Origin of the sequence: Caballeronia pedi, assembly GCF_001544915.2 — a bacterium.
In the GTDB taxonomy this organism is placed as follows: domain Bacteria; phylum Pseudomonadota; class Gammaproteobacteria; order Burkholderiales; family Burkholderiaceae; genus Caballeronia; species Caballeronia pedi.
The window spans coordinates 1-56,734 of the sequence record NZ_FCOE02000046.1 but is presented as its reverse complement, the minus strand read 5'-3'; the positions used below and the strand labels follow the sequence as shown (position 1 = coordinate 56,734).

Sequence of the window (56,734 nt, the reverse complement as noted above, 5' to 3'; positions counted from 1 at the left end):
GCTGCGGTGACCACTGCAACTGGAGCTTGCCTGCCACGATCTGCGCTAGCGCCCGGGACTCAACCAGCTTGCAGGCTTTGGGACGCTTTGCCCGATCCCAGGCAAGCGCATCGGCATGGCTTGCCCGGTAACCTTCCTTTCCACCGTTGCGTTTGATCTCGCGGCAGATGGTGGAGGGAGCCCTGGAAAGTTGCTTCGCAATCGACTGGATCGAGTCGCCCACAGCGAGCGCCCGCGATATCTCTTCGCGTTCCGCCAACGTTAGCGTCAGTTGCGCGCGATGTCGCGGCGCTGGCCGGATGCCGCCACTTTCAGCCAGTATCCGTTGGATGGACGAGTGGTTCCGGTCAAACAGTTGCGCGATACGCTGGAGGGACTCCCCCTTCTGCCAGCGCTCCCACATCAACGCTTTCTGAGTTTCAGTGTAGTAAATCCGGCGTCGCTGTTTCATTTGCAACACTCCCACTGCTCACGCAGCTTCTAGTGTGTTGCATCGACCGGTTGAATCCGCCACCGTAAAGCGGACGTTCGCGACCTCACCAAACGGCCGATTGGCGACCTTCCATGGTGTCCTCAAGATGACGTTCGAGTGCCCGCAGAGTGCTAGACAACTGCCGTCCATGCGAAGCTCGAACGTCGGCAAGTGATACTCGACGCACCTAATGTCGCGGCGCAGTCAGACGACTAAATCGCTTCTATGAAGCCTTCATCGCATCGTGGTCCTCCGCCGCGTGCGAGGCGAGGTATCCACGCGCGAAACCGGCACCCATTGCGGTTTCAGGCTTGCTTTCTGTCAAGGACCGCAGCGACCCATTCCTGATCCTGCGCACCGCCGATGAGAACGGGCGATTAAGGTTTTCCAAGCGTCTATCCCAGCCAGGCCGACTAAAGCGGTCCGATCACATTCTTCCTAGCTCAGACACTTCCTCAAGCACCTCGCCGCGGCGAAACTATCATCTCACTTGGTGGCTTCCGCAGCAAACTGCTTCTCGTCGCGCGTCGAAAGCAGTTTTGCGCAATCCATCAGCGCGCCTCGTCACTGCCTATGGTCTACGTTTCAAAGGAGCTGACTTCCACGACTCCATCGACAAGCACCGACAGTTCGATGCAGGCACGCTTCAACACAGTATCAGCGCGGCGCCCGGGAACGTCATCGCTTTTGCATCTCCGTCACCATTAGGCCGCCGCCGATGTTCTCCGCCACGAAGTCTATCTTGTCGCCAACCTGAACCTGCGACATCATCGCCGGGTCCTTGACCTTGAACGACATCGTCATCGCGTCCATGCCGAGGTTTTCCAGCGGTCCATGCTTGATGGTCAGCTTACCCGCGGCGGTGTCGATCTTCCTGATCTCGCCGTGCGACATCTCGGTCTTCGCGCCAGCGTCCTGCTTGGCGTCGCTGCCCGTCATGTCCATGCCGTGCATGTCGCCGGCCGCATGGGCCAAGCCGGCAAGCATCAACGAACAGCCCATCGCGATCGATACAAATGCGCCTTTCATGATTCAATCTCCCAAGTTGAATGAAGTTGTCCCGGATCCGACCGGCGCAACTCAGTTGTCCGGCAGTTCGCCGGTGTATTCATAAGCCACGGTTCCCTTCGGATGACGGAACCAGCCCGGATCGCGATAGTCGTTGCGGCCCAGTCCGTCGCGAACCTTGACGACGGTGAACATGCCGCCCATCTCCAGCGCGCCGAAGGGGCCGGTTCCGGTCATCATCGGCAGCGTGTTGTCGGGCAAGGGCATCTCCATGTCGCCCATCGCGCCGCCTGTGCTGCCCATCGCCATGTAGTCGGGAACGAGCGAGTTGATGCGTTTGGCAAGGTCGCGCTGCTGAACGCCGATCAGATTCGGCACCTGATGTCCCATCGCGTTCATCGTGTGATGCGACTTGTGGCAGTGAAACGCCCAGTCGCCGGGACGATTCGCCGTAAATTCGATCGCGCGCATCTGGCCCACGCCGACATCGGCCGTCACTTCCGGCCAACGCGCGGCCGGCGCAATCCATCCGCCATCGGTGCCCGTGACTTCGAAGCGGTATCCATGCAAATGGATCGGGTGATTGGTCATCGTCAGATTGCCGAAGCGGATGCGAACCCGATCGCCCGTGCGCACCGGCAGCGGATCGATGCCCGGAAAGACGCGCGCGTTCCACGTCCACATGTTGAAGTCCGTCATCTCGTTCACGCGCGGCGTGAAGCTGCCCGGATCGATGTCGTAGGCCGACATGAGAAACACGAAGTCCCGGTCCACCGGCATGACGCTCGCGTCTCGCGGATGAACGATGAACGCGCCCATCATGCCCATCGCCATCTGCACCATCTCGTCGGCGTGCGGGTGATACATGAACGTGCCGTGCTCCTGCAACTGGAATTCGTAGACGAACGTCTTGCCAGGCGGAATGTGCGGCTGCGTGAGACCGCCGACGCCGTCCATGCCGCACGGCAACAGCATGCCGTGCCAGTGAACGGTGGTGTGCTCGGGCAGTCTGTTGGTCACGAAAATGCGAACCTTGTCGCCCTGCACGGCCTCGATCGTCGGGCCGGGCGCCTGACCGTTATAGCCCCACAGATTCGCGTTCATGCCGGGCGCCATTTCTCGCACCACGGATTCGGCGATCAGATGGAACTCCTTCCAGCCATTCTTCATGCGCCACGGCAACGTCCAGCCGTTCAGCGTCGCGACGGACGTGTAAGGACGGCCGTTCGGCGGCGCGAGCGGCGCTTGCGTCGTGGCCGTGGACATCGTCGGCGCTTCGGGCAATGACGCCGCGCCAGCCTTGCTGACCAGCGCGGCTCCGGCAAGCGCGCTTCCCGCGCCTGCGAGAAATTTTCGACGGGACACCATGTTCATTTGACCTCGGATTGGGCGGGCGAAGCCGGTTGCGTGACCGGCGCGAGCGTCGGGTTCATCGCGAGCGGCGGGAGGCGGCCGCCGAGCGCCTGCTGCAAGTCCGTTTGCGCGAGCCAGTACGCCTTCAGCGCATCGATATAACTCTTCACTGCGTCGATCTGTCCGCGCGAGTCCGAGAGCAGTTCGAACACGCTCGCGAGCATGCCGTTATAGCGAAGCAGCAATTCTTCGGAGATGGCCTTGCGGATGGGCACCACTTCGTCCCGGTAATGTTTCGCGACGTCGTAACCGCTCACATACGCGGAATACGATTCGCGCACCTCCGAGCGCGCGTTGATGGCCGTCTCCGCAAGACGATTCGCCGACTGCATGTAGATGGCTTCGGCGCGATGTTCCTTCGCGCCGCCCCAATCGAAGATCGGAATCTCGATGCTTATTTCATAGCCGCGTTCGTGTCCCTTGTCGGTTTCGAAGTTGTTCAGATAACCAGCGTCGAGCACGTTGATGAAACGCGTCGCCCGCGTCAGCCCCAGCGATGCCGCCACGCTCTGCGTCTGCTGTTTCGCCGCCTGAATGTCGAGGCGGTTCTGCATCGCGTAGCTTTCGAGCGCCGCGAGTTCGGGCCGGTCCTTCGGCAGGTCTGGCATGCGTTCGGGCAACGAATACTGGCCGCCCTCACCCCACAGGCCCATCGCGCGCGTGAGCTTTTCGCGGGCGGCGACCGCTTGCTGTTGCGCTTTCGCCTGCTGCGCGACGGCTTCGGCGTAGAACGCCTGCTCGCGCGCATAGTCGAGCTTGCTGAAGTTGCCCGCCTGCTGCATGCGCCGCGCGAGTTCCGCGCCGGCTTCCGCCGAATCCCTGACGCGTTCCGTGTACGCCGCGCTTTGCGTGGCGGCCACCGCTTCGATGTACGCGCGGCGCGCATCGGCGGCGAGCTTGAGCATCGCATCGGCGGCGAGCAGCTTCGTGTTTTCGAAGCGCTGGCTCTCGATGCGGCTCGCGAACGGCAGCAGGAACACGCTCAGGATGTCCATCGAAAACGCGCGGCCGATGCTCAGGTCGTTGCTCGAACGCGTCCGGCTGAAGCTGAATCCTGGGTTCGGCAAGCGGCCCGCCTGCACGAGATCCGCCTCGGAAATGCCGAGTTCGCCATACGATGCCTGCAAGCCGCGGTTGTTGAGCAGCGCGATCTGCACGGCATCGTCCATGCTCAAGGGCTTCGACAGGAGTTCGCGCGTGCGACTCGCGACGGCTTCGCGGTCCTGATCGGTGTTCACCAGCACGGCCGTTTCGCCGAGCCGCTCGGACGCGGTCTTCGACACGGTGCCGAAGCCGCCATCCGGTGAAAACGTCGTGCAGCCCGAAAGCAGAATCAGCGCGCCTGCAAGCGCGGCGACGCGCGCGCGAGTGACGAACGCGGCGCTCATCGGGCGGGCTCCGCGTCGCCGGACGTGTGCGGCTGAGCCGCCGCGTGCGTCGCGGGCGGACGGCCGACGGCGTCGTTCAGCGCACGCCAGGACGGCGCTTTTTCATCGCGATAAGGCCGGTAATGCGTGAAGGCCGACGCCTCATGAATCGCCGGTTGCGACGCCATGGCGTCGGTCGGGTCGGGAAGCGCGTCGGCGGCGTGCGCGGACGCCGATAGGGCGGCTGCTGCGGCGAGCAGCATCGCAGAAAACATTCGCATGTGAAGTCTTGTCGTCAGAAGTCATCGGATGAACCGGCGAAAAGACGCCGGAACGATGTGATGCGCCGCGAAGGACGCTCAGACGAAAAGACCGCGTGGTGGCCGCTCGATGCCGCCGGTCAGGAACGGCACGGCATCGTCGGAAGCGGGCAGCGCGCGCACGCGATACAGCACTTGCGCGACGCTCGCGATGCACGACGCGTCCGGCGAGCCGGGCACGCTGCACGCGACGCAGACCGCGCACGAACGCTTGCGCTGCGCGTCGCCGTGCGCTTGGCCGGAATGGCAATCATCGGCGGTAGAAGCCGATGTCATGTGATGTCCGTGATGATCGCCGCTAACCGAATGCGCTGTGAAGACGGCCTCATACGACTGAAGCGGAAGGCTCAGCAGCATCAGCACGACGACGAGTAGCTTGCGGCAAAAGGACATGTCGATCGCGCGCTAGACGCGCGCTTCCTCCACGGGCGTGAAGAACGGATCGGCGTGGAAATTCTTCGGCCGCATGCCTTGATTGCCGCAGAGTTCGCCGACGGCATCGACCATCGCGGGCGGCCCGGCAACATACGCTTTCCACGCTTTCATCGCGACCGGAAGGTCGTCGGCGATAGCCTGATGCACCATGCCGCGCCGATACACGTCGCCGTCACGCGCCGACGACAGCACTGCATGCACCCGAAGCCGCGGATGCCGCGCCGACAGCCGCCCGAGATGGTCCATGCCGTACACGTCGATGACATCGCGCGCGCCGAAGTAAACGTGAATCGGCTGATGCATCGCCGCCTGCACCGCCCTTTCGACGATGCACAAGATCGGCGCGAGGCCCGAGCCGCCCGCCACCGCGAGGATCGGCCCGGCGTGATCTTCGCGCAGATAGGCTTCACCGTAAGGCCCGTCGATCTCGACCGTCCAGCCGGGACGCGCCGTACGCGCGATCGCCGGGCTGACGCGGCCGTTCGGCACGGTGCGCACGTGAAAGGCGATTTCGCCGTCGACGGATGCGTGCGCGAACGAATAGCTCCGCGACGGCAAACCGGGAAACATCACGTGACCGAACTGTCCCGGCGAAAAGCTGAACGCGCGCTCGGGCCGCAGCCGGATTTCGACGATGTCATGCGTCATCGGCGCGACGGCCGTAATCGTCGCCCGCTGGCGCACGACCGGATGCGCGATCTGCGGCTGCGCGAGCCATCGGACGACAACATCGGACTGCAACTTCGCGCGGCACGCCAGAATCAGTCCGTGCTCCTTTTCGCTCGCCGTCAGCGAGAACGGCGTGTGTGGCAGCAACTCGACCTGCCCCTCGATGAGCCGCGTCTTGCACGACCCGCAACGCCCGGACCGGCAGCCATGCGGATACGCGACGCCCGCGTCGAGCGCGGCGAGCAGCAGCGTCGTGCTGTCGTCGACAGGAATCTCGCGGTCGGCGGACTCGATTCGCGCGCGATGCGTTGTCATCAGAACGACTCCGCCGGGACCGCGAGCGCGGGCGTTGTGTCGCGGTCGACGGCCTGCGTCGTGAAGCGCTTCAGCCGCAGCGCGTTGCCGAGCACGAAGACGCTCGACATGGCCATCGCGCCCGCGCCGATCATCGGCGAAAGCAGGATGCCGAACGCCGGAAACAGCACGCCCGCGGCGACCGGAATCAGCAGCACGTTGTAGCCGAACGCCCAGAACAGGTTCTGCGCGATGTTGCGCATGGTGGCCTTGCTGACCGCCAGCGCATTCGTGACGCCGCGCAGATCGCCGCCGATCAGCACGACATCGGCGCTTTCGATCGCCACGTCCGTGCCCGAGCCGACCGCGATGCCGACATCCGCGCCGACGAGCGCGGGCGCGTCGTTGATGCCGTCGCCGACATACGCGACCACCGTGCCGCCCTGCTGCAACTGGCGAATCGCGTCCATCTTGCCTTCGGGCAGCACTTCGGCGAGCACGTTGTCGATGCCCAATTGCTTTGCGATCGCCTCGGCCGTGCGGCGATTGTCGCCCGTGATCATCGCGACTTTCACGCCGAGACCGTGCAACGCGTCGATCACGCCGCGGCTCGTCGGGCGCACGGTGTCCGCGACGACGATTGCCGCGGCCGCACGGCCGTCGATTGCGCAATAGACCGGCGTCTTGCCGAGCGCCGCGAGTGCTTCGGCGCGCGCGCTGAGCCCGGACAGATCGTAGCCGCGCTCGCTGAAGTGATGACGCGAGCCCACTTCGACGCGATGCCCCTCCACCGTGGCGACCACGCCGTGACCGGGCAACGCGTCGAAGTTCGATGCGGATGGCACGTTCATGTCGCGCGACTCGGCCGCACGGACAATCGCCTCGCCGATCGGATGCTCGGAGCCCGCCTCGACCGCCGCCGCATAGGCCAGAACCTGCCGCTCGTCGAACTTCGGCGCGACGATGATATCCGTCAGGTCGGGCTTGCCGCGCGTGAGCGTGCCGGTCTTGTCGAACGCGACGACCTGCACCGCGCGCAACTGCTGCAACGCTTCGCCCTTGCGAAACAGAATGCCGAGTTCCGCCGCGCGGCCGGTGCCGACCATGATCGAGGTCGGCGTGGCGAGTCCCATCGCGCACGGGCACGCGATAATCAGCACCGCGACGGCGTTGATGAGCGCGTAGGTGTAGGCCGGCGCGGGACCGAAGATCATCCACGTTGCGCCGGTGATCACCGCAATGGCGAGCACCGCCGGCACGAACCAGCCCGTCACGCGATCGACCAGCATCTGAATGGGCAGTTTCGCGCCCTGCGCCGACTGCACCAGCCGGATGATCTGCGCGAGCATCGTGTCGCCGCCGACCTTGGTCGCGCGAAAGCGAAAGCTTCCCGCCCGGTTGATGGTGCCGCCGATCACGTTCGACCCGGCGGATTTGGCGACCGGCATCGGCTCGCCGGAAATCATGGCTTCATCGACATGCGAGGAACCGTCGATCACTTCTCCATCGACGGGAATTCGTTCGCCCGGACGAATGACGACGACATCGCCCGGCGTCACGGCATCGAGCGCGACTTCGAGCACACCGCCGTCGCGTTCCACGCGCGCCGACTTGGCCTGCAGCCTGACGAGCCGGCCGATCGCCTGACTCGTGCGGCCTTTCGCGCGCGCTTCGAGCAGACGGCCGAGCAGAATCAGTGTGACGATGACCGCCGCCGCCTCGTAATACACGAAGCGCGCTTCGGAAGGCAATGCGGACGGCAAAAAGGTCGTGACGAGCGAGTAGCCGTAAGCGGCCGACGCGCCGAGCGCCACGAGCGAATTCATGTCGGGCGCGCCGCGCAGCAGCCCGGGATAGCCCTTGCGGAAAAAGCGCCAGCCAGGCCCGAAGAGCACGATGCTCGACAGCACGAAATACGCGATATAGAGCGCGTGCATGGGAATCGCGCTCATCACCCAGTCGTGCATGGGTTCGTAGACATGCGAGCCCATTTCGATGATGAAAATCGGCAGCGTCAGAACGGCGGCCAGAATGAAATCGCGCCGCAAGTGGGCGATTTCGGCGGCCTTGTCTTGCGCGCGGTCGGGCTGGTCGCTCTGGCTCACGAGCTTGTAACCCGCCTTTGCGATGGCGCCCGCGATCGCGCGCTGAAGGCCGGCATCGCCAATCGCCTCGACGGTCGCGCGCTCGGTCGCGAGATTCACCTTGGCCGACGTGACGCCCGGCAACGCGCGAAGCACCTTTTCGACCCGCGCGACGCACGAGGCGCAGGTCATGCCTTCGATTCCCAGTTCCGCCGTGACCGTACGCACGCCGTAGCCGGATGCCTTGATCGCGGCGGCGAGCGCGTCGGCGGAAAATCCTTGAGCTGTTGCGAGCGCGAGCCGCTCGGTGGCGAGATTGACGGTCGCCCTTTCCACGCCGGAAACCTTGAGCGCGGCGTTTTCCACGCGTTTGACGCAGGACGCGCAGGACATCCCTTCGATCTGAATGCTGAGTTCAGCGGTAGTCATTCACTGTTTCCATCGGTATGGCAGGCGGGGCCGCGCCCGCGACGATCTCGCGCGCCGGCGCGGCATCTCGACTTCAGCTCAGGACGCGTTCGGGGCTGTAACCCGCCGCGCGAATCGCTTCGATGGCGAGCGCTTCGTCGCCATCGACGGTAACGACGCCCTTGTCGATATCGATGCTGAACTTCGCGCCCGGAAGCGTCTCTTCGATGGCGCGCGAAATGACGCCGGCGCAATGGCCGCAGGTCATGTCCGACACCTGAAACGTCACGCCCGCAATGGGAACCGATGCCGCCGACGTCGCGCTGGACTGTTGCCGATGAGCTTCACACATGGAACATTCTCCGTTGGAAAAAACTGGGATGTAAAAACTATGAAATTTCCCACTGTGGGAAGGTCAAGCACTTTGTTCGACTTCTTCAGGCTCGCGTGAAGCGCGGTCAAATGGCCAGACGACCGGCGCCAAGCGGCATGTCGGCCACGCCTTCGTGTTTGCCCGCATTGAGGCCCGGAATGGTTCCGAGCAGCTTGCGCGTGTACGCCTGCGCCGGTCCGGCGAAGATCGTTTCGGTCGGCCCTTCTTCGACGATCGCCCCGTTCTGTAGAACGATGATGCGATCGCTCACCTGCGCGGCGATTCTCAGATCGTGCGTGATGAACAGCATCGTCAGGCCAAGCTTGTCGCGCAGATCGGCGAGCAGTTCGAGCACTTGCGCCTGCACGGTGACATCCAGCGCGGACACGGCTTCGTCGGCGATCAGCAGGTCGGGTTTGACCGCCAGCGCCCGCGCGATGCCGATGCGCTGGCGCTGGCCGCCGGAGAATTCGTGCGGATAGCGCTCCACCACGTTCGGGCTCAGCCCCACCAGCGACAACAGTTCGGCCGCTTCTTCGAGCGCCCGTTTGCGCGGCGTTCCGTGAGCGATGGGGCCCGCCGCGACCGCCTCGATCGCTTTCTGCCGTGGATCGAGCGAGCCATAGGGATCCTGGAAAACGATCTGAATGCGCCGCCGCGCGTGCTTGAGGGCTGCGCCCTTCAACGAGAAGAGATCGACGCCATCGAGCTTGATGGTTCCGCAATTGACGGGCGTGAGCTTGGTCAGACACCGCGCGATCGTCGACTTGCCCGAGCCCGATTCTCCGACCAGCGACACCACTTCTCCTTTACAGACGCTGAAGGACACTTCGTTCAATGCGACGAGTTGCCGGCGCTTGAGCAAGCCATCGGCGACCGCGTAGCGCTTGCACAGGCCCGCTATCTCGATCAGCGGCACGGCGCGCTGCGCGGCGCACGGCCGGCATGCACCGAGACGCGGCACGGCGGCGAGCAGCTTGCGCGTGTATGGCTGCGCGGGATGTTCGAACACTTGCCCGCTCGTGCCTATCTCGATCAGATTGCCGTGCTGCATTACGGCCACGTCCGTTGCGATATCCGCCACGATGCCGAAATCGTGCGTCACGAAAAGCACCGCCATGCCGGTCTCGCTTTGCAGGTCCGAGATCAGTTCCAGCACCTGCGCCTGCGTCGTGACGTCGAGCGCGGTGGTCGGCTCGTCCGCGATCAGCAGGCGTGGCTTGAGCGCGACGGCCATCGCGATCATCACGCGCTGGCGCTGTCCGCCGGAGATGCGAAAGCTGTACGAATCCGCGATGCGGCGCGGCTCGCGAATACCGACGCGTTCCAGCAGACCGTGCACCTTGTCGCGCATTTCGGCGCGGCTCAGCACGATGCCGTGCGCGTTGAAGACTTCCGAAATCTGGCGTCCAACGGGCATGATCGGATTGAGCGCGGTCATCGGCTCCTGAAAGATCATGCCGACTTCGCGTCCTCTCACGGTCATCCATTGACGCTCGTTCAGTGAGGTCAATTCGATTTCGCCCAGCCGGATGGAACCCTTGATCGACTGGCGCAGAAATTTCGGCAGCAGGCCCGCGATCGCGCAGCCCGTCACCGATTTTCCCGACCCGGATTCGCCGACGAGACACAGCGTGCGTCCGGGCGCGAGTTCGAAGGAGACATTGTTGACTGCCAGCGGCCGATCGGCGCCTGCCGGGAGCGCGATACTCAGGTTGTCGATTTTTAGCATGGGAGGCTCACAGATGGCTTTGACGGCGGCCATCGAGCGCGCGGCCCATCCCGTCGGAAATGAGCGTCAGCGCCAGGACCGTGGCGAACAGACCGACGCCGGGAAACACGCTCATCCACCACGCGGAGCGCAGCAGCGCACGCGACATGCCGATCATCGCGCCCCACGACATCTTGTCGACGTCGCCGAGCCCGAGAAAACTGATCGTGGATTCGGTGAGAATGGCGCTCGCCACTTTCAGCGAGGCGATCGAGATGATCGGGCCCAGCGCGTTGGGCAGCATGTGCGCCCACACGATCTTCCGATGACTCTCGCCGATCACCGTCGCGGCCAGCACGAATTCGCGGCTGCGCAGCGAGAGAAACTCGGCGCGCATGAGACGCGCGACGGAAGGCCAGCTCACCAGCGCGATCGCCAGCACCACCGACCAGATCGACGAGCCGAGCACGGCGACCAGCACCAGCGCCAGCCCGAGACCTGGCATGGTTTGCAGGAACTCGGTGAAGCGCATGAGGATGTCGTCCACCACGCCGCCGAAGTAGCCCGCCGTCCCGCCGATCACCGTGCCGATGCAGATACCCGCGAAGGCCGACACGATGCCGATCAGCAAGGAGACCCGCGCGCCGTAGATGATGCCGGAGAGCACGTCGCGACCGAGCATGTCGGTGCCGAGAAAGTGATCCGGCGACAGCGGCGGCAGATGCGGCGCGCCGCTGATCATCCACGGTCCGAAGGGCGCGAGCAGCGGCGCGAAGAGCGCCACCAGAACCAGCATGACGAGCAGCCCCATGCCGATGGTGAGTTGCCAGTCGCGATTGCGCAGCGGCAACGCGTGAGAAAGCAGGCCGAGAGCGTGGTTCATTGGGTCAACTCGATTCTGGGATCGACGAGGACGTAGAGCACGTCGACGACGAGATTGAGCAGGATGACCATCGTGGCCGTGGTCAGGAAAACACCGAGCAGCATGCTGTAGTCGCGTTGCATCAGCGCTTCGTAGCCGAGGCGTCCGATGCCGGGCCACGCAAAAATGGTCTCGACCGCAATCGATCCGCTGACGAGACTTCCGGCCTGCAACGAAGCCATCGTCAGAATGGGCAGCACCGCGTTGGGCAGCGCGTGGCGGCGCAGGATCGCGCGCGCGGTCAGTCCTTTCGAGCGCGCCGTGCGGACGAAATCGAGGTGCAGCACGTTGATGACCGAACTGCGCGACAGCCGGAAGTACACCGCGATATAGAACAGCGAAAGCGTGAACGCAGGCAGGATCAGGTGGTGAATGAAACCCGGCACGCCGGCATCCGCGCCGTACTCGTAGCCCGTGCCCGAAGCCGGAAACCAGCGCAGGCGCACCGACAGAACCAGAATCGCCATAAGGCCGATCCAGAAGACCGGAATCGCGTAGAAGCTGAGCATGACGAACTTGAGCGCGTGATCGATCTTGCTGCCGGCTCGCGTGCCGGCGAACGCACCGAGCCCGACGCCGATCACGAGCGACAGCACGAATGCCGAACCGGTCAGCGCGAGCGTCGCCGGCAAGCGATCGGCGATCAGGTCGATCACGCTGCTTTGCAGCCGGTACGAAAACCCGAGATCGAGCGACAGCGCGTTCACGAGATACGTCTTCAACTGCACGATCACGGGCTGATCTAGTCCGTACAGATGCCGGATCGTCGTGAGAAAGGCTTCATCCGACATCCCGCTTTCGCCGGCCAGCACCGAGGCCGGATCGCCCGGAATCAGGCGGATGAGCACGAAGTTGAGCGTGACGACGCCAAGCAGAATGCAGAGCGCCTTCACGAGCCGCGAGCCAACGTAACGCACCATGTCCATGAGCGCCTCACTGATTGGTATCGATGTACGCCTGATCCCATGAACCGCGCTGGCCAAAGGCCGTGGTGATCAGGTTGTGAACGCTTTTGCGGTAGACGGTCAGCTTGTCGAGTTCGAGCAGCCAGATCATCGCCACGTCGTCGACGAGCTTGCGTTGAATGCGCATGTACAGGTCGGCGCGTCTTTGCGGATCGTTTTCGGCGCGCGCCTGACGGAACCAGTTGTCGATATCGGGGTTCGAGTAGCCGCTCGTATCCGTGTACATCGTGCCTTTGCGGATATTCGCCGAGTCGAAATAGCGCTGAATGCCCAGGGCCGGATCGGCGTACTGGCTGAGCGACGTGATCGCGATGTCGTAGTTCCAGTTGCTGACGCGCTCATCCCACGAGGCCAGTTCGGTAACCTGAAGATCGACATCCACGCCCACTGCCCGCCACGCTTCGCGCAGATATTCTCCGAGGCGGGCATAGCGCTCGTCTCCCGGCAGAACGAGCAGCGCGACCTTGACGCGGTTGCCTTTGGCGTCGTGCCGCGCGCCGCTCGCGTCCGCATGCAGGCCGATTTCTTCGAGCTGCGCCTTGGCTTTCTCGGGATTGAAGTCGTAGCGCGGCACGTCGCTGGTATAGAACGGCATCTTCGAACTGATCGGCCCGCTGGCCACGCGCCCTTCTCCGAGCCAGATGCGGTTCAGAATGAAATTCCGGTCGATCGCCAGATACAGCGCCTTGCGGAAGCGCACGTCGCTCAGCAGCGGCTTGCGCCAATTCATTTCGAGCATGGCCATCGGGCCGAGGTATTCCCAGCCGGCGCCCGTCACGCTGAAATTCTGGTCCGTGCGAAAACGCTTGATATCCGTGCTGTCGAGGTCGAGGGATGTTGCGACCTGGATGTCGCCGGCATCGAGGGCAATGGCGCGCGAGGCGGCATCGGGAATGATCCGGAACGTGACGGACTGAAGCCGCGGCAGACCTTTCTTCCAGTACAGATCGTTCTTCACGAGACGGATATACGAACCGCGCTTCCACTCGGCGAGCTTGAATGGCCCCGTTCCGACCGGCTTGGCATTGGCGGGATTGCGCAGGTAGTCCGTGTTTTCGTAGACGTGCCTGGGCATCATCGGCAATTGAACGCCGGGGAAGACCATCAGGAAGTACGGCATCGGCTTCTTGAGCTTGATGACGACGGTTCCCGCGTCGGGCGCATCGACCGATTGCACTGCCGTCAAAGCGATGCGCGCGGCCGTGCTCGTCTTCGGCAGCATTTGCGTCAGGCTGAACACGACGTCGGCCGAAGTGAAGTCCTGACCGTCGTTCCATTTGACGCCGGGCTGAAGGTGGAACGTGTAGGTCAGGCCGTCGCCGGAGACGTCCCAGCTTTTCGCGAGCGCGGGTTGCGGCTTGAGGTCTTTCGAGTATTCCAGCAGGCCTTCGTAGATTTTGGAACCGACGAACTGCGCAGGACCATCGGGGGTGAACGCCAGCACGAGTCCGGGCGGGTCGGAGTGAAGCACGGCGGTGACATTGCCGCCCTGGGGTTCGGACAGAACGGGCGTGGATATCACCCCGATCAATAGCGCTAACGCAAGAGCCTTGCTTTGTACCAGTTGCTTGATAGAAGACACGGCACGTTCCTCTTCGCTTGGGTTGCTTCCGCGACATGGCGGGCATTCGAACAGCACCACAGGCCCCGCAAACTGTCGACACTTTGTGTTTTGTCAACGATTTAATTCTGTAAAGCTAAAATTGGAAAGTCAACAGAAAGGCGTGAATTTTGTCGGGTGACGAATCCTCCGTTCGGCAAATTCATCAGTAATCCTGATTTCATAGGCGGCGGCGTTCAGATGCCTGCGCGCTTCCGGTCCATCCAGTCGAGCATCTCGTAGCCCGCCACCGCCAGCGGGACGAACCATGGAAAGTCGCCATACGGCGGAAAGGCCTTGAACGGTGAGGTTTCGAAGAGCGTCGGCGTGGCGCGAACGCCGAGCATCCTTTCCGCGGCGAGCCGCCCGACGTAGGGCATAATCGCCGCGCCGCTGCCGTTGCAGCCGACGGCGTAGTAAATCCCGTCGACGGAGCCGATCTGCTGCAAATGGCTCGACGTCATCGCCACGTTTCCCGTCCAGCAATGCGAGATCTTCGTGGCGGCGAGCTGTGGGAAAACCTGGCAAAGAAAGCCATGCAGCGTCGTCGCCGCCTCTTCGACCGGTACCGGCATGGCCGCCGGACGCGCGCCGAAGAGAATCCGCTCGCCTGAGGGCGAAGGCCGGAAGTACCACAGGTTGCGTTTGCTGTCGGAATACATGCGCCTGTTCGGCATCACGCGCGCCATGAGCCCGGCCGACAGTGGTTCCGTCGCGATGATGTACGACGCCGCCGGCGCGATGCGCCGCTTGAGATAGCCGAACGCGCCGTCGGTATAGCCGTTGGTCGCGAACAGCACGTGCCGCGCCGATACTGTGCCGCGGGCGGTGCGCACGTCGAAACGGCCGCGCGTTCGCGCCACATTGCTGACACGCACATGCGACGCGGCCAGTCCGCCGGCGGCGAGAAAGCGGTTGGCCAGGGCGCGCCCGAATTTCGAAGGATGGATGCCGCCGAACTCTTCGACGACCATACCGCCGAAGTAGAAGTCCGACCCGATCTCCCGATGCAACTCGCTGCGCGCCAGCACGCGCGCGGAAACGCCGGCGCGCGCGCGCAGCACGCGTGCATGCTCGTCGAAGCGCGCGGCGTCGGAAGGCACGGAGGCCAGAAAAAGTCGTCCGCACTGCTGGAAATCGAAGTCGAGCTTTTCATCGACGGCGAGGCCTTTCACATAATCGAACGCTTCCGCATGCAGCAGGCTCACCGCGTCGACCTTTTCCTCGCTGAAGCTCTTTGACGCACCGTTGAGCAGGAACTTCTGTCCGCTCGACAGCATCGCGCCGCTGCGCGAACTTGCGAGTCCGCCGATCGGGCCCGCGTCCACGACGAGCACCGTCTGTCCCAGTTCGAGGCATCGCAGGCCCGCCGACAACCCGCAAAAGCCCGAACCGACGATGACCACGTCGACTTGCGGCGGCAGCTCGATCCGGTGAGTGAATGGCGCCGCCTCTTCCCACCAGAACGGCTGGGCCTTGAAATCCGAGGTCAGGATATTTCCCGTCATGTTCATGAGTGTCTTGTGATGTGTGCACGGCTTCCCGCTTCGGGTCCGCCGCTGGCTTTGCTCTCTGCCAAGCACGAACCGAAACCATTTGCAAACTGTCAACACTTGACGTAGTGTTGACGAAAGCATCGTGCGACGACTATTTTCACGTGTCAACACAGATTTAGCTGCGTAGTTACCCGTACATCGAGCATGTTGACAGCGGCTTTTCCTTCACATAAAACTGTCAACACTTAGTGTTTTATTAAACATCAGATCAAATTCATCGAGATGCCAACCGACATTTCCACCGTCGAGACCCTCGACATCCGCCCCGCCACCGATGCCGATTTCGCGCTGCTCGCGCGGATGAATCGCGAGTTGATCGAGGATGAAGGTCATCGCAATCCGATGACCATTGCGCAACTCGAAGCGCGCTTCCGGCGCTTCGTGAGCGAGGACGGTTACAGCGTCGACCTGCTGTTGCTGGACGGCGAAATCGCCGGCTACACGACGCACCGCTACGAGCCGGACAACGCCGAACCGAGGGGCCGGCGCGTCTTCGTGCGGCAGTTCTATATCGCGCGCGGCAAACGCGGCGGCGGGCTTGGCCGCCGGGCGCTGGAACGCCTGATTCACACGCGCTTCGCCGAGGGCGACCGCGTTTTTCTCGATGTGATGGAAACGAATCCTGGCGGCAAGGCGTTCTGGGCGCGCACCGGCTTCACGCCCTATTCCACGACGATGGAACGCGTGGTCCGCAAGTCCTGAACGCTTCGGCGGATCGTTTTCGGAGACCGGCGCGGCTGTCGTCTTTCGTCGCTGCGAGCGGCGCCATCTGACTCATTCCTTTTCAACCACAATGGGGAGCACAGTTGTCCATGTCGAATACTCAGGGCGTCAAGGACGCCACCCGGATCGGTCGCAGCTCGGTGGCGAAAGCGCCGGAATTCCAGGAACTCTATGACTTCGACGCAGCCGCGAAAACGCTCGTCGACGCCACGTTCCCGTACGAAAGCGACATTCATCATGCGCACGTGGTGATGCTCGCCGAATGCGACATCATCAAGCGCGACGAAGCGGCCCAGATTCTGCGCGGTCTCGAAGCCGTCGACGCGCAGGCGAAGGAAAATCCGTCGCTGCGGACCTATCTTCCGTACGAAGCCGCGTTGAAGAAGGCGGTCGGCGCGGTCGGCGGCAAGATGCACCTCGGGCGCAGTCGCAACGACCTGGCCAATGCCGTCAAGCGCATGTTCCTGCGCGATCAGTTGAACCGCGTGATCGAAGCGGTGATCGCGCTGCGCGCGAGCGTGGTCGCCAAGGCGGCCGATCATCTCGACACCGTGATGGTGGTGTACACGCAGCGCAAGGAAGCGCAGCCGATCACGCTCGGCCACTATCTGATGGCGTATGCCGAAAGCCTCGGCAAGAGTCTGGACCGCTACGAACAACTTTATGCGCGCATCAACCAGTGCCCTCTCGGCGCGGCGGCGACCGCCGGCACCGGCTGGCCGCTCGATCGCGAACGCACTTCCGCGCTGCTCGGCTTCGATTCGCTCGTCGTGAATACGATCGAGGGCGTGGCGGGTTGGGACCACATCGCGGAGTTCGCGGCGGACAACGCCATCTATATGAGCAGCCTGAGCCGTCTCGCGTCCGAGATCCAGTTATGGAGCACCGACGAATATCGCAGCGCCGAACTCGATCCGGCCTTTGCTGGCACCAGCAGCATCATGCCGCAGAAGAAGAATCCGGATTCGCTCGAACGCACGCGCCAGGCCGCGTTCGCGACGATGGGTCCGCTCGTCGCGATTCTGACGTCGCTCAATGGAATCGAGTATCAGTACAGCGCCGCGCGTGTCGGGCTGGAGCCGCGTTCGATCGACGGCATGATCGCCGCCACGCATGCGATGACGGGCGTCGTGCGCACGCTGCAGCCGAACGCCGCGCAAATGCTGCGCTACGCCGCCGAAAACTTCGCGACGATGACCGACCTGACCGACATGCTCGTGCGCAAGACCGGCCTCGACTATCGCGAGGCGCACGAAGTGATCGCGCGAGTCGTGAACGCCGCGCTCGATCAGGGTAAGAAAGCGAACGTGATCGATCTCGATCTGGTGCAGGATGCGGCGCGCGCGCAACTCGGCCACACGCTCGATATCTCCGCAACCGACGTGCGCGACGCGCTCGATCCGGTGCAGAACGTGGCGCGGCGCAACGGCATCGGCGGTCCGGCTCCGGTTGCCGTGCAACGCACGATCGACACCGCACAGCGCGAACTCGACGAGCAGCGCGCATGCTACGACACGCGCATGCGCAAGCTCGCCGATGCATCGCGCGAACGGGCGCGCGCCGTTGCCTCGATGACGGCGGGCTCATAAGCAAAAACGGGCGGATGCATCTTCATGCATCCGCCCGCGTGACGGTTTCCTGAAACGTTAGATCTTCTCGTGCGGCTCGATCAGATGTTCCATTATCGTTCCATAAGGCGTGAAGCCGGTGCGCAGCCAGAACACCTTGCCGCCGGGATTGTTCTCGATCACCTCGAGGAAAATACGCTCGCCCGGCTGGAAACGCGCGCGCACCAGTTCGTCGAAGGCGACATGCCCCGCGCCGCCGCGCCGCCGGTGACGCACGATATAGAACTGACGCAGATAGACGTGCCGCCCGCCCGGTTCCGCCGGGTCCGGCTCGTAGCGATGCGTCGCGTAGCCGATCACTTCGTCGTCGAGCATGAACAGGTCGACGTTCCAGCCTTCCTGATCGACGAAGCGCCTGAAGCGCTCTTCGAGTTGCGCAACCGTCATCGGGTTGCGATGGCCTTCGTCGTCGGCGAGTTCGCGGTTCATGCGCGCAAGCAGACCCAGGTCCTCGCGCTGATGCGCGCGCACCTTGATGCGGCCGCTCAGCGAAGTGCTGATATGCACCTCTTCGGCCGCCTCACGTTCGGCCACGGGCACGACCACGCTGTCGCCGTGCGGCCCGAGATACTGCAACACTTCGTCGCGCTCGTCATTGATGTGCCGGCGCACGCTGCTGACAGCGCGGTCGAGACCGCGCGAACGGATATCGTCGAGAATCGTGGCATGGCTCTTCGCCGCGGCCCTCAGGCGAGCCTGCTCCGGATTCATCAACAAATGCACGAGGCGCAGTTCGGACGCGAGCTTGATGAAGGTATCAGTGATGCGGTCGTTGTGACCCGCCTGGCAGATAGCCGTGTGAAACGCGACATCCGCCTCGATCATGCGGCTCTTCGCATTGGCCAGCGCGGCGGTCTCGGTTTCGTGCATCGCGCGCTCGATTGCGGCGAGATCGGCCGAGGTCGCATGGCGGATCGCATCGGCGACGGCGGAGCTTTCGAGCAACGAGCGCAACGCGTAGATATCGGAGACTTCTTTCTGATTCAGCGAGCGTACGAACGAGCCGCGAAACGGCTGCGAGTCCAGCAGGCCCGCTTCCTGAAGTTGCCGCACCGCCTCTCGGACAGGCCCGCGGCTCACGCCAAGCCGACGTGCGATCTCGACTTCGTTGAGCTTGTCGCCGGGCTTGAGCTCGCCTTCGAGAATGATTTGAGAAATCTCGCGCGTCACCGTATCCACCAGTGGACGCCTCTTCGACGCTTCGGGCTTCGATTCGTCGATAGCCACCGGCGACAGGTATCGGTTCATTCGTTCTTCTCCAGATCGATGACCCATGATAGCAAGTGTCAACACATTCGGCAATGTAAGTGTTGACACTTGACAATTGGCAGCTTAGATTGAAGTCATGCTCGACGTGACCATCGAGTGTGTCGAACACGCTGAAGCCGAACAAGAACATCGCAGCCGACTGATCTTGTTTTGCATGCCTCATTATTACTAGAGAGACAGCATGACCGGTACTTTCTTCGACTGGCATTATCTGTGGGACGCAACACCGCTTCTTCTGACCGGACTGCGCCTGACCGTCGTACTCGCGTGCGCCTGTATCGCGGCTTCCATCGCGATCGGTTATATCGGCGTAACCATATTGTTCCTCGAAGTCCCCGTGTTGCGCCGGCTGGTTCGCGGCTATATCGCCCTGTTTCGCAGCACGCCGTTGCTCGTGCAGATCTTCTTCTTTTATTTCGGACTGCCTGAGATTGGCGTGCGCGTGGATGCGTTGACGTCGGGCATCATCGTGTTGTCGCTCTGGGGCGGCGCCTATCAACTCGAAAACCTGCGCGGCGCGGTCGATTCGCTGCCGCGGCGGCTCATCGAAGCGGCCCGTTCGCTGGGTCTTCATCCGCTGCGCACGTATTGCTTCATCATCCTGCCCGTGGCCACGCGCACCGTCGTCCCGGCGATGATGAACACGGCCGTCTCGACCACCAAGAATTCGGCGCTGCTGACCGCGATCGGCGTGCCTGAACTCACCTATGTAGCGATGGACAACATCGCCAACAGCGCACGCGGGCTGGAAAACTTCTTCGCTCTCTTCGTCGGCTATCTGATCATCGTGGCGGTGATGTCGTGCATGTCCAGCCTCGTCGAGGCGCGGCTCGGACGGGGGTTTGCACGATGAGTCTGCATCTGATCACGGACAACGCCGGGTTCTTCCTGCACGCGGCACGCCTGTCCGCCTTCATCTTCCTCATGAGCGTGCTGTGCTCGACGGTCATCTCGCTCGGGTTCGGCGGCATCGCCACGTCGCAGATCGGCTTCCTGCGCGTCGGCGCGCGCGCCATCATCGAATTCTTTCGCGACGTGCCGCTGATCGTCAGCGTGTTCTTCGTGTTCTTCGGCGCGCCGATGTTCGGGCTGCAGCTCGGTCCGGTCGAGGCGACCATCGTGAGCCTATCGCTCTGGGGCGGCGCGAACGGCGCGGAGATCGTACGCGGCGGCATCTGCGCGGTGCCGCGCCATCAACTGGAGAGCTGCCGGGCGCTCGGCGTGCGCGGCATCGACGCGTTCTTCTTCATCGTCGTGCCGCAGGCGATCCGGCCAGTCATTCCGGCCTATGCCGGGCTATGCACGATCCTGTTGCAGTCGACCTCGCTCGGCGCATTGATCGGCGCCACCGAACTGCTGAAGGGCGCGCAGATCGTCATCGAACGGTCCGCGTACTTTCATGGCGGCATGCCGGGCATCACCGTCTACACGTTCATTCTGCTCGTCTACCTCGCGGCGGGCACACTGCTGATGCGTGGCACGCGCAAGCTCGAGAAGGTCTTCGGCGCGCCGGTGCGACGCTCGTGATCCATCCGATTGATTCGACTATCTGGAGTGTTTCATCATGCCCGAAACAAAGGAAGCGCCGATCATCGAGACGCGGGCGCTGCGCAAATCCTACGGCGAACTCGAAGTGCTGCGCGGGGTCGATCTGAGCGTGCAGGCGGGCGAACGCATCGTCGTGATGGGATCGAGCGGCTCGGGCAAAAGCACGTTCATCCGCTGCCTGAACGGGCTCGAAAAGATCGCGGGCGGCTCGATCGTCTACAAGGGCCGCGACATCACGAGCCTGAGCGAGAAAGCGTGGCGCGACGTGCGCCGCAACATGGGCATGGTCTTTCAGGACTATTCGCTGTTCCCGCATTTCACGGTGCTGCGCAACCTGTGCTTCGCGCCCGTGCGTGAAAAGGTGCTGTCGTGTGAAGACGCCGATACACGCGCCCGCGCGCTGCTCAAGCGCGTGGGTCTCTACGACAAGGCCGACGCCTACCCGGCCCAGCTTTCCGGCGGACAGCAGCAGCGCATCGCAATCGTCCGTTCGATGATGATGCAGCCGGACGTGATGCTGTTCGACGAGCCCACGTCTGCGCTCGATCCCGAGACCGTCAGCGAAGTGCTCGCGATCATCGACGACCTGACCGCCGACGGACTGACATCGATCGTCGTCACACACGAAACCGGCTTCGCGCGGCGTTGCGCGGACCGCATCGTTTTCATGGATCAGGGGACGGTGCTGGAATCGTCTCCGCCGGATGTGTTTTTCGACCGTCCGGCGACGGAGCGCGCGCGCCGCTTCGTCGCCAATCACAAATGAAGACACGACGAGATTCGCGGGCAACGCAAGGAGCTTCACGATGAAGACCGCATCGACAAGAAAGACTTTGGCAGTCGCGGCGCTCGTATTCGGCATGGCGGCGTTTTCGCGCACGTCCTTCGCTGCCGACGCCGCGCTTCCCGAGACCCTGAGCCACGCGGGCCAGCTCAATGTCGGCGTCAAGTGCGACGCCCCGCCCGCCGCTTTCCTGAATGCCCAGGGAAAGCCGGAAGGCATCGACGTCGACTTCGCGCGCTACATCGCGAAGAACGCGTTCGGCGATCCCGGCAAGGCCGTTTTCACCTGTGTCACCTCGGCCACCCGCATGCAGATGCTGATCAGCGGCAAGGTCGATCTGGTGATCGCCACCATGTCGCCGACCGACGAGCGCAAACGCGTGGTCGACTTCGCCGACTCCACCAACTGGGGCGCGTCGGGCGTGCTGGTGCGGCGCGGCGAGCAGTACAACAAACTCGAAGACTTCAACGGCAAGACCCTTCTTTCGATGAAGGGCGGATGGCAGGCGCAGTACGTGCGCAAGAACTATCCGGACATTCATCTCGTGTTGCTCGACAGCATGAACGACGCCATCACGGCGCTGCAGCAGCACCGCGCCGATGGTCTGACCGAAGACGTCAAGGCGCTGCTTCCCGCCGTGGCTCGCGATCCCGACATGCAGCTCTCGAACGTCTCGTTCGGCATCAGTTGGGGCGCGCCGGCGGTGCGGCGTGGCGACGACGGCTTGCGGAACTACGTCAACAGGATGATCGCGCAGGCCAGGCAGGACGGCACTTTCGAGCAGGCCGTGAAGAAATTCACCTCGGGACGGCTTCAGGAGGCCGTGTTGAACGGCTATCTCACCGCGCCGCCCGATGGAAGCTCCAGTGTCAACACGGTGCTGCGCTGATCTCGTCTCGGCTTTATCGATAAATCGTGGAGAACGCATGGTATGAGCATGATCGAGCTAAGCAATCCTTTTACCGGCGAACGGGTGTTTTCCGCGGCATCGGAAAGCCTGGACGATGTTCATGAAATGATCACGCGCGTGCGCGCGGCCGCCCGAATGTGGGCGACATGCCCGCCTGCGCAACGAGCCGGCCAGTTGCGCCGCGCGCTCGATTATTTTCGCGGTCACAAGGACGAGATTGCCCGCGACGTCACGCGCGAGATGGGCAAGCCGCTCAGCGCGGCGGCGGCGGAGATCGACTACATGATCGAGCGCGCCGAGTTCATGTGCCGTTTCGCGGAGGACGGCGCCCTCGCCCCGCACGATCTTGCGCGTTATCACACGGACGACTTCGCCGGGCGCATCGAGTTCGTTCCGAAAGGCGTGGTCTATATCATCACGCCGTGGAATTACCCGCTGTTCTGCGCCATCAACGGCACGATGTGCGCGTTGCTCGCCGGCAGCGGTGTCGTGCTCAAGCACACGACGACGCCATCCGTCGGCCGGCATTTCGAGCGGGCGTTCGGCGAGCTCGGCGGCATCGGGCCGTTGCTCGTCAACGTGACGGTGGACTACGACGTGTCGGCGCGGATCATCGAAGAAGCCGATATCGATCATGTCGTGTTCACCGGTTCCGTGCAGGGCGGCCGCGCGATCCAGACGAGCGTGGCGCGTCGCGCGAACCAGCCGGTGCGCAAGCCCTTCATCGGCTCGTCGCTCGAGCTGGGCAGCAATGACGCGGCCTATATCGCGGAAGATGCCGATGTGGACAGCGCGGTGGAATGGACCGTGCGAATCGGACGGCTGCATAACTCGGGGCAATCGTGCTGCGCGGTGAAGCGCGTGTTCGTTCACGAGAGCTTGCACGACAGGTTCGTCGGAGCCGCCGCGCGCATCATGCGCGAGCAGCGCTCGGGCGACCCGATGCACCCGGACACAACGCTCGGCCCGTTGTTCGGCGGCGAACGCGCGGTTCACGCGCTCAAGAACATGATCGACGACGCGCTGGAAAAAGGCGCGACCGCCATCGCAGGCGGTGTGACGGAGCGCATCGGCAACGCGCTCTTTCTGTCGCCGACGCTGCTCGCCGGCGTCACGACCGAAATGTCCGTGATGCGCGACGAAACCTTCGGCCCGGTGCTGCCTGTCATGCGCGTCGCTTCCGACGAACACGCGATCGAACTCGTCAACGCGAGCCGCTACGGACTCAGTGCTTCGATCTTCACGCGTTCGAAGGCGCGCGCAGAACGCTTCATCGACGAAGCCGAGACGGGGACGGTATATGTCAACCGATGCAATTTCGTCGATGCGCGACTGGGCTGGATCGGGCACAAGAACTCGGGGAACGGGTCGATCGCGCTGTCGCCGATGGGACTTCGCGCTTATAGCGATCTGCGTTCCGTCAATGTCGATCCGACGCTGTTGGGCTAGACGCTGCGCGCCCTTTTTCCCGGACCGAGGCGCCACGCCGCCACGACCAGCGGCGTCGCCAGAGCGATCCACGACACCCAGCGCCCTGCTCCCTCGCCGCACGCCGCCGATGTCAGGCCGACAAGCGTGCTGACTGCGATCAGCAGAGGCGTGCGCCATATCCTTGTCTGATGCTGGACGGGCTGGCTCATGATCGACCTTCGATATCGACGCCGCGGTCTCTGTTCGACGCAGACGAGAGCTGTCTGCCGCGCCTCCTTTCTGCGCGGCGGCGCGCGAACCAGAGATACAGACCGCCCGCGAGCACCACGATAGTCATCAGATCGAGCATCGCCCAGAGCGCCTTGAAAGGCAACCCGCCGTAGTCGCCGAAATGCAGCGGCCGCGACGCCTCGAGCGCCACGAGATACCACGGCAGCTCGCCGACCGCGCTAACCTGGAGCGTGCGGGCGTCAACGAGCACGGGCGCGAGCACTCTCGAAGTGAGCGGCGTCTCGCCGCGCATGAATACCGTGTAGTGATATCGGCTGCTGAAGAACGACCCCGGATACGCGACGAACGAAGGCGTTCTGCCGGGGACGGCCTTGCGTGCGACTTCAGTGGCCCGCGCGACCGACGCCGGATGCTCGACTGGCGGAAGATCGCGATACGGCTTGATCAACTCGGCGAGCTCCGTCTTCTGCCAGTAGCCGAAAAGCATCGTGTCGAGCGTATTCAGGATCCCTGTCGCGCCCACGACCAACGCCCAGCACAGGGTAGCGATGCCGAGCAGGTTATGCAGGTCGAGCCAGCGGATGCGTCGCCCGCGCTCGTGCCGCACCGTGCCGAACTCGAGCTTGCGCATGAAGCGGCCGTAAATCACGACGCCGGAGACGAGTGCAATGACGAACAGAAGCCCGACCGCGCAGAAGACGAGGCTTCCTGCCGTGCCCATCAGCAAGTCCGTATGCAGCGCGAGCAGAAACGTCATGAAATTGCCGCGTCGCCAATCTCGTTGGCTCCATGCCGCGCCGAGTACCGCGCCGCTATGCTCATCGACGGCGACGAGGCGATTGCCGCGTTTCACGCCAGCGGGCGGCGCAAGATTGACCTTCAGGAGATCCGGCCCGTCGTCGCTCCAGATGACGAACTGCACGCGTTCGCCGGGATAGCGTGCCGCCACATCCGCGACGATGTGATCGAGATCGACGGGCAACGCCTCGCCCGCTTTGGCGACGACGGACCGGACCGGCGCAGCGTCGATCAGCGCGTCGATCTCATCGTGAAAAATGAGCGGCAGGCCGGTCAAGCACAACAGGAGCAGGAACGCCGTACAGATGAGACTGCTCCACGTATGTAGCCGGTGCCAGATGCGCATCGCGTTCACCACTGATAGCGCGCCGTGCCGATGATCGTGCGGCGCGCGCCGTAAAAGCATTTCGTCGCCGTGGCGCACGACGAGACGAAGGTGCGATCCGCGAGGTTGTCCACGTTGAGCGCAAGACGCCAGTGATCGATGTCGTAATGCGCGGCGGCGTCCAGGAGCACGACGCCCGGCACGCTAAAGCTGTCGTTCGCGGCGCCATAGCTCGGGCCGATGTATCGCACGCCCGCGCCGAACCCCAGTCCGTTCAAATGCTCGCCGCGCAACGTGTAGTCGAGCCAGAGCGTCGCCATGTGCGTGGGAATCATCGCGGGGCGCTTGCCTTGCGTGCCGTCGTTGGCAGACGTGACGACATCGTTCAGATACGTGTAGGACGCGATCATCCCGAGGCCGCGCGTGAGTTGCGCGTGGGCTTCCAGTTCGACCCCGCGCACGCGCACTTCGCCCGTCTGAATGCTGAAGAGCGGATTGTCCGGATCGGTGGTAAGCACGTTCTGCTGTTTGATCTGGAACGCGGACGCGGTGAAGAAGCCGTTGAAGCCGTGCGGCTGGTACTTCACGCCGACTTCGTATTGCTCGCCCTTGGTCGGGTTGAACGGATTGCCGGCGACATCGGTGCCGGCCGTCGGCTGGAACGACGTCGAATAGCTCGCGTAAGGCGCAATGCCGTTGTCGAAGAGATAAAGCAGGCCCGCGCGCCATGTGAACGCGTGGCTGGCCTGATCGGTCGATGTGCCCGCCGTGCGGTCGTCGGTATCGGCGGTGGTCCAGTCCTGCCGCACGCCGAGCTGGAGCGCCCATTTTCCGAGCCGCAACTGATCCTGCGCATAGACGCCGAACTGGTTCTGCACCTGATGCGTCAGTTGACTGAGCGCGGGCTGCGTGAACGCCTGATAGTAGACCGGGTTCAGGAAATCGAGCGTCGGCGCGCTGCCGGTGCCCTGCGCCTGATTTTCCGCGAAGCGCTGGTAATCGAAGCCGAACAGCACGGTATGCCGCAGCGGCCCGGTGCCGAATTTCGCTTCGGCCTGGTTGTCGAGCGTCAGCGAATCGCTGTGTTCGACGGTGTGGATCGCGCGCCGGTTGAGCGTATGGCCGTCGGCCTGCAGGCCATTCGAATAGACCGACTCGTAGTCCACGTCCATGTGCATGTAGCGCGCGTTCTGGCGGAAGGTCCAGACATCGTCGAAACGATGCGAGAACGCGTAGCCGAACTGATATTGCGTGCGGTCGAAACGGTCGAAGTCGGGATCGCCGTCGAAGAAGCTCGTCGGAATCTTGCCCGCCGGGTTGTAGAGCACGGTGCCCTGCGCGGGCAGGAAGCCGAAGTAGCCCGCGCGCGGATCGTGCTGATAGTTCGCGAGCAGCGTCAGTTCCGTATCGCGATCGAATCTGAAGGTGGCCGATGGCGAAATCGATATGCGCTGTTCGCGCGCGAAATCGGCCTGCGTATCGCTATCGCGTGCGAGGCCCGTCAGGCGGTAGAGCGCGGCGCCATTCTTGTCGACCGGGCCGCCTACGTCGAACGCGCCCTGCCAGCGGTCGTGATTACCCGCTTCCAACTCGATCTCGTGAAAAGCTTCCTCGGGCGGCCGCTTGCTGGTGAGGCTCAGCATGCCGCCGGGATTGACCTGTCCATAGAGCACCGACGCCGGGCCCTTGATGATCTCCACGCGGTCGAGGTTATACGGATCGATCTGCGGCACGGCGTAGTTGCCGCCGAGAAGGCGCGTGCCGTCGAGATACGAATAGTCGTAGTTCACGCCGCCGCCGAATCCGCGATAGGAGACCGTGTCGTAGCGGCTGCTGCTGCCGCCGCGATATTCCGACATGACGCCCGCCGTATAACGCAACGCTTCGCGCACGCTCTGCACGCCCTGATCGTCCATCTGTCCGCGCGTGACGACCGACACGGATTGCGGTGTCTCGATCAGCGCCGTATCGGTCTTGGAAGCGCCCGTACTGCGATGCGCCACATAGCCATAGACCGCGTCGCCTTCCTGACGCTGGCCTGTCACGACGACCGGCGCGAGTTCCACGCCTTGCGCCTCGCTGGCGTCTGCGTTTTGGGGTTCGGATTTTCGCAGGGCAAGCCGGTAGCCGCCGGAGACATCGCCAACGGCTTCGAGTCCGCTACCGGAGAGAATCGCGTCGAAGCCTGCGTCGAGTCCGACACTGTCGTGCAGCCCCGGACTACGCTTGCCCGCGGTCAGCGCGCTGTCGACCGTCAGCAGAACGCCTGCGGCGCTCGCGTATCGGTTGAGCACCTGATCCAGCGTGCCTGGGGCGATGTCGTAAGGCCGCGCGGCCGGGCTCGCGACGACAGCGGGCGCGGATTGCGCGGTCGCGGCAAGCGGTGCAAGCGCGAGGCAGCCCACCAATATTGGCTTTGGCGTGAAGCGCAAACTCATTCTTTGATTTCCTTTCTCGACCAGTGGATGAACAGTGCTTTCCTGATATCCCGGGCGAGAAAGAGAAAGTGCTACTCGCAGATGCAAATTTTTTTCGGCGCGACCGGCGCGACGCGCTCAGCGCGCGTCTACGGTCACCCAGTAACGCGTCGCATAGCGCGTGCTGACGGGCAGCGCCTGTTCGAGCGCGGCGAGTACACGGTCGGTGTCGGCAAGAGGAAAGACGCCCGACACGCGCAGATTCGCGATCGACGGATCGCAGCGCAGGAAGCCTGTGCGATAGCGGCCGAGTTCCCTCAGGAATGCATCGAGCCGCATCTGCTCGACGATCAGCAGGCCGCGCGTCCAGCCGGTGGCGTCGGCGTTGGCGGGAGAAGGCGCCTCGACCTCGTCGCGCGAAAACGCCGCTTGCTGGCCCGCGTCGATGCGCCGCGCGGACGCCGCATGCATTGGCCGGACCGATACCGCACCCTCGTAGACGGCGACGTACGAGCGCGAATCGCCCTGCCTCACCGTGAAACGCGTCCCGAGCGATTCGACCGCGCCCTGCGCCGTATCGACGATGAACGGTCGATACGCTCGCGACATTTCATGCGCCGTCGCGACATAAATTTCGCCGGCGCGCAGCAGCAAGCGCCGTTCATTCGGTCCAAAGCGCACGTCGAGGGCGGTTCCCGTGTTCAGGGTGAGACGCGTGCCGTCCGCAAGCTGGACGGAGCGTTGTTCGCCCGTCGCCGTGCGATAATCCGCGGTCCAGTTTCGCCACGGGACTGCGTCGCGTGCGGCCCACGCGAGCGCACCGGTTCCGCCCGCGAACAGCAGGGAGCGGAGCACGGCGCGCCGCCCCGCGCGTGCGCGTGCGCCGCGCAGCGCCGGCCCGGCTATTGCGGTTGGCAACGCGCCGAGCCGGTTATCGATCGACTGAACGCGCTGCCACGCCGCCTCATGCGCCGGATCGGCACGCCGCCAGCACGCCAACGCTTCGCGTTCCTTGTCGCCGGCCTCGCCCGACCACAGCGTGACGAGCCACTGGAGCGCTTCATCGAGCACGGCATCGTCGATACGGGGCTGCGCCAGCGCGGGCGACACACGGCCGCTCATTCGCCGAACGCGAGAAGACAGGCGTGCAGCGCCCTGAGCATGTACTTGCGCACGCTCGCGACGGACACGTTCAGACGCGTTGCGATCTCGGAGTAGGTCAGCCCGTCGAAACGCGAGAGCATGAAGGTCTCACGCACCTTCGCGGGCAAGGCGGCGAGCATCGCATCGATTTCGGAGAGCGTTTCGAGCACGATCGCCCTCGCCTCCGCTGACGGCCACTGTTCTTCCGGTATCAACGCAAGCGATTCGCGAAACGCCGCTTCGATCTGCCTTCGTCGATAGAGATCCACGACGAGACCCTTCGCGATCTGCATCAGATAGGCGCGCGAGTCCTCCGGCTCAGGAAGACGCCGCGACGCGATCAGACGAACATAGGTATCGTGGGCGAGATCAGCGGCTTCGAACCCGCAGCCGAGCTTACGCCTCAACCAGCCTTGCAGCCAGGCATGGTGGTTGGCATAGAGATGCTGAACGGTATCCGTGCCTGAAACAGACATGATGGCGCCACTGGCGGAAACTAAAACCGCAGTGTAAATGAGAATTAATCTCATATCCAGCGGATTGTCCCATGCCGGCTCCGCTTCCGCGTTTCACACGCCTCATCGAGACGTGCCGACCGGTTTATCCCCGCTCCTGAAGTCGGATGGTTGGCTTGATGGTTCGATTACGCGAGCTTAATTCGACGCGTACTCGTTTGAATGTGGCGTGCCTCCACTTGCGCTCGTGTGGCTCGCCGACAGCACCGCTTACTCCGTCACCGAGCCGAATCCGGCGCATCCTATCCTCGCCGGGCCGAAGGCCATCGGCGCGGCCATAATGGCGGTCAAACGGCACTGTGGCTCGACGAAGCGACCGGCGAGCGCATCGCCACAGTGCGTGGGACATTGGCGCTGAACTGCTATGGACGAACAGCAGCGGGACGACCCGAACGCTCCTCAAGATCAACACGCATCTGAGCCATGTTCGACTCGGCAAGGCATTCGAACTGCCCCATGAACTGTCGACGGTCGCACGACAACCATGCGTAGCGCGCTGCCGCCCGACTGGCTGGAGAGATGCGCCGACATTGCACTCATAGACGGAGGGCATCCGAATCCAAGGGGAACTCCGATGCGAGCCGACCGGCTGCTACCCGACCACCGCTATGCGGGCGCGATTTTGACGGTGTGACCCTTCGCAAAGGGACAGTTGGCGCTTTCCTTATCAACGCACGCGTGTGGAGAGACCAAGGCGCCGACGATGCGGCGCGTGCAAATGCCGCTGCCGATAACGTCGAAGCGGTGCCCGCGCTGCGCGCACTTGGGCTTTTTGACGTGCTCGATGTCCGCGACCCGGCGCTGCGCGCGTTGATCGACCAACACCTGGCCAAAGAGGCGCGCGTATGAAAGCTGCTGTCGTGACGCGCAAGGGCACTACCCCGGTATATGCGCCCTTTGACGAACCTGCACCGCTCGCAGGCCATACGTTAGTCGACGTTAGCGCGTCGGCCTTGAGTCATGTGACCCGTTCGCGCGCCTCCGGCACGCACTATTCATCCTCGGGCGCGTTTCCGGTCGGACGGCGGCAGGACGGCTCGCCCGTCTATTTTTTCGCGCCGACCGCACCGTTCGGCGGTCTCGCCGAGCGCACGCTTGTCCCTGACAGGCACTGCGTGGCACTGCCCGAGGCGCTGGCGCCGCACGTGGCCGCCGCGCTTGCGATTCCGGGGATGTCATCGTGGGCGGCGCTTAAACAGCGCGCTCGCTTTATCGCTGGCGAGACGGTGTTAATCAACGGCGCGACCGGCACGTCGGGCAGTCTCGCCGTGCAGATCGCAAAGCATCTCGGCGCGGCGAAGGTGATCGCGACCGGCAGACATCGACCGACGCTCTCTGCGCTGCACGCACTGGGGTGCCGACAGCGTGATCTCGCTCGAGGAGGACGAACGCGCGTTGGGCGACGTGTTCGAGGCGCATTTCTGCAGGGGCGTTGATGTGGTGCTCGATTATCTATGGGGCACGAGCGCGCGCGCATTGCTCGTTCGCGCGGCGACGGCGCTGCCTGATGCATATCCGCTTTGCTTCGCGCAGATCGGCTCGATCGGGGGCGACGCGCTCGAATTGCCAGGCGCCGCCTTGCGCGCATCAGCGATCACGCTAATGGGCAGCGGCATCGACAGCGTGCCGCTCCCACGGCTACTGAAGACCGTGGAAGAGGTGTTGCACGCAGCCATACCCGCGCGTTTGCAGATCGCCACGCACACCGCGCCGCTTGCCGACATCGCTTCGCAATGGGCAAACGCTGAAGGCCGTTCGCGCACCGTGCTGATGACGTAAACGATATGCTTTTCCTGTGGCCTGCGAAGGGAAGGCGCATGGATGGCAGTGTCGGACTGGCTTCGGGCCCGTTGCGCCATAAATTCATGACCGCTGTCAGGCTCCACAACGGGTGTCCTGACAATAGCTTATTTGGGCACCACGTCCACCCGAACGCGTTGAGGTAAATCAACCTGCCGGCCGATGCTCTGATGAGAGCGGTAGCAAACTGAATCGCAGGCTTATCCATGCCGACGGCAGAGGTGCGCCCGCGAAGCCATAACACCAGACTCGCCGAGTCACGGAATTGCCGCGACCAGGTGTTCATCCACGCGTCAGCTTCGCCCTCTCATCGACGCCTCCGCTTCATGCAAATAGGTCGTGAAGCCGTCTCTCGCCGGTGAAACGGCGTTGAGCAGCATAAGGGCGCTAACCTGGCCGCGGTGGCCGGTTCCGTGGTTGATGACGTGCATGAGCATTTCCTCGCGGGACATGCAGCCCGGTGCACCATCGGTGAATACAAAATCGATCCGTTCAACTAGGGCGTCGCGGTCGAGCAAAGACACGTAATTGATGTATTCCTGATCGGACGTCCTGATGTCCGCAGCCAGATCGTACAGCGTTGGCAACTCGCTCAGGTTAGACGACGTATAGGGATGAGACTTTCGCTGCAGATGCGCGGCGAAGATCCGGTCGACGACGTAGCTGTGGCTCAGAGCCTTGACGGCCAGTCGGGTAAGGGTGAGTCGACGCCAAGCCCCAAGCCCGGCCAGTCTGGTGAGTAGCTCGTCGTTCGCCCAGGCCTTGTATCGAAACAAATGTTGCAAGGTGTCGTGCATGTCGTGAATCCCCAAGAGTTTTCCGCGTCGCGCCCGTTGCGCAAGGTTCTGCCCTGCATTTCCATCTTGGGTAATGTACGAGCTATCATTCGCTTTTTATACTCGCATTGGTGGCGTGGAAAAATGGCACGCAGACCGCTCACAAAACCCAGGAAAGTCGCCACCCAGCAGCGATCGCGCGCGACCGTCGCCGCTCTGGTTGAAGCGACTGCTCGCATTCTCGTCAAGGAAGGCTTTGACAAGGCCAGCACCAACCGCATCGCAGCGGTGGCGGGAGTGAGCGTTGGTTCGCTCTACCAATATTTCCCCAGCAAGGAGGCACTCGTTGCCGCCGTCATCGAACGCCACCAGCAGGAGATCATGCAGATGGTTCGGGGCGAATTGGTGGGGGTTTTGACCGAATCGGTCGACAAAGCGGTGCACAAACTCGTCGCGGTTGCGGTTAAGGCTCACCGTGTCGATCCCAAACTGCATCGCGTACTCGCGGAGCAGATTCCGCGCGTGGGCAAGCTCGAGAAGCTGGAGAGGTTCAATCGTGAGAACTTCACCATGTTCAGCACTTATCTGGAGAGGCACCGCGACGAACTGCGTATCGACGACCTGGGGCTCGCATCATTTGTATGCGTGACGGCCATTGAGGCGTTGACGCACAACGCAGTGCTGCAGTATTCCAAGATGCTTTCGGACGAAACGATGGAGGCGCTCATCGAGGAGGCGACTCGCCTCGTGACCGGATATCTGAAAAGATGAGCACCAGTCGCACTGCGCCTGTAGCCCGTACGGAGGGGTGGCCTGGAGTCGTACACAAAGCGCCCGTTTCCTCGCCGCCGCGGTCGAGCGTAGCGGCTGTCACGAACGGCCGGTTCGGAAGAACCTAGCCTGCGCCGCAAGTGACCGAAAGTGGCTCTGCCGCGAGTTCCTTCGCACGGGCTTACCGGGGCGATCCGTAAAGGATAGTGACGACCTACACGCGAGGTAGTACTCGCGTCTCATTGAAAGATGTGTTCAACTGGCCGACGTGCGCGACGCCAGATAACGCTGTGGCGGCTCTCCAGTAGCTTGGCGAAACATGACGATGAAGGCACTGGCGCTGCGATAACCGAGCTTCTTTGACACCTGCGTCACTGGTTGTCCTAGTGTGAGCAGCGTGATTGCTTCCGCTACGCGTATTTGCTGGCGCCACGCGCCAAAAGTCAACCCCTTCTCGGCGTTCAGATAGCGCGCCAAGGTCCGGCCGCTGGTTTCGAACTGCTCGCCCCAGAAATCAAGCGTCAGTTCGCTCGCCGGATCGCTCATCATGTGCTCGCATATCTGCAGCAGCCGTGCGTCTCGCGGTAATGGCACACCAGGCTCGGCGAGAGCGGGCGTTTCTTTCAAGACTTTCAGCAATAGCGGCGCGCAGAGCGCAGCGCGGCTTCCCTCGGCGTATCGCTCGCCTGCGCCGCCAAGCGCAATAGCCAGCTCCCTCATCAACGGCGACACGGCGATCACGGCCGGTTGATGCCATGACCAGGGAAACACACGCGGTTCGAAATACACGCTGCACAGTTGCATTTCGCCGACGGCGTGCAGTTCGTGATCGACATCGGACGGCAACCACACGGCGCGCGACGGCGGCAGCGCCCAAGTGCGCGCGGGTGTGAGCACGCGCACAACGCCCTGCACCGCAAACACCAGTTGTCCACGCTTGTGTTGATGCCACGTCACACGTTCGCCATGGCGATAGTCGAAGAGACTTGCGATCACGTCTCGCGGCAACGGAACGCGCTCCGTCGGATAGCGTTTGAGTAGGAAATCTTTCATACCCAGAATAAGTCGTCCGGATGCAATATCGCGAATTGGCAAAGTTTTGTCAAAAATTCGATATCCGATGTCGGCCTGGTGTTTCAGCAAACCGCTAGACTTGTGCCCACTCATGGCTTTGCACCGAATCATCGGTCGAAATGTTAACGATTCGTATTCTCACGTTACTCGCATCTCAACGAGCATTTTGCTCTCAAGCTCTGGGCAGGCACACGCATGCTGTCCCTGGCTCCACCGAAGGTGTGCGCTTCGTGTCGCTGCTAGCCGCGTCGATCCGCAGCGCGCCCGCCCTGCTGCCCGTCGCGCTGGTCGTCAGCCTAGTTAGCGGCGCGGCGAACGCGGCACTCGTCGCCCTGATCAACCAGGCGCCGCGCGCAAGAGGCGACAAGCTGCTTACGCTCGGCCTGCGCTTCGCGGCGCTGGGCGTTGTGGTGCTCGTCATACGTGTGGTTTCGCAGATGCTGTATGTACCTCGGACAGCACGCAAAAGCGCGCCTACACTTGCAGACGATCGGCCGTATCGCGCGCGCGTCGTACCGGGATCTCGAACGATGCGGCGCCTCCCGCGCCATCAACCCGCTGCCGCAGGATCTCGACACCATCGTCGTGTACTTCAAAAGCCTGCCGTCGATCGCGATGCCGCGCGCGGTGATCGCGGGTTGTCTGGTCTCGTCGCGCTTCGCGAAGGGCGACTGCTGATGTGCAGGGACACGGCGGATATCGTCGATCCAGCGCGGCTCGCAGCTATCTATGGCGTGCCGATGTCCGTCACGACCGATGCCGCCATTGGCCGCCGCGTGGGTTTTGCGTTATGACATCGCAGCACCGACGTACACTGCTTCGAGGCGCCGCCGCCCTCTTCGCGTTCTCGCCTGCCGCGAGCGCAATAGGCAGACCCGCGCCACGACGCATCGTCGTATTGAACTGGGAGCTGACCGAGACGCTGCTCGCGCTCGGGCGCGCGCCGGTCGGCATTCCGCTGCCCGCGTGGTACACGAACACCATCGCCGTGCCCCCGCTGCCTTCCAATGTCGCGGATGTTGGCCTTCTATATCCGCCCAATTTCGATGCCCTGCTCGCGCTCGCGCCGGACCTGCTGATCGTCACGCCCGCGCATGCTGGGCTGCTCAAGCCGCTGCGGCGCATCGCGCCGACGCTCACGCTCGGCGCGTACATGACCGACGCGCATCCCTACGCCAGTCTCTGCGCCGAAACCCGCACGATGGCCGATGCGCTCGACTCCCGCGCCCGGGCCGACGCACTCCTCGCCTCGACAGTGCGTGTACTGAGCGACGTCGCGGCGCGCATGCCGCGCGGCCGGCCGGTGGTCGTCGCGGACGTGATCGACGAGCGGCATCTGCGCGTGTACGGCGCGGGCAGTCTCTTCGACGACGTGCTCGCTAAAATCGAAATGCCGAACGCCGCGAATGGACACGTGCGCTGGACGACGAACGGGATGGGTTCGGCGGTCGTGCCGCTGCCACGCCTGCTCGATATCCCCGACGCCGATATTGCGCTGACACAGCCACTCGCGCCCGACATTCGCGCGGCGCTGGCATCGAGTCCGCTGTGGCGCGCGCTACCCGCGGCCCGCGAAAAACGCGTTGCAGTGTTGCCGATCATCGCCCCATACGGCGGTCTCACCTCGATGCAACGATTTGCCATGGCGATGGCGGATGCACGCGTCACTATCGATAACGGCGGAGGCGGGCTTGCGTAGCAACCGCGTCGGACCCACTCGCCCATCCGCCACGCCGCGCGACTGGCGGCTCGCGCTGCTCGGCCTGCTGCTACCCGCCATGTGTCTCGCCGTGCTGCATCTGCATGGTGCCCTCGAAGGCGCGTCGGTCTGGAGAGCGCTCGTCTCGCCCGACCTCACCGACATGCGCGACGTGCTGGTGCATGAGAGCGTGCTGCCGCATATCACCATGACGCTGCTATGCGGCACAGCGCTCGGACTGGCAGGCGTGCTCGTACAACAAGTGCTGCGCAATCCGCTCGCCGAACCGATGACGCTCGGCATCTTTCCAGGCGCATACCTCGCGATCGCCGTTGTGAGCGTGTGGCTGCCGGGCTGGCTGGCCGCGGGCCGAGAACCCATCGCGCTGGCAGGCGGCGCGCTGGCGATGGCCGTCGTGCTCAGCCTGGCGTGGCTGCAACGCATGTCACCGGCGAGCGTGATTCTCGCGGGCATGGTGGTCAATCTGTACTGCGGCGCAATCAGCCTCGCAATCGGCGTCATGCATTTCGATCTGCTGCAGGGTTTGCAAATCTGGGGCGGCGGCGCGCTCGACCAGACCGGCTGGCAACCTGCCGTGCGCGTCGCGGCGTGCGTGGGCGGCTGCGCGCTGGCGGCGGCGCTGCTGCATCGTCCGCTGCAACTCTTCGATGCCGGCGATGCGACCGTGCGCAACCTTGGTGTCGCGGTCGGCTGGATGCGCGGCGTGGCGCTGCTGGTGGCGGTCACACTCACGGCGAGCGTGGTGGCGCAGGTTGGCGTGATCGGGTTCATCGGATTGGCGGCGCCGCTGCTGGGGCGGCTCGCGGGCGCGCGCCGGTTGCGCGAACGGCTCGTATGGGCGCCCCTGCTGGGCGGCGCTCTGCTCTTTCTGACCGATGAACTCGTGCGCCTCGTCACGCAAGGCGAGGTTTTCTCGGCGCACCTGATTCCAACTGGCACCGTCATGTCGATGATCGGCGTGCCGCTGCTGGTCGCGCTGCTGCCGCGCCTGCGCACGACGCCGGACATGCACGAAGTGCACGACCCTGGCACCGCCGTGCACGGAATACGCGCGATGCCGCTCGTGTGGGCGACGCTGCTCGTGATCGCGTGCGCGCTGTCGTTCGTCGTCACGCGCGGGCCACAGGGCTGGCGTCTCGCGCGCCTCGCCGATATCGACGCACTGATGTTCTGGCGCGTGCCGCATCTGCTTGCCGCGCTCGCGGCGGGCAGCCTGCTCGGTACGGCGGGCGCGCTGCTGCAGCGTATGACCGCCAATCCGATGGCGAGCCCCGACCTGCTCGGCGTCGGTTCGGGCGGCATGTTCGGCGTGATCGCGGTGCTCATGATCGCCGGCAGCTTCGAGCCGGCCGCGCTGTTTGCAGGATGCGTGGCCGGCGCGTGCGTCACGCTCGGCCTGCTGCTTTGGCTCGGGCGACGCGCGCAGTTCGCGCCGCAGCGGCTGCTACTCGTCGAACTGTCGATCAGCGCGCTGTTTCAAGCCGTCGTCGGTGCGGTGATGGCGAGCGGCGATCCGCGTGCGGGTGTGTTGCTCGATCTGCTTGTCGTTTCGACTTATTACATCGAGCCGGCGATGGCCTTTGTCACCGCCGCGCTCGCGGTGCTGATGCTCGTCGTGGCGCCACTATTCGCGCGATGGCTCGCGGCGCTCGGCGTCGGTCCGCAGGTGGCGGCGAGCGTCGGCGTGCCGATCGGGCGCGCGCGCTTCGGCCTGCTGCTGTTGGCTGCGTTGTCAACGGCGGCGGCGACCGTCGTGGTCGGGCCGCTGTCCTTCGTCGGGCTGATCGCACCGCATATCGCGCGGCTATCGGGCGGGCGGCGTCCGCTGCCACAACTCTATCTCGCGGCGATGCTCGGCGCCCTGCTGATGGTAGTCTCGGACTGGCTAGGCCGGCAGCTTCCGTACCCGGAGCAGCTTCCCGCCGCTCTCGTCGCGACGCTGCTCGGCGGTCCGTGGCTCGTCACGCTGATTCTGCTGCGCAGCGCGCGGCGCACATGAAGTTTGCATCGAAGTGAAAAGAACGGGGCCGCACGTGCCTCGATAGATAAAACAAATGTCCCCATCCGATTCCAGCCCGCATGCAGCGGGATGACGCCGTTTGGCTATTCAACGATGGGATGTGAAAACATGAAAACAGAGAAAGACCAGCTCGGCGCGATGCGTACGCCGATGACGGGATGGCACGCGCGCATGACGCCGCTGGCACTCGCGCTTCTGACAATGCTCGCCGCGATGCCTGGGCAGGTGCGCGCGCAGGCTGCGAATCCGGCGGGCGGCGACGTGACGTTGCCCGCCGTGACAGTGACCGACAATACCGGCGCTGATGCGACGACCGAAGACACAGGCTCGTACGCGGCGAGATACGCGACCATCGCGGGCAAGAGCGCGCAGTCGATCAAGGAAACACCGTATTCGGTTTCCGTCGTCACGCGTCAGCAAATGGACGACCGCAACGACACGACCATCGAAGAAGCGTTGCGCTATGTGACCGGTGTGAGTTCCGTCAGCTACGGCGACGGCACGGCGTACTTCCGCGCCCGCGGCTCGCAGCTCGGAATCGAGTTCGATGGCACGCCTATCGTCAGCGGCCTGCAATATCTGACGCAATTCGACCTCGCGATGTACGACCGAGTGGAAGTGTTGCGCGGGCCGGCCGGCGTGATCGACGGCGCGGGCGAGCCGGGCGGCGTCGTCAATCTCGTGCGCAAGCGGCCGCAGAATCAGTTCCATCTGACGACGGACACGCAGGTCGACTCGTTCGGCGGCGTGCGGCAAATGATCGACGTCACCGGGCCGCTCAACAAGGACGGCAGTCTGCGCGGGCGCGCGGTGATCGTCGGCGAGGCGGCGCATGAATCCATCGACCGGGCGCGCCACAAGGAATTCATGGCGTACGGCGCGATCGACTACGACTTCACGCCGCGCACGACGCTTTCGCTTTCCGGCGGCTACGACGTCCTGCCGATGTATGGCCTGGACTACGGCGCGAGCGGCGTGCTCAACGCGGATCAGACGGCGCTCGTCGGCCGCGTGCCCAGTCCGTATTTGCAGAACTTCAGCCCGAGCTGGAACAACTCGTACACGTCGATTCAGGAGGCCAACGCGATCCTCGTGCATCGTTTCGAAAGCGGGTGGAAGTCGTCGACCACGCTGTTTTACCGGCACATGCTGACGCGGGCCTACTACGCGTATTCGGGACCGGGCGCCACCGCCGACGGCCTCAGCTATTATGGCGATCAGAACCAGCGCAATACCTACGACTGGTTCGGCGCGGACACCAACGTCTCCGGTCCCGTTCAGCTATTCGGTCATACGCACACGCTGACGGTCGGTGCGAATTATTCGGTGATGTCGTCCACGGCGCTCTCCGGCTTCCAGTCCGTCGACGGTCCGTTCGACGGTGGCACCTTCAGCCTGTTCGATCCGAACGCGGTGCCGCAGGTCGATACGCCTTTCAACTTCGGCACCAACGAGCGCACCGTCCAGTACGGCATCTATGCGCAGGCGCGCATCAAGCTCGCCAGGCCTCTGACGCTGGTGCTCGGCGCGCGCGAAGCGTTCGTGCAGGATCGCACGCAATCGACGCTTCCCGATGTCTCGGGCTGGACGACGAATTCGCAAGTCAACCATCGGTTCCTGCCGTCGGCGGGCATCGTGTGGGATATCGTGCCGGCGGTCACGGCGTACGCAAGCTACGCGCGCTTTCTCGATGCGCAGACGCAAACCACGTTCTCCGGCGCGGGCATTCCGCCGCGCTCCGGCGAGCAATACGAAGTGGGCGTGAAGAGCAGCGTGCTCGGCGGGCGGCTGAATACGAACGTGGCGCTATTCCGTATCAACGACAACAACCGCGCGGTCGATGACCCCGATCATCAGTATTACTACCTTGCGGCAGGCAAGGCACGCAGCCAGGGCCTGGAACTCGAAGTCACCGGCCAGCCGATGCCGGACTGGAACGTCTATGCAGGCTACACCTACCTGAACGAACACTTCGAAAACGATGCCCCCGGCCTCACCGATGGCACGGACCCGAAGCATCTCTTCAAGCTGTGGACGCGCTACCAGTTTTCGCAGGGCGTCATGCGCGGGTTCTCGGTTGGCGGCGGCATGCTCGCCCAGACGCGCATCTCGCGCGGCGTCGAACAGGGCGCGTATGCCATCTTTAATGCGCAGGTGGGATATCGCTTCAACAAGCATCTCGAAGCGACGCTGCAGTTGAACAACATCTTCGACCGAGGCTATTACATTCGTCCACCCGGCCAGTTCTATAGCGTGTTCGGCGACCGACGCAATGTTATGTTAACTGTGCGAACTGACTTCTAAAGTGTGCGCCGACGTCTGGGCGGGTATCAGCCCGGCTGTCGGCAGACAGGCGATGTTCGGCGTCATCCGTTGTCCGCTTATTCGCTTTTCATGAAAGAAGGGGGCGGGACGGACCGCGAGTGGACGTGCGTGGCGAAAAACAGAGCGCCGTCCCGAAAAGGCCGGCGCTGTCAGAGGAAACATCACTCGTCGAGCGGTTTCACGCGCCACGACGCGCTATGGCGCAGCAGTCCCGATCACTCGCCGTCGAGGGTGGAATCGCAGCTATATTGCGCAAGAAGCTCATCCAGTTTGCGGTTTCAACATCGAGTCCGGCCGCTGTCTAACGATCCAGCTACTCCAGTGTCGACGCCTTGAAGTCTTGCCTTCGAGGACTCAACCAGGCGAACCCATGGCCGACTGCTGATAGTTCTGGATGCCCACTTTGTCGACGAGAGCAAGTTGTATCTCCAACCAGTCGATATGACCTTCGGTATCGTCGAGGATTTCGACGAAGATCTCTCGCGACACAAAGTCCTTCACGGACTCGCAGTACGTGATTGCTTCCTTGCAATGCGCCTGCGCGGCCTGCTCGAGCTTCAGGTCGCATTGCAAGACCTCCTGTACATCCTCACCTATGAGAAGCTTGGCCAGATCCTGCAAGTTGGGCAGACCGTCGAGCATGAAGATTCGCTCGATCAGTTTGTCCGCATGCTTCATTTCTTCTATCGACTCGCCATATTCGTGTTTGCCGATCGAGTCGAGACCCCAATGCTCGTAGAGACGCGCATGCAGAAAGTATTGATTGATAGCGGTTAGCTCGTACTTCAGTTCCGCGTTGAGATACTGGATGACCTTCGGATCGCTTTGCATCTCACCCTCCCGATTCACGACGCCATGACATTGAGGATAGACGTTTCAAACGGCCGCGAGGTGAATGCTACCCGCAACGAAAATCATTTCGCTTCGCATCTGATGTGGCAAATTCAGCTTTCCATCGACGGATTCGCGTTCTTCGGTTTAACCGGTTTATCTTCGGCGGCCGGGCGAAGCATATTTACCTGTCTCGCCGACGCCAGACCTGATCCCGTGACAAAGACTGCATGCATGCCATGCGAAAAGCGATTGAGCCGCGAAATAAGGGTACTGTTCGCGCGAACGAGAGCGTTGTAGCCGAGCACGGCAGGAATCGCGACGAATAGACCAAACGCGGTCATGATCAGTGATTCACCGACAGGTCCCGCGACCTGATCGATCGAGGCCTGTCCCGTCGCACCGATCCTGACAAGCGCGTGGTAGATGCCCCAGACGGTGCCGAACAAACCGACGAAAGGTGCCGTGCTGCCGATCGATGCGAGAATCGCAAGCCCGCGCTGCATGCGCGCCGACCAATCGTCCATCGTGTCGTGCAGGTTCCGCGCGATCCAGTCAGAAATATCGAGTCGATCATGCAAGTGCGGCTGAGACTGGTGATGATGCTCCAGCGCCGCCTCACCCGACAGAACAAGCGCAAGAAACGGATTGTCGCCCTTTGACGGCGTGTCGGTGGCGAGTTCCCTGATGCGGTCGGCGACGTCCCCGGATTGCCAAAACGCGCGCTCGGCGTTTCTCGCCAGCCGTTTCAGGCGCATCACGCTCACGCTTTTGATGACGATGACCGTCCATGTCAGTACGGACATGATGAGCAGCGTCAGCGCAATGCCGCGCGTCACGAAATCGCCTTGCGACCACACGTGACCCATTCCGTATGTTTCCATCGGGACTTCCTCGAACATTGGCTACCGCCGATCGCGCCGCGAAACGCCGCAAGCTCAGCGCCCGCGGTGGCCTTCGAGAACCGTCTCGCTCGCGCCGAACGAAGTCTCGATATCGTGCATCGAAAAGGCAAACCGTGACCACGCCTTGCGCGCATAGCGCTGAGTGCCATCACGATAGTGCGGCGATACCGGATCGTCCGATTCCGAATGCGCGAGCAGCGTATCGGCATGCGGGCCGTCGTCGCCGAACCCGACCACCTGCACATAGCTGTTACCGTGCGCATCGCGATCAAGCGCGAGACCTTGTTTGTCGAGGCCATGCAGCGGGCACGCCACTGTGAAGTAACCCTCCGGATCGCATCCTCCGTACAACGGAATTTTTGCGCCGCCACGATCGAGCGCATAGAGCACGTCTCCTCGCGCGGAGTCGAGCGCGAAACCGTTGCGCGTCAGTGCGACGGCTGCGCCAGCCAACGCGCGCGCAACCTCGGGATTGGCGCTCTTGAATCCGGCGGGCGTCACGAGAGGCCGCTGCGGATCGAAAGGCTCGGCGTATAGCTGCGCGTCAGAGATCTCGCTCGCACGGCGCCAGAACTGGTCCCACAGATTCGCGCCGCGCGCGTCGACGGATGCCGTGCCATTCCAGTCACGCAGTACGCGACACGGCACACTCAGATCGACGATTGCAGGTTGTGTGCCCTTTTCCTTCACTTCGACCGCGCGCGGCTCGCTTCCCGGCTTACACACCGAATCGAGCAACGGCTGACGCGCAATTCGCTCGGACATCGATGTGCTGTCGAGCACGGCGCGCTCTAGCGAATCGCGCGTCGCGCCTCCGGGTTCATCGACGATCTGCGCGGCAAGCGCATGGCCGAGCCGCGTGCGCAGCGACTGTGGCGTGCCGGTCTCGCCCGTCACGTGATCGAAGCCCGTGAGCGGGGTGTGCGGATTGGTCAGCCAGTAGCTGCCATTGAAGTTGCCGACATAGTCGGTGTTCATGAGGCTCGGCATGCGCTCGACGGGCAGCGCGCCGGCTTGCACCGGCTTACGCGCACCTTGTCCCCAAGCACACGCGGCGCGCGAGCCGTCAAGAAACGGTACCCCCGGCGCCTTCGCATCAAACGCCCGGCCAAGCGGCGTCGTACATGCGGCGACGAGCGAATCAGGTGCATCCGGCACTGCGCCAATATCAGCAAACCAGACACGCGGATCATTGCGTCCGATCGCAAATGTGTTGACCCAGGGCATTGCCGCGAAACGCTTCTGGATGGACAGGAACTCATTGAGCGATTTCGCCTGGTTCCACGCAAGAAAATTGGCGAAGGCGCGTGAGTTGTCCGCATTCACGTCGCGCAACGCGAACGCGTGCTGAGCGCTCCATGCGAGTTGCGGCGCCATCGACGAGAGATCGACGAGCGGACCGTAGCCCGACCGGTACAGCGTACGCGTGACCGCTGCGCCATCGCGTGTCTTCACGGTTATGCGCACAGGCTGCATCGGCTCGATCTTTCCGTCGACGATGTAGCGTGTCGGATCAGCGGGTGCGAGCTTCAGTTCGAACACGCCAAAACGCCGCGCGTTCGATACCGTGTGCGTCCACGCGATATCGCCGTTGAAGCCGATCACGATCACCGGCACCGCGAGAAACGACACGCCGGCCACGTCGAGCTGCCCGGGAATCGTCAGTTGCGCTTGGTAGAAACGGTCCGGGCCGTTCCAGAACCAGTGCGGATTCCCGAAGAGCAGGCTCTTGCCGTCCCGAGTGTCCTGACCGCCGAACGCGAGCGCGTTGCTGCCGATGCCTACGTGTCCGCCCACGTTCAGCGACACCTGCTGGTTAGGCGTTTCATCGGGTTTGCGCGCGCCCGGAGGCGCCGCATTCGCGATGCCTTCGAGAAAGCGTGCCGCGCCGCCCGCGAGGCTGAGCGCGATCAGACGGCGGTATAGATCGTCGCTGCTGATGTGCCCGACCCAAGGCGCATTCGCGCATTGCGCATGCGCGCCGGGAAAGCGGCCGGTTTGCAGGTCGTCGACGTAGCGATCGTAGCCATCGGCGAAGCCATCGATCAATTGACGGAGCTTCTGCGGTTGCGCGGACTTGTAGCGCTGCACGGCCGCATCGTCGGCCATTAGGCGAAAGAAGAAATCGGAATCGAGATTGCGCGGCCGGCCAAACGACGACGGGGCCGTCGCGCGTGTATCGGAACCGAAGTTCGCGGCGCGCTCGCCGCGCCAGGTCACGAAGGAATCCGCGAGCGTACAGAGATCGTCCTGAGCCTGCGAATAGCCCACGCCGTAGCCCAGACTGCCCCAATCGTCGGCGCGAATATGCGGCACACCGTCCTGAGTACGCCAGATGCTCGCGTGGTAATCCTTGTTCGATGAATCGTTTTGCAAGGCACAGCCGAACAGCAACGCGGCCGCACAAAGTGCGAAGAAGAGTCGATGCATAAGCTCGTAATCAATGCGCGAAGCTGATGGGCGTGCCGCCGCGCGGGTTCGGGACGATGCCCATTGGAATGCCATAGATGGCTTCGAGCGTATCCGCACGCATCAGATCCTCCGACCGTCCGCTTGTGAGAAGACGGCCGCCTTTCAGCGCGATGAGATCGTCGCAAAAGCGTCCCGCCATGTTGATGTCGTGCAGCACGACGACGACCGACAGACCGCGCTTCTGGCTCAGTTCGCGCACGAGGCCGAGCACTTCGATCTGATGCGCGATATCGAGCGCGGAAATCGGCTCGTCGAGCAGCAGGCAGTCGCTGTCCTGCGCAACCAGCATGGCGAGCCACACGCGCTGACGCTCGCCGCCCGAGAGACTGTCGACAGGGCGCTCGGCGAAGCGCACCACATCGGTCAGCTCCATCGCCTCGAGCACCTTCGCGCCGTCGCGCACGCCGAAACGCCCGAGCGCACCATGCCACGGATACCGCCCGAGCGAAACGAGTTCGCGCACGGTCATCCCATCGGCGGCCGGAGGCTGCTGCGGCAGATAGGCGACCTTGCGGGCGAGCGAACGATTCTCCCAGTCCGCAAGCGGCTTACCCGCAAAACGGATCGCGCCCGAAGTAGGCGCTTGCTGCCGCGCGAGCAGCTTGAGCAGCGTGCTCTTGCCCGACCCGTTATGACCGATGAGCCCGCACACACGCCGCGCCGGCAACGTGAGGCGCAGCGGATGCAGCAGCACGCGCGCGCCGAGCGAGAACGAGGCGTTGTCGATCTGGTAGATAAGGTCGTCGAGCGCCGGGGCGTCGTGAGTCGCGAGATTCGAGGTCATCGATAGTCAGAGCGCGGTGCGTCCGCGCAGCATCAGCCACATGAAATAAAGCCCGCCGACGAGCGTCGCCTGCAGCCCCACCGGCACCTGATACGGAAACAGCATGTTGCGCCCGAGCCAGTCGGCGACGGCCATCACCAGCGCACCGAGGATCGCGGCGCTTGCAAGCTGCGCCGACGCGCGTCGAAATCCGAGCATGCGCGCGAGATGCGGCGCCATTAGACCGACGAAGCTGAGCGGGCCGACGACCATCGTCGCCACGCCCGTCAACGCCGCGGCGAGCAGCATCAGCGCGATGCGGCTCGCGCCGAGGCCCACGCCGAGGCTGCGCGACACCGTGTCGCCGAGCGGCAGGATGTCGAGCCAGCGCGCAAAGCACAGCGCCACTGCCAGCAGTACGACGAGCGCCGCACACGCGAACATTGCATCGTTGGCGGTGACGCCGAAGGTCGAGCCGGACAGCCACGCAAGCAGGTTGGTGAGACGCGGATCGCCGGTGGCGAGCAGCACGCTCACGAGCGCGCTGAACGCGGTGCCGAGCGAGACGCCGAGCAGTAACATGCGCTCCGGCGCGAAGTGGTAGCGGCGGCCCAATGCGAGCATCAGGACGAGCGCGGCGAACGCGCCCGCGCCGGCCGCGCCGGTCTGAAGCAGACGCCCCGCTTCCGGCGCGACGAACGCGAGCGCGATCACCCCGAGCGACGCGCCCGCCGAAATGCCGAGGACTTCGGGGCTCGCCATCGAGTTGCCGGTCACGCGCTGCAGGATTGCGCCCGCGACCGCGAGCATCCCACCCGCCGAAAGCGCCACGGCGACGCGCGGCGCGCGCCAGGGCAACAGCGCATCGAAGCCCGCGCCGCGCGCCCAGGTCCAGCCGTCTGGGGAGCCGCCCAGCGTCAATCCCAGCACGACAGCCACCGCGAGCAGCGCGATGCCGAGCGCGATCCAGCGCGGCAGATGCACGCGCCGGAAGCCCACGGCTCCCGCCGACAGATCGACCGTGTCGGGAAGCGCGGGCAGACGCGGCAGCAGCCAGAACACGAAAGGGGCGCCCACGAGCGACATCACCGCGCCGGTCGGTAGGCCAGTGCGCCCGCCGGGGATCATCTGGACGAGTTCGTCGGTGATCCACAGCAGCGCCGCGCCGAAAAGCGGCGCCCACATCAGGCGCGAGCGGAAGCGCCGCGCGCCCGCAAGCCGCACGACGAGCGGAGCGAGCATGCCGAGAAAGCCGATCACGCCGACCGACGCCACCACCGATGCGCTCAGGAATACCGCCAGCGCAAGCGCGGACACACGCACGAGACGCAGCGACACACCAAGCGCCTGCGCGCCGGCGTCGGTGAGCGACATCATCGTGAGCGGCCGCACGAGCGCCGCGGCAAGCACCGCGCCGGCGGCGAGATGGAGCAGGAGCGTGCGCGGCGCATCCCAATTGCTCTGCGCGAGCGAGCCCGCGCTCCACATGAAGAGCGATTGCAGGGTCTCACGATGAAACAGCGTAAGCACCGCACCGAGCGAGCCGCAGTAGAACGTTACGATCAGCCCCGCGAGGATCAGCGCGACAGGTGCGAGGCGCCGCCGCCAGGACAGCGCGAGCACGAGCAGCACGGAGGCGACCGCGCCGGCGAGCGCGACCCACTGCTGCCCGCCGAAGAGCCACTGCGGCGCGAACAACGTGGCGATGGTAAGCGCGAGCGATGCCCCCGCCGACACGCCGAGCGTCGTCGGCTCGGCGAGCGGATTTCGCAGCACCTGCTGGAAAATCGCGCCCGCGAGCGCGAGCTGCGCACCACCGAGCAGACACACGGCGATGCGCGGCACGACACTTTCATGCACGACGATCTGCTTCAGATCGCGCGTATCGGGATCGACGAGCGCGCGCCACCACAGGCTCGCGGGCAGGAGTTCGGCGAAGTGACGCAGCGCCAGCGCGAACGCGCAGCTGATCAGCACCGCGACGAGCCACGCGGGATGCATGCGCAGGCGGCGCGGGGCTGCGCTCATGGCGACGCTCTCAGCCATTTGCAGAGCTCCCGCGCAGCGTCGCCGCAACGAGACCACGCGTGAGGCCGTCGGCGCATTGCGTCGCGCACGACGCCGCGCCGTAGGTGAAGAAGCCCGGTAACGGATGAAAGCGCCCTTGCGAGGCGAACGGCAGGCTTCGCCACAGCGGGCTGCGCGACAGGTTGGAGAGCGCGATGCGGTCGCGCGCGCCGTGGCTGATGTAGAACATCTGGGCGTCGCCCATCGTGGCAAGATCTTCGACGTTGAGCAGCACCCAGCCGGTGTCGGTGTTGCCTCGCCATGCGTTGGCGATTTTCAGCCGCGTCATGACGTCGTGAATCATGCTGTTGGGGCCATACACGAAGAAACGGCGGCCGTCGTCGTAGAGATCGACCACGAGCACGGGCGGCGCATCAAGCGCGGCGACAGTCGCGGCGCGGGCGGCGAGCTGGCGATCGACGTCATCGAGATAGGCGCGGGCCTGCGCCACTCGATCCAGCCGCGCGGCGAGCCGTCCGGTTTCCTCGACCGCACGCGCGAACGGCTTGCCGCGTCGCGAGTCGTAGATGTCGATCGCAAATGTCGGCGCGATGCGCTGAAGCTGCGCATCGAGATTCGACTGATCTTGATCGAGCACGATGAGATCGGGCCTGATCTGCGCGAGCAGTTCGAGATTCGGCTCGCTGTGCGACCCGAGTTCGAGCACGTTCGGCGGCATCGGCGGCAATGCGCCGACCTTGGGATAGCTGTCGAGCTCGGTGAGCGCGATTGGCGGCGCGCCGATCGAGACGAGAATCTGCGCGCCCGCCCAGCTCAGCGAGGCGACGCGCGGCGGCATGGCCGCGCGCACGCGCGATGCCAAGGGCAGAAACGCGAGCGCGCCCAGCATGCGGCGGCGTCTCGGGTTCGACGGGTTCTGGCGAGTCTTCACTTCGCGGCTTTATCCCAGCGACACGCGTTCCCGCGCATGGCCCGCACCGTGTTCGTGAGCGTACTGTTCGCCTCGCCCTTCCTCGACAAGCTGACCATAATCGAGCTTCACATAGCGGTCGGCGAGATGGAAATAGCGGTCGTCGTGCGAAATCACGAGTACCGTCTTGCCCTGCGCCTTCAGGTCCGGCAGCAGCCGGCGATAAAACACGTCCTTGAAGACCGGGTCCTGATCGGCGGCCCATTCATCGAACACGTAGAACGGGCGATCCTCGAGATAGGTGACGAGCAGCGCGAGGCGTTTGCGCTGTCCTTGCGAAAGATCGGTGGTCGAGAACACGCCCTTCTCGATCGTCACCTTGTGATCCAGATGCAGCGCTTCGAGCAGAGCGTGCGCACGTGCGTCGAGGCCGTCGAGCGTAAGGCCGTGCAGCGCTTCGAAGAGATAGAAGTCGCTGAACACCACTGAGAAATGCTGCCGATAGATGTCGCGCTCCGCTTCGCCGACCGGCTTGCCATTGAGCAGGATGCGGCCGCCTTCAGGCGCATAGAGGCCAACGAGCATCTTCGCGAGCGTGGTCTTGCCGCTACCGTTGCCGCCGATCAGAAAGACCAGCTCACCTGGCAAGAAGGCGAGCTCGATCGGCCCGAGCGTGAACACTTCGTCCTCGCGCTCACGGTAATAGCGATGCGTGACGCCTTCCAGGGCGATGCTGTCGAAGGCGGCGGCGTCGCTGGCAGGCAGCGTGTTTTCTGGCGGCAGATCCGCGTTAATCGCGTCAATGCGCTCGATCGCGACCTTCGCGGAGCTGATACTCGGCAATGCGGAGAGCAAGCCTTCGATCGGCATGATCATGTAGAGAAAGATCATCGCGTAGCCCGACATTACCGGCCCTTGCACGGGGTAGAAGCGCGTAAGCAGAAACAGCACGCAGCCGATGAACGCGAAGAAGATGAAGCTGCCCCAACTCGCGGCGGCCGCATACAACACATAGCCGCGCGTTCTTTGCACGCGCACCGCTTCGACGTTGGTGGCGAGCGTGTCGTCGATGAAGGCCTCTTTGCGATTGCGATGCAGCTTCAGTTCCTTCGCGCCGTCGAAGAGCGCGCGGAAATACTTCACGAGGTCGTCTTCTCGGCGGCGCGAGGCACGCAGGTGAAACTCCGCGCGTGTGTTCGCCAGATGAAAGCCCAGCGAGCCGAGAAAAATGGTGACGATCGCGAACAGCAGGATCTGCCAGGACAGGTAGCCGAGATACATCAGGCAGCCCACGATGACCGCGCCATGCATCGCGAGATTCGGCAGGCTCACGAAGAACACGACGATGGAGTCGAGGTCGGCGGTCAGCACGGAAAGCGCGCGCGACGCGCCCTGCTTCTCCAGATGCTGATACGACGCCGCGCCGATACGCCGGATCGTGCTCATGCGCAGCGTCGCCTTGGCGTTCTGGCCGAGCTTCATGAAGAGCGTGGACGAAACGGCCCGCGTAACGAGCACGAGAACGCTCAAGGCAAGGAACTTGAGGCCGAGTTCGCCGAGCGTTTCGCGCGACGCGCCGAGCGCCTGATTGATGAGCGCGACGAGACCCGCGCTCGCGAGGCCGCTGATCACGCTCGTGACCATGGCGACGAGCAGGGTCCAGCGCGAATTGCGGATCAGATACCAGATTAGCGACATCGATGCTCTCCTTCTGCGATGCCGGCAAGCTGCACCGGCATCGAGTCCTTCAACTGCGGGTCGGCAATGCGCGAAGCACGCACATTACCACTGGTACGTCGCGCGTCCAATCACGCTGCGGCGCAGGCCATAACTACAGTACGTATCGCTCTGGCAGTTCACGTAGATGCGGTCAAACAGATTCTGCGCGTTGAGTTGGAAACGCCAGTGCGCGATGTCGTAGTGAATCGCGGCATCGACGAGCGTCGTCGATGAGAGCTTGAGTGTATTCGCCTGATCGCCATATTGGGAGCCGATATAACGAATGCCGCCGCCGAATCCGAGCCCTTTGAGCGGACCCGTTTGCAGAGTCTTGTCGAGCCAAAGGCTCGCCATGTTGTGCGGCACGTTCGCCGCGCGATTGCCCGCATAACCCTGATCGCTGTCGGTGACCTTGCCATCCATGTAGGTGTAGGCGGCGGTCAGGCTCAGCCCGCTGCCGAGGTCCGCCACGCCCGACAGTTCGACGCCGCGCACGCGAATACCGCCCGTCTGCACGACGAAGTTGCCTTCGGGATGATCGAAGTCCGGTTCGACGACGTTCTTCTGCTTGATGTTGTAGACCGAGAGCATCGCGAAGCTCTTCTGATTCTTCGGCTGGAACTTCACGCCCGCCTCGACGCTCTGCCCTGTCGTCGGCTTGAGCGACGAGCCGTCGAATGTATTGCCGAGACCCGGCTGAAACGAGGTCGCGTAGTTCACGTAGGGCGCAAAGCCGCTGTCGAACAAATAGACGAGACCCGCGCGGTACGTGAAGCGGTTCGCATCGTTGGACTGCGAATTCATGCCGGCGACATTGTCGTATTGCTTCGTGCTGGTCCAGTCCTGCCGCACGCCGAACGTTGCAACGAATTTGCCGAAGCGGATCTGGTCCTGCGCATAGAGGCCGAGCTGATTGAGCGTGTCGTGCACGCTGAAGTCCGGCGCATCCGGCAGCACGATGCTGCTCGCGCCGCTATATACCGGCGCATACGCGTTGATCGACGGCACCTCGAACGCGTCGCGCTCGTCCCAGCTATCGACCGAGCGGGTGTAGTCCAGGCCGACCAGCACCGTATGCTCGAGCGGACCCGTGCCGAATCTCAACTGCGCCTGGTTGTCGACCGTGAACACGTTCGAACTCGCACGCGCTGCGTATGCGTATCGGTCGAGCGTCTGCTGATCGTCTTCGAGGCCCGCATCGCCAACGATCTTCTGATTCAGGTGCGTATGCGAGTAGCGCAGGTTCTGACGCACCGTGAGGATGTCACTGAAGCGGTGCTCCAGCTCGTAACCGATCGCCTCATCCGTGCGACGATATTCGTTGAACTCCGGCTCGCCGAGGAACGTGCCCGTGCCGATGCGCCCGAACGGACTGGCGTAGAGCGTGCCGACGGAGGGCAGGTCGACGTTCTGGCGGCCCGTGTCGCGATAGCTGAAGTGCGAGAGCAGCGTGAAGGTCGTGTCGGCGTTCGGCTTCCATGTCAGCGCAGGCGCGACGTAGATGTGCTTGTCCTGCACGAAGGCGGTCTGCGTGCTTTCGCTGCTCGAATCCGCGGTGAAACGATACAAGAGCGTGCCGTCCTTGTTCACCGGCCCGGACAGATCGACGCGCCCGCCAATAAGCCCGCGGCTGCCGACTTCGATCGACGCTTCATGCAGAGGATCGGCGGTTGGACGCTTGGTGACGAGGTTGACCATGCCGCCCGGAACGGTCTGACCGTAGAGCACGGAAGCCGGCCCGCGCAGAATATCGACGCGCTCCAGGCCGTAGGTGTCGTAAGTCGGCGAAAGCACCGTGAAGAAGGTCTGTGTCGAGAGGCCGTCGACGAACGGCATGGTCTGCTGGAAGCCCCGCACGGTGTAATAGTCGACCGTCGAGTCGAGGCCTCCGAACTGCTCGCCGATCACGCCAGGCGTATAGCGCAGCGCCTCGCCCACGGTTTGCGCCGCTTGCGCCTGCATCTGGTCAGCGGTAATGACCGAGATCGATTGCGGCGTCTCGATGATCGGCGTATCGGTCTTGGTTCCCGTTCCGCTGCGGCGGGCCACGTAGCCTTCGACGGGACTCGTCGCAGTTTCCTTCTCGCGCTCGCCCGTGACGAGCACCGGATTCAGTTGCTGATTCGTGCCGCTCGAATTCGACGGCTGCGCGGTCTGCGGCGCGCGGCCTTCCCCGCTCGTTGCCGGGTCGCTCGTCGAATCCGTGCTCTGCGCATGCGCGGCGCCGCCGAACAGCACGAGCGCGGCGATCGCAATATTCCGCTTGCGCAAGCCTTGCGCGATATGCGGCGGATTCGCCCGCTCTCCTCTTGCCATAATGTTCTTATGCCTGCGCGCTCTCATGCCGGCCCTTTCTTTTCAGAAAACTTACGTTAGTGAAGTTATCGCGATATAAATGGAAGCTAACGTGTCGCGAAACGCCTGAAACCGCTCGAAAAACACCCGCGGCGACTATAACCGAGTAACGCCGATAACTGCAAATGATTCGCATTCATGCGAGGGATTCTGTCTCTTTCGCGCCTTTCAGAGTTCCGAGATCAGGTCGAGTAACGAAGCCGCATCATTTGTGTTCCGATCGTTCGTGATATGAGCGTCCTGAAGCGCCCGCGCCACTTCATGCAGCGGACGATTGCTCATCAGCAATGGCAATGGCGCTTCGATGCGTTGGCGTCGAAGTGCCGATTGCACCTGCATCGCCGCGAGCGAATCGCCGCCCATCGCGAAGAAGGTGTCATGACGGCTCACGCGCGGCGCGCGCAGCACATCACTCAGGGCTTGTGCGAGCGCGCGCTCCAGATCGCCTTCGGGCGCCTCGAACGTACCTTCGCTGTGGCATTCGCCGTCCCAAGGCAGGCGCTGCCGATCGATCTTGCCGGCCGGATTCAGCGGCATCGAGTCGATCACCGTGAGCATCGCGGGCACCATGTAGTCCGGCAGCCCGGCGGCGAGGCGCGCGCGCAGACCGTCGGCATCCGCATCGGCGGTAACGAAGGCCACGAGCCTGATCGCGCCGGCCGTTCCGCGCGCGAGCACCGCTGCTTCCCGCACTTCGGGCATGCGCAGCAGGTGCGCCTCGATTTCGCCCGGTTCCACGCGATAGCCGCGCACCTTGACCTGATGATCGACGCGGCCGAGATAATCGAGCTCGTCGTGGGCGTTCCAGCGCACGATGTCGCCCGTGCGATACAGCCGGCCGCCGCTCGTCGAGAACGGATCGGGAATGAAGCACGCCGCGCTCGTCCCGGGCTTGCCGCAATAGCCGCGCGCGAGCAGTTCGCCGCCTACATACAGCTCGCCCGCAACGCCGGCAGGCACCGGCGCGAGCAGCGCATCGAGCACGGCGACGCGGCGCCCGTCGAGCGGCGTTCCGATCGGAATGCGCGCAGGTACGTCGGCCCCGGCGACGAGACAGGGCGCGCAATCGAATGAGGTCGCGGTGACGGTGGCTTCGCTCGGACCATACATGTTGACGAGCTCGATATGCCCGAGACCCGCGGCCTTCCATGCGCGCACGCCGTCGCCGTACATCGCCTCGCCGCCGACGTGAACGCGCCGCAACGTGGCGAGCGCCTCACGCGCGCGGGCGTCGTTTGCGAAGTCGAGCGCGAGCGTGTTCCAGTACGCGGTCGTCAGATCGGCGAGCGTAATGCGCTGCGTTTTCACTTCGTGCATGAAGCGCGCGCTGTCCCATAGCGCGTCGTCGCGCAGCACGACCGCGGCGCCCGCGCACAGCGCGGGAAAGAGCTGATCGACGAACGCATCGAAGCTGAAGGTCGAGAACTGGAGCACGCGATCGTCGGGCCTCGTGCGCGCCAGGTTCATCGCGGCATGCGTGTGCCGCGCGAGCGCCGCGTGCGAAATCTCGACACCCTTGGGCTCGCCCGTCGATCCCGATGTGTAGATGACGTAAGCGAGTTGCGCCCCGCTCACGGCGACGTTCGGATCGGAGTCGGCCAGGCCCTCGCCGCAGCGCGTGACATCGAGCACGGTGAATCCATCGAGCGATGCCGCCGCCGATGTCAGCACGATGCGCACGCCGCTGTCGCGCGCCATGTAGGCGAGCCGGTCGGCCGGATACGATGGATCGAGCGGCACGTAGGCGGCGCCCGACTTCAATACGCCGAGCAGCGCGACGATCATGTCGATGGACCGCGGAATCGCGATGCCCACGCGTGACTCCGCCCCGACGCCGCTCGCGCGCAGCGCATGCGCGACGCGATTCGCGCGCCGTTCGAGTTCGCCATGGCTGATGGATTGCGTGCCTTCCACGAGCGCGCAGGCGTCGGGAGAAACACGCGCGATGGCCGCGATGCGTTCATGCACCGGCGTCGCATCGAGCGCTTGCGTGCTGCGCTCGCCGAGGCGCTGCAAATGCGCGAGTTCGCCTGCATCGAGCATGGGAACATCGGCGAGCGCGCGCGATGGATCGAGCGCGAGCGCATCGAGCAGATTCGACAGATGCTGCGCGATGCCCGCGACACTCGCTTCATCGAACGCATCGCGCGCGAAGGAGAAGTCGATGCGCAATCCGGCATCGGATGTGCCGGGACGTTGCGTGACCGACACCGTGAGCGGATAGCTCGTCTGCTCGCGCGCGCGGATTCCCGAGAATGCCAGACCGCCGTGCGCAGCGCCGCGCAGGGCATCGTCGAGCGGATAGTTTTCGAACACGAGGATGCTGTCGAACAGCGCCTGCCCGCCTTCGAGCCGTGCGAGGCGCTGGATGTCGTACAACGCCACGTGTTCGTGCTCGCGCGACGCGAGACGCTGGCGCTGGATCGCATCGAGCCATTGCGCGACGCTCATGCCGGGTTCCGGAGCGGCAACCACGGGAATCGTGTTGATGAAGAGTCCGACCATCTTCTCGACGCCTTCGAGCGTCTCCGGACGGCCCGCGACGGTCGCGCCGAAGCTCACCGTGCGCGCGCCCGTGTAGCGCTGCAACAGGATGAGCCATGCGGCCTGCACGAGCGTGTTCAACGTCACGCGCCGGCTCCTCGCGAAGCGCGCGAGACGCCCGGTGCGCGCTTCATCGAGCGTGAGCGGCAGATCGCCGAGGGTTGCATCGGTATGCGCCTCTCGACGTGACAGCGATGCGGCGATGTGCGTCGGTCCTTCGAGCGGCGCGAGCAAGGCGCGCCACCAGCTATCGGCTTCTTCCCTTGCCGATGCACGGTCTTGCAGCCACGCGATGAAGTCGCGATAGCGGCGCGGCTTCGCATCGACGTTCGCGCCTTCGTAGTGCCGCAGCACTTCGGCGAGCACTTGCGCCATGCTCCAGCCGTCGAGCAGCGCGTGATGGAACGTCCAGATGAAGTGGTGCCGGCGCTCGTCTGTGCGCACGAGCGCGATGCGCATGAGCGGCGGATGCGCGATGTCGAAGCCCTGCGCGACCTGCGCGTGCGCGAGCGCATCGAGCGCGGCGTCCCGCGCTTCGCGGCCGCGCCAGTCTTCTTCGATGACGGGCACGCTCACGTCGCGCGCGACCCATTGGCGCGGCGCATCGTCGAGCTGGATGAAGGCCGTGCGCAGCACGTCATGACGCGCGAGCACCGCCTTCCACGCGGCGAGAAAGCGCGCGCGGTCGAGTCCGTCGATATTCACGCGCAACTGGTTCACGTAAGCGCTCGCCTGCGCGCCGAGCAGGCTATGGAACACTATGCCCGTTTGCATCGGCGCGAGCGGATAGAGGTCGGCAAGGTTCGATGTATCGAGCGGCAACGCGTCGAGCGCGGGCTGATCGAGCGCGGCGAGCGGCACATCCGAGGGCGTGATGCCGTGCGCGCCGCTCGTGCAATGCGCAATCAGCGTGTGCAGTTCGGTTTCGAGTTCGCGCGCGAGGCGTTCGAGCGTCGCGGCATCGTAACGATTGCTCCGGCGATGCAGCAGCATCACCGACAACTCGCCGTCCATCACCTGTCCGACGATTTCGAGCACGTGAGCGGCCACCGCCTCTTCGTCCTGCGATGCGCCCGTGGACTCGGTCGCGCGACGCCAGTCCCCTTGCGCGTTCAGCGCGCCACCAAACTGGCCGAGATAGTTGAAGACGACATCGCTGTTGCGGGCATCGCCGAGTGCTGCGCGTTGCGTGTCGTCGCCGCCATACTTCAGCATGCCAAAGCCGAGGCCGGCATACGGCACGGCGCGCAAGGCTTCTTTCACGCGCTTGATTGCGCACGGCAGATCGCCCGTGGGACGCAGCGCGACCGGAAAGAGCGATGTGAACCAGCCGACGGTGCGGCTCAGGTCGGCGTCGCCGAGATGCGCTTCGCGGCCGTGGCCTTCGAGATCGATCCGCAGCGCATCGACGGCGGCGAAGCGGCACAGCACGCGCGACGTCGCCGCGAGCAGCAGGTCGTTGATCTGCGTGCGGTACGCGGCGTGCGCGTCCTGCAACAAGCGGCGAGTGGCATCGCGGTCCAGCTTCGCGGTTGCGCGCAGCGGCGTGTTCGCGTCGATCGTGGCATGAGGAAGCGATGCCGGGACAGCGATCACATCGCGCCAGTAATCGATCTGTGCGGCAACCGCCGATGAGCGCGCGGCCATCTGCACCGAGCGTGCAAACGCGCAGTACGACGTGGTGCGCGGCGGCAATGCGATCGTCTGGCCCGCGTCGAGTTGCGCGCATGCGAGCTGAAGATCGTCGAGCAGGATGCGCCATGAAACGCCATCCACGGCAAGATGATGGATGACGATGAAGAGCCGCCAGGTACCATCGTCGATCGACATCGCCACGGCGCGGATCAGTGGGCCGTTTTCGAGGTCGAGGCTTCGTTGCGCCGCATCGCACGCGCGTTCGATATCGCCCTTGGGGACGGTGTTTTCGATCGTCAGGATCGGAGCGGATCGAGCCTCAGCGTAACGCTGAAGCCATGTGCCCGCGCTCGTTCGTTCGAAGCGCAGACGCAAGCTGTCGTGATGCGCGACGAGTGCTTGCAGCGCCGCTTCGAGATGCGCGAAGTCGGGCTTCGTCGCGCGCTCCAGCAACACCGACTGATTCCAGTGATGACGCGATGGCATCGATTGGTCGAAGAACCATGACTGGATGGGCAACAGCGCGAAGGGTTCACTGGAGTCGTCGGTTTGCTGCGTGTGTTCATGCCGCGCTTCGATGGCGACCGCCGCGAGTTGCGCGACCGTCTGATGTTCGAAGACCTGGCGCGCGTTCAGCATCCAGCCCGCCTGACGCGCACGCGCGACGATCTGCAAGCCGAGGATCGAGTCGCCACCCAGCTCGAAGAAGTTATCGTTGCGCCCGATGCGCTCGACGCCGAGCAACTCCGACCAGATCGTCGCGAGTT

Annotated in this window: 43 protein-coding genes and 2 pseudogenes; 14 read left to right on the top strand and 31 right to left on the bottom strand. The window is 63.8% G+C overall.

Annotated elements, in window-relative coordinates; translation table 11 throughout:
* From AWB80_RS36875 to AWB80_RS36810, 14 genes are all read right to left on the bottom strand, one after another.
* The coding region (locus AWB80_RS36875) for a helix-turn-helix domain-containing protein (RefSeq protein WP_143328205.1) at positions 1-451 on the bottom strand (451 nt) is incomplete at its 3' end.
* Positions 452-1,150: 699 nt separating this feature from the next.
* Positions 1,151-1,501: a copper-binding protein gene (locus AWB80_RS36870; RefSeq protein ID WP_061179569.1), complete on the bottom strand. Its 351-nt coding sequence runs from the start codon at positions 1,499-1,501 to the stop codon at positions 1,151-1,153.
* 51 nt (positions 1,502-1,552) lie between these two features.
* Positions 1,553-2,854, bottom strand: coding sequence for a multicopper oxidase family protein (locus AWB80_RS36865; protein WP_208635741.1), 1,302 nt, complete (start codon positions 2,852-2,854; stop codon positions 1,553-1,555).
* Entirely contained in the window at positions 2,851-4,281 is a 1,431-nt protein-coding gene (locus AWB80_RS36860) for a TolC family protein (RefSeq protein WP_061179568.1), read from the bottom strand. Before AWB80_RS36860 ends, AWB80_RS36865 begins: the two co-directional genes overlap by 4 nt.
* A complete protein-coding gene (locus tag AWB80_RS36855; protein ID WP_143328204.1) occupies positions 4,278-4,541 on the bottom strand; it encodes a hypothetical protein in 264 nt (87 codons plus the stop codon). The genes AWB80_RS36860 and AWB80_RS36855 overlap by 4 nt, the downstream gene beginning before the upstream one ends.
* A gap of 78 nt (positions 4,542-4,619) precedes the next feature.
* Positions 4,620-4,856 carry a hypothetical protein gene (locus tag AWB80_RS36850; RefSeq protein ID WP_143328203.1) on the bottom strand — a complete coding sequence of 79 codons (237 nt, stop codon included), beginning with the start codon at positions 4,854-4,856 and terminating at the stop codon, positions 4,620-4,622.
* A 129-nt stretch (positions 4,857-4,985) separates the two neighbouring features.
* Positions 4,986-5,999 carry a 2Fe-2S iron-sulfur cluster-binding protein gene (locus tag AWB80_RS36845; RefSeq protein ID WP_061179565.1) on the bottom strand — a complete coding sequence of 338 codons (1,014 nt, stop codon included), beginning with the start codon at positions 5,997-5,999 and terminating at the stop codon, positions 4,986-4,988.
* Positions 5,999-8,491, bottom strand: a complete 2,493-nt coding sequence (locus tag AWB80_RS36840) for a heavy metal translocating P-type ATPase (RefSeq protein WP_061179564.1) — start codon at positions 8,489-8,491, stop codon at positions 5,999-6,001. Before AWB80_RS36840 ends, AWB80_RS36845 begins: the two co-directional genes overlap by 1 nt.
* A 73-nt stretch (positions 8,492-8,564) precedes the next feature.
* On the bottom strand, positions 8,565-8,822 hold the full coding sequence (locus tag AWB80_RS36835) for a heavy-metal-associated domain-containing protein (RefSeq protein ID WP_061179563.1): 258 nt from the start codon (positions 8,820-8,822) through the stop codon (positions 8,565-8,567).
* A 106-nt stretch (positions 8,823-8,928) separates the two neighbouring features.
* On the bottom strand, positions 8,929-10,575 hold the full coding sequence (locus AWB80_RS36830; protein WP_061179562.1) for a dipeptide ABC transporter ATP-binding protein: 1,647 nt from the start codon (positions 10,573-10,575) through the stop codon (positions 8,929-8,931).
* Positions 10,576-10,582: 7 nt separating this feature from the next.
* Positions 10,583-11,437, bottom strand: a complete 855-nt coding sequence (locus AWB80_RS36825; protein ID WP_061179561.1) for an ABC transporter permease — start codon at positions 11,435-11,437, stop codon at positions 10,583-10,585.
* A complete protein-coding gene (locus AWB80_RS36820; protein WP_061179573.1) occupies positions 11,434-12,396 on the bottom strand; it encodes an ABC transporter permease subunit in 963 nt (320 codons plus the stop codon). The genes AWB80_RS36825 and AWB80_RS36820 overlap by 4 nt, the downstream gene beginning before the upstream one ends.
* Before the next feature lie 13 nt (positions 12,397-12,409).
* Complete coding sequence (locus tag AWB80_RS36815; RefSeq protein ID WP_160147508.1) at positions 12,410-14,023, bottom strand: ABC transporter substrate-binding protein; 1,614 nt, start codon at positions 14,021-14,023, stop codon at positions 12,410-12,412.
* 215 nt (positions 14,024-14,238) lie between these two features.
* Positions 14,239-15,555 carry an NAD(P)/FAD-dependent oxidoreductase gene (locus AWB80_RS36810; protein ID WP_061179559.1) on the bottom strand — a complete coding sequence of 439 codons (1,317 nt, stop codon included), beginning with the start codon at positions 15,553-15,555 and terminating at the stop codon, positions 14,239-14,241.
* A 264-nt stretch (positions 15,556-15,819) separates the two neighbouring features.
* Between AWB80_RS36810 and AWB80_RS36805 the strand changes: the two genes are divergently transcribed.
* Complete coding sequence (locus AWB80_RS36805; RefSeq protein ID WP_061179558.1) at positions 15,820-16,299, top strand: GNAT family N-acetyltransferase; 480 nt, start codon at positions 15,820-15,822, stop codon at positions 16,297-16,299.
* A gap of 110 nt (positions 16,300-16,409) precedes the next feature.
* Positions 16,410-17,909 carry an argininosuccinate lyase gene (gene argH, locus AWB80_RS36800; protein WP_061179557.1) on the top strand — a complete coding sequence of 500 codons (1,500 nt, stop codon included), beginning with the start codon at positions 16,410-16,412 and terminating at the stop codon, positions 17,907-17,909.
* Positions 17,910-17,966: 57 nt separating this feature from the next.
* On the opposite strand, the gene AWB80_RS36795 is transcribed toward argH, so the two are convergent.
* A complete protein-coding gene (locus AWB80_RS36795; RefSeq protein WP_160147507.1) occupies positions 17,967-19,196 on the bottom strand; it encodes a GNAT family N-acetyltransferase in 1,230 nt (409 codons plus the stop codon).
* A 202-nt stretch (positions 19,197-19,398) separates the two neighbouring features.
* Here AWB80_RS36795 and AWB80_RS36790 point away from each other — a divergent pair, with 202 nt between their 5' ends.
* The 5 genes from AWB80_RS36790 to AWB80_RS36770 are packed head-to-tail and all read left to right on the top strand — an operon-like array spanning position 19,399 to position 23,908.
* Entirely contained in the window at positions 19,399-20,070 is a 672-nt protein-coding gene (locus tag AWB80_RS36790) for an amino acid ABC transporter permease (RefSeq protein ID WP_061179556.1), read from the top strand.
* Positions 20,067-20,744, top strand: coding sequence for an amino acid ABC transporter permease (locus AWB80_RS36785; protein ID WP_061179555.1), 678 nt, complete (start codon positions 20,067-20,069; stop codon positions 20,742-20,744). The genes AWB80_RS36790 and AWB80_RS36785 overlap by 4 nt, the downstream gene beginning before the upstream one ends.
* A gap of 37 nt (positions 20,745-20,781) precedes the next feature.
* Complete coding sequence (locus tag AWB80_RS36780; RefSeq protein ID WP_061179554.1) at positions 20,782-21,531, top strand: amino acid ABC transporter ATP-binding protein; 750 nt, start codon at positions 20,782-20,784, stop codon at positions 21,529-21,531.
* A 40-nt stretch (positions 21,532-21,571) separates the two neighbouring features.
* Positions 21,572-22,438 carry a transporter substrate-binding domain-containing protein gene (locus AWB80_RS36775; RefSeq protein ID WP_061179553.1) on the top strand — a complete coding sequence of 289 codons (867 nt, stop codon included), beginning with the start codon at positions 21,572-21,574 and terminating at the stop codon, positions 22,436-22,438.
* 42 nt (positions 22,439-22,480) lie between these two features.
* Positions 22,481-23,908: an aldehyde dehydrogenase family protein gene (locus tag AWB80_RS36770; RefSeq protein WP_061179552.1), complete on the top strand. Its 1,428-nt coding sequence runs from the start codon at positions 22,481-22,483 to the stop codon at positions 23,906-23,908.
* Here the strand turns inward: AWB80_RS36770 and AWB80_RS36765 are convergent.
* From AWB80_RS36765 to AWB80_RS36745, 5 genes are all read right to left on the bottom strand, one after another.
* Complete coding sequence (locus AWB80_RS36765; RefSeq protein ID WP_061179551.1) at positions 23,905-24,099, bottom strand: hypothetical protein; 195 nt, start codon at positions 24,097-24,099, stop codon at positions 23,905-23,907. The genes AWB80_RS36770 and AWB80_RS36765 overlap by 4 nt on opposite strands.
* Positions 24,096-25,265, bottom strand: coding sequence for a PepSY-associated TM helix domain-containing protein (locus AWB80_RS36760; protein WP_160147506.1), 1,170 nt, complete (start codon positions 25,263-25,265; stop codon positions 24,096-24,098). The genes AWB80_RS36765 and AWB80_RS36760 overlap by 4 nt, the downstream gene beginning before the upstream one ends.
* A gap of 5 nt (positions 25,266-25,270) precedes the next feature.
* A complete protein-coding gene (locus tag AWB80_RS36755; RefSeq protein WP_087131877.1) occupies positions 25,271-27,682 on the bottom strand; it encodes a TonB-dependent siderophore receptor in 2,412 nt (803 codons plus the stop codon).
* Between the two features lie 117 nt (positions 27,683-27,799).
* Complete coding sequence (locus tag AWB80_RS36750; protein ID WP_061179548.1) at positions 27,800-28,783, bottom strand: FecR domain-containing protein; 984 nt, start codon at positions 28,781-28,783, stop codon at positions 27,800-27,802.
* Positions 28,780-29,280 carry a sigma-70 family RNA polymerase sigma factor gene (locus AWB80_RS36745; protein ID WP_061179547.1) on the bottom strand — a complete coding sequence of 167 codons (501 nt, stop codon included), beginning with the start codon at positions 29,278-29,280 and terminating at the stop codon, positions 28,780-28,782. Before AWB80_RS36745 ends, AWB80_RS36750 begins: the two co-directional genes overlap by 4 nt.
* A gap of 613 nt (positions 29,281-29,893) precedes the next feature.
* Between AWB80_RS36745 and AWB80_RS36740 the strand changes: the two are divergent.
* Together AWB80_RS36740 and AWB80_RS36735 are read left to right on the top strand one after the other, a co-directional pair.
* A pseudogene (locus AWB80_RS36740) lies at positions 29,894-30,168 on the top strand (hypothetical protein).
* Positions 30,165-31,098, top strand: a pseudogene (locus AWB80_RS36735) (quinone oxidoreductase family protein). The pseudogenes AWB80_RS36740 and AWB80_RS36735 overlap by 4 nt, the downstream one beginning before the upstream one ends.
* A gap of 314 nt (positions 31,099-31,412) precedes the next feature.
* Here AWB80_RS36735 and AWB80_RS36730 read toward each other — a convergent pair.
* Positions 31,413-31,916 carry a DinB family protein gene (locus AWB80_RS36730; RefSeq protein WP_061179545.1) on the bottom strand — a complete coding sequence of 168 codons (504 nt, stop codon included), beginning with the start codon at positions 31,914-31,916 and terminating at the stop codon, positions 31,413-31,415.
* Here AWB80_RS36730 and AWB80_RS36725 point away from each other — a divergent pair.
* Positions 31,896-32,666, top strand: coding sequence for a TetR/AcrR family transcriptional regulator (locus AWB80_RS36725; RefSeq protein ID WP_244206929.1), 771 nt, complete (start codon positions 31,896-31,898; stop codon positions 32,664-32,666). The genes AWB80_RS36730 and AWB80_RS36725 overlap by 21 nt on opposite strands.
* Positions 32,667-32,921: 255 nt before the next feature.
* Here AWB80_RS36725 and AWB80_RS36720 read toward each other — a convergent pair whose 3' ends face one another.
* Positions 32,922-33,833, bottom strand: a complete 912-nt coding sequence (locus AWB80_RS36720; protein ID WP_244206928.1) for an AraC family transcriptional regulator — start codon at positions 33,831-33,833, stop codon at positions 32,922-32,924.
* Between the two features lie 26 nt (positions 33,834-33,859).
* Here AWB80_RS36720 and AWB80_RS43625 point away from each other — a divergent pair, with 26 nt between their 5' ends.
* From AWB80_RS43625 to AWB80_RS36700, 4 genes are all read left to right on the top strand, one after another.
* Complete coding sequence (locus AWB80_RS43625) at positions 33,860-34,534, top strand: hypothetical protein (protein WP_143328202.1); 675 nt, start codon at positions 33,860-33,862, stop codon at positions 34,532-34,534.
* A 104-nt stretch (positions 34,535-34,638) separates the two neighbouring features.
* Entirely contained in the window at positions 34,639-35,439 is an 801-nt protein-coding gene (locus tag AWB80_RS36710) for an ABC transporter substrate-binding protein (RefSeq protein WP_061179541.1), read from the top strand.
* The gene (fhuB, locus tag AWB80_RS36705; protein WP_061179540.1) at positions 35,432-37,459 is read left to right on the top strand and encodes a Fe(3+)-hydroxamate ABC transporter permease FhuB; all 2,028 of its coding nucleotides are present in this window, start codon (positions 35,432-35,434) and stop codon (positions 37,457-37,459) included. The genes AWB80_RS36710 and fhuB (AWB80_RS36705) overlap by 8 nt, the downstream gene beginning before the upstream one ends.
* 129 nt (positions 37,460-37,588) lie before the next feature.
* Positions 37,589-39,784: a TonB-dependent siderophore receptor gene (locus AWB80_RS36700; RefSeq protein WP_244206926.1), complete on the top strand. Its 2,196-nt coding sequence runs from the start codon at positions 37,589-37,591 to the stop codon at positions 39,782-39,784.
* A gap of 375 nt (positions 39,785-40,159) precedes the next feature.
* On the opposite strand, the gene bfr is transcribed toward AWB80_RS36700, so the two are convergent.
* The 9 genes from bfr to AWB80_RS36655 form a co-directional block, all read right to left on the bottom strand.
* Entirely contained in the window at positions 40,160-40,636 is a 477-nt protein-coding gene (gene bfr, locus AWB80_RS36695) for a bacterioferritin (protein ID WP_061179539.1), read from the bottom strand.
* Positions 40,637-40,749: 113 nt separating this feature from the next.
* Positions 40,750-41,520, bottom strand: a complete 771-nt coding sequence (locus AWB80_RS36690) for a MotA/TolQ/ExbB proton channel family protein (protein WP_061179571.1) — start codon at positions 41,518-41,520, stop codon at positions 40,750-40,752.
* A gap of 54 nt (positions 41,521-41,574) precedes the next feature.
* Positions 41,575-43,971 (bottom strand): penicillin acylase family protein, encoded by a 2,397-nt coding sequence (locus tag AWB80_RS36685; RefSeq protein ID WP_061179538.1) that lies wholly within the window; start codon positions 43,969-43,971, stop codon positions 41,575-41,577.
* Between the two features lie 10 nt (positions 43,972-43,981).
* Positions 43,982-44,797, bottom strand: coding sequence for an ATP-binding cassette domain-containing protein (locus tag AWB80_RS36680; protein WP_061179537.1), 816 nt, complete (start codon positions 44,795-44,797; stop codon positions 43,982-43,984).
* A gap of 6 nt (positions 44,798-44,803) precedes the next feature.
* On the bottom strand, positions 44,804-46,804 hold the full coding sequence (gene fhuB, locus AWB80_RS36675; protein ID WP_061179570.1) for a Fe(3+)-hydroxamate ABC transporter permease FhuB: 2,001 nt from the start codon (positions 46,802-46,804) through the stop codon (positions 44,804-44,806).
* Between the two features lie 10 nt (positions 46,805-46,814).
* On the bottom strand, positions 46,815-47,735 hold the full coding sequence (locus tag AWB80_RS36670) for an ABC transporter substrate-binding protein (RefSeq protein ID WP_143328201.1): 921 nt from the start codon (positions 47,733-47,735) through the stop codon (positions 46,815-46,817).
* A gap of 9 nt (positions 47,736-47,744) precedes the next feature.
* Positions 47,745-49,412, bottom strand: coding sequence for a cyclic peptide export ABC transporter (locus AWB80_RS36665; RefSeq protein WP_061179535.1), 1,668 nt, complete (start codon positions 49,410-49,412; stop codon positions 47,745-47,747).
* A gap of 84 nt (positions 49,413-49,496) precedes the next feature.
* On the bottom strand, positions 49,497-51,749 hold the full coding sequence (locus AWB80_RS36660) for a TonB-dependent siderophore receptor (protein WP_160147505.1): 2,253 nt from the start codon (positions 51,747-51,749) through the stop codon (positions 49,497-49,499).
* Between the two features lie 207 nt (positions 51,750-51,956).
* Positions 51,957-56,734: non-ribosomal peptide synthetase (locus AWB80_RS36655; RefSeq protein ID WP_143328200.1), on the bottom strand; the 4,778-nt coding region annotated here is incomplete at its 5' end.

Excerpts from the sequence above, each read along its gene's own strand:
- bfr (WP_061179539.1), bottom strand. The coding sequence starts at position 40,636 with ATGCAAAGCGATCCGAAGGTCATCCAGTATCTCAACGCGGAACTGAAG.
- AWB80_RS36810 (WP_061179559.1), bottom strand. The coding sequence starts at position 15,555 with ATGAACATGACGGGAAATATCCTGACCTCGGATTTCAAGGCCCAGCCG.
- AWB80_RS36835 (WP_061179563.1), bottom strand. The coding sequence starts at position 8,822 with ATGTGTGAAGCTCATCGGCAACAGTCCAGCGCGACGTCGGCGGCATCG.
- AWB80_RS36790 (WP_061179556.1), top strand. The coding sequence starts at position 19,399 with ATGACCGGTACTTTCTTCGACTGGCATTATCTGTGGGACGCAACACCG.
- AWB80_RS36755 (WP_087131877.1), bottom strand. The coding sequence starts at position 27,682 with ATGAGTTTGCGCTTCACGCCAAAGCCAATATTGGTGGGCTGCCTCGCG.
- AWB80_RS36775 (WP_061179553.1), top strand. The coding sequence starts at position 21,572 with ATGAAGACCGCATCGACAAGAAAGACTTTGGCAGTCGCGGCGCTCGTA.
- argH (WP_061179557.1), top strand. The coding sequence starts at position 16,410 with ATGTCGAATACTCAGGGCGTCAAGGACGCCACCCGGATCGGTCGCAGC.
- AWB80_RS36770 (WP_061179552.1), top strand. The coding sequence starts at position 22,481 with ATGAGCATGATCGAGCTAAGCAATCCTTTTACCGGCGAACGGGTGTTT.
- AWB80_RS36725 (WP_244206929.1), top strand. The coding sequence starts at position 31,896 with ATGTTGCAAGGTGTCGTGCATGTCGTGAATCCCCAAGAGTTTTCCGCG.
- AWB80_RS43625 (WP_143328202.1), top strand. The coding sequence starts at position 33,860 with ATGTTAACGATTCGTATTCTCACGTTACTCGCATCTCAACGAGCATTT.
- AWB80_RS36830 (WP_061179562.1), bottom strand. The coding sequence starts at position 10,575 with ATGCTAAAAATCGACAACCTGAGTATCGCGCTCCCGGCAGGCGCCGAT.
- AWB80_RS36855 (WP_143328204.1), bottom strand. The coding sequence starts at position 4,541 with ATGCGAATGTTTTCTGCGATGCTGCTCGCCGCAGCAGCCGCCCTATCG.
- AWB80_RS36680 (WP_061179537.1), bottom strand. The coding sequence starts at position 44,797 with ATGACCTCGAATCTCGCGACTCACGACGCCCCGGCGCTCGACGACCTT.
- AWB80_RS36865 (WP_208635741.1), bottom strand. The coding sequence starts at position 2,854 with ATGAACATGGTGTCCCGTCGAAAATTTCTCGCAGGCGCGGGAAGCGCG.
- AWB80_RS36765 (WP_061179551.1), bottom strand. The coding sequence starts at position 24,099 with ATGAGCCAGCCCGTCCAGCATCAGACAAGGATATGGCGCACGCCTCTG.
- AWB80_RS36665 (WP_061179535.1), bottom strand. The coding sequence starts at position 49,412 with ATGTCGCTAATCTGGTATCTGATCCGCAATTCGCGCTGGACCCTGCTC.
- AWB80_RS36845 (WP_061179565.1), bottom strand. The coding sequence starts at position 5,999 with ATGACAACGCATCGCGCGCGAATCGAGTCCGCCGACCGCGAGATTCCT.
- fhuB (WP_061179570.1), bottom strand. The coding sequence starts at position 46,804 with ATGAGCGCAGCCCCGCGCCGCCTGCGCATGCATCCCGCGTGGCTCGTC.
- AWB80_RS36850 (WP_143328203.1), bottom strand. The coding sequence starts at position 4,856 with ATGACATCGGCTTCTACCGCCGATGATTGCCATTCCGGCCAAGCGCAC.
- AWB80_RS36760 (WP_160147506.1), bottom strand. The coding sequence starts at position 25,265 with ATGCGCATCTGGCACCGGCTACATACGTGGAGCAGTCTCATCTGTACG.
- AWB80_RS36820 (WP_061179573.1), bottom strand. The coding sequence starts at position 12,396 with ATGGTGCGTTACGTTGGCTCGCGGCTCGTGAAGGCGCTCTGCATTCTG.
- AWB80_RS36700 (WP_244206926.1), top strand. The coding sequence starts at position 37,589 with ATGAAAACAGAGAAAGACCAGCTCGGCGCGATGCGTACGCCGATGACG.
- AWB80_RS36825 (WP_061179561.1), bottom strand. The coding sequence starts at position 11,437 with ATGAACCACGCTCTCGGCCTGCTTTCTCACGCGTTGCCGCTGCGCAAT.
- AWB80_RS36660 (WP_160147505.1), bottom strand. The coding sequence starts at position 51,749 with ATGGCAAGAGGAGAGCGGGCGAATCCGCCGCATATCGCGCAAGGCTTG.
- AWB80_RS36840 (WP_061179564.1), bottom strand. The coding sequence starts at position 8,491 with ATGACTACCGCTGAACTCAGCATTCAGATCGAAGGGATGTCCTGCGCG.
- AWB80_RS36745 (WP_061179547.1), bottom strand. The coding sequence starts at position 29,280 with ATGTCTGTTTCAGGCACGGATACCGTTCAGCATCTCTATGCCAACCAC.
- AWB80_RS36870 (WP_061179569.1), bottom strand. The coding sequence starts at position 1,501 with ATGAAAGGCGCATTTGTATCGATCGCGATGGGCTGTTCGTTGATGCTT.
- AWB80_RS36690 (WP_061179571.1), bottom strand. The coding sequence starts at position 41,520 with ATGGAAACATACGGAATGGGTCACGTGTGGTCGCAAGGCGATTTCGTG.
- AWB80_RS36780 (WP_061179554.1), top strand. The coding sequence starts at position 20,782 with ATGCCCGAAACAAAGGAAGCGCCGATCATCGAGACGCGGGCGCTGCGC.
- AWB80_RS36730 (WP_061179545.1), bottom strand. The coding sequence starts at position 31,916 with ATGCACGACACCTTGCAACATTTGTTTCGATACAAGGCCTGGGCGAAC.
- AWB80_RS36795 (WP_160147507.1), bottom strand. The coding sequence starts at position 19,196 with ATGAACCGATACCTGTCGCCGGTGGCTATCGACGAATCGAAGCCCGAA.
- AWB80_RS36720 (WP_244206928.1), bottom strand. The coding sequence starts at position 33,833 with ATGAGTGGGCACAAGTCTAGCGGTTTGCTGAAACACCAGGCCGACATC.
- AWB80_RS36785 (WP_061179555.1), top strand. The coding sequence starts at position 20,067 with ATGAGTCTGCATCTGATCACGGACAACGCCGGGTTCTTCCTGCACGCG.
- AWB80_RS36860 (WP_061179568.1), bottom strand. The coding sequence starts at position 4,281 with ATGAGCGCCGCGTTCGTCACTCGCGCGCGCGTCGCCGCGCTTGCAGGC.
- AWB80_RS36685 (WP_061179538.1), bottom strand. The coding sequence starts at position 43,971 with ATGCATCGACTCTTCTTCGCACTTTGTGCGGCCGCGTTGCTGTTCGGC.
- AWB80_RS36805 (WP_061179558.1), top strand. The coding sequence starts at position 15,820 with ATGCCAACCGACATTTCCACCGTCGAGACCCTCGACATCCGCCCCGCC.
- AWB80_RS36750 (WP_061179548.1), bottom strand. The coding sequence starts at position 28,783 with ATGAGCGGCCGTGTGTCGCCCGCGCTGGCGCAGCCCCGTATCGACGAT.